This window comes from Streptomyces sp. CB01881, from assembly GCF_002953255.1.
Lineage (GTDB): Bacteria > Actinomycetota > Actinomycetes > Streptomycetales > Streptomycetaceae > Kitasatospora.
On sequence record NZ_CP026498.1, the window covers coordinates 7,418,659 to 7,475,214 of the forward strand.

Sequence of the window (56,556 nt, forward strand, 5' to 3'; positions counted from 1 at the left end):
CCGAACAAGCTCGGCCGGGACGACCTGCTGGGCCTGATCCGGGACGCCGGCTTCCGCCCGGTGGAGCGCAACACCCGCTACGAGGTCATCCGCGAGTACGACGGCCCGGACCTGACGCGCCGGGACACCCCGCAGGCGATGCGCCTCTGACCCGGCGCCGACCAGCGACTTTCCCCGCCTCCCGGGCCGCCCGCCACGGCCCGGGAGGCGGGCCCCTCCGCCCGGTGCGGAGGAGTCTTCACCGGCCCCGCACAGGCCTCGGGTTTCCCAACGGGCCGTTGGTTTGGCAGGATCGGCCGCATGTCCGGTTCCCATCGCGCCACCACGTACCCGCCGTACGAGCCGGCGCCCGACCCGGCGTACCAGCAGGGGTACGAGGTGCCGCAGCAGTCCTACGGGGTCTACGAGCAGCCGTCGTACCCGGATCACGGCACGCCGCAGCCCTACGGGACGGACGGGAACCAGCCGTCCTACGCGTACGGGGACCAGGAGTCCTACGCGTACGGGAACCAGGCGTACGAGCAGCAGGGCCAGCAGGTCCAGCACGGCCAGGTGTACGGCGAGCGCCAGGCCTACGGGGACGGACAGGCCTACGACGAGGGCCGGGTCTACGAGGGCTACGACGCCCACGGCGGCTACGACGCCCATGACGCCTACGACCAGCCCTTCCGGTCGTACCCCGCCGAGCCTGTGCAGGAGTACTACCAGGAGCCCGCACCGGTCCCGGCCCCCGCGCCGGTCCCGGACCCCGGGTTCGCCCCCGGGCCGGTGGTCGCGGCCTCGACGGCGGCGCCCGCGGAGCCGGCCCCGGTCGGCGGCCGGGCGGCCGCCCGCCGCGACCGCCGCAAGCCCAAGAAGAAGCGCACCACCGGCAAGGCCGTGACCGCCGGCACCGCGCTGCTGCTCGCGGCCGCCGCCGGCTGGTACACCGTCGGCCAGGACTCGGCCAAGCCCGGCCTGACCACCGCCGACGGCCCCGGCCCCGAGGGCGTCTCCAGCCCGGACCAGCCGTCCCCGCCCGCCGGTGCGGCCGCTCCCGCCGCAGCCCAGGCCGTCGGCGACCGGCACACCGAGGCGCCCGCCGCGGCCCGCGGCGAGGCCCGCCCGGACGGTTCGGTGGCCGCGATACCGGGCCTCGGCGCCGCCTTCACGGCCCGGATACCCGCCGAGACCACCCAGGTGGTGCTCGCCTCCGGCCAGGACAAGAACGCCAACAAGAACAACGTCACGCTCTGGACCCGCACCCCCGAGGGCCGCTGGCTGGCCGGCGAGACCTGGCAGGGCCACAACGGCAACAGCGGCTGGACCACCGACCACAACGAGGGCGACCTGCGCAGCCCGATAGGCGTCTTCTCGCTCACCGACGCCGGCGGCCGCAAGGCCGACCCGGGCGGCAAGCTCCCGTACGACAAGGACCCGAGCTTCGTGGTCTCCGGGACGGGCTTCTTCGGTGACCAGCTGGCGGGCTCCTTCGACTACGTGATCGCGATCAACTACAACCGCGTGCCCGGCAACTCGCCGCTCGACCCGCGCCGTCCCATGGGGCCGAAGAAGGGCGGCGGCATCTGGATCCACGTCGACCACGACGGCCCCACCCATGGCTGCGTCTCGATCCCCGAGGACAAGATGGCCCAGCTGATCCGCACCCTCGATCCGGCCGCCCACCCGGTCATCGTGATGGGCGACGCGGCCTCGCTCGCCGCCTGATCGTCGCGTCCGCCGTGGTGGTGGGCCCAGGCGCCGCAACGGCCCTTGTCGGTCTCCTACAGCTTCCGGACGCGGATCCTGTAGCCGGTCACGCCCCGCAGACCAGGGGGTAACCGGGTTGAGTGGCTGTATGAGCGGTTCGCGCATTGTGGCACTCGGCCACTACCAGCCCCCGAAGGTCCTCACCAACGACGACCTGGCGGTGCTGGTCGACACCGACGACGAGTGGATCCGCAGTCGGGTGGGGATCCGGACCCGCCACATCGCCGAGGGCGAGACCCTGGTGGACCTCGCCACCGAGGCGGCCCAGAAGGCGCTGGCACGGAGCGGCCGGACGGCGGCCGACGTCGACCTGGTCGTGGTCGCCACCTGCACCGCGATCGAGCGCAGCCCCAACACGGCCGCCGCCGTCGCCGCCCGCCTCGGTGTGAAGGCGCCCGCCGCCTACGACATCAACACGGTCTGCTCCGGCTTCTCGTACGCGCTGGCCACCGCGGACCACGCGATCCGGGCCGGCGCGGCCCGGACCGCCCTGGTGATCGGCGCCGAGCGGATGTCGGACACCCTCGACTGGACCGACCGGACCACCTGCGTGATCTTCGGCGACGGCGCCGGCGCCGCGGTGGTGGAGGCCCAGGAGGACGGCGCCGAGCCGGGCATCGGCCCGGTGGTCTGGGGTTCGGAGCCGGAGAAGAGCGACGCCGTGGTGATCACCGGCTGGGATCCGGTGATCAGCCAGCAGGGCCAGTCGGTGTTCCGCTGGGCCACCACTCAGATCGCCCCGCTCGCCCGCCAGGCCTGCGAGAAGGCCGGGATCGACCCGTCGGAGCTCAAGGGCTTCGTGCCGCACCAGGCCAACCTGCGGATCATCGACGCGATCGCGCGCAAGCTGGGTGCCCCCGACGCGGTGGTCGCCCGGGACGTCGTGGACTCCGGCAACACCTCGGCCGCGTCCATCCCGCTGGCCTTCTCCAAGCTGGTCGAGCGCGGCGAGCTGTCGCCCGGCGACCCGGTGCTGCTGTTCGGCTTCGGCGGCGGCCTGGCGTACGCCGGTCAGGTCGTCCGCTGCCCCTGAGCGGCCTCCGGGGCCCCAGGCGGGCCCTCGGGGCTCCTGGGCCGGTCCTGGCGGCCGCCTGAGCGCCGCCCGGCGCCCGGGCGGCCCGGAAAACACGATGCCGGTGGGCGGGCACCCCTGCGGGGGTGCCCGCCCACCGGCATGTCTGGCGCGCTACGGACCGCCGGCGGACCTCCCCCGAGGACACGGCCGCCGTCCGTCGTTCCCCGGACAGGAGGCCGGGGTGCGCGCGGAGCGGATGGATGGGTTGGCGGATCGGTCTACTTGGGCGGCTTCTTGCCGGTGACACCCAGGTACACCAGGGGAGCGAGGTTGGGCTTCAGGTCCTTGACCTTGACGCCCCAGGAGGTGAAGGCCTTCTGGTGCTCGGCCGCCGAGGCGAGCAGCGAGACCAGAGAGCCGGCGACGGCGGCCGGGTCGAGCGACTTGTCGGCCTGGCCCTTCGCCTGGAGTTCCTTGACGGCTTCCGTGAGCGGTTTGGCGACCGCGTTGAGGACCGTCATGCGGATCTTGAAGAACCGCTTGTCCCCTTCGGCGGCACCGAGCGTGACCACTCGGAGAATGGCGTCGTTCTTGCGCCAGAAGGCGAGGAATCCGTCGACCAGTTCTTCCGAAGTGGTCGTGCCGGACTTCCCTGCCCAGGACTTTCCGGCCACCAGCTCTTTGAGGGCGTCGGAGTCCTTGGCCATTTCCTCGGCGATTTCGAGGACGGCGCCCTCGACATCCGGGAAGTACTGGTAGAAGGTCGCGGGGGAGGTACCCGCCATACGGGCGACGTCGATGACCTTGACGTCCCGATAGGGCGACGTGCTGAGCATCTCGCGGAGGCAGTCGAGCAGCTTCTGCCGCGTCTCCTGTCCGCGTCGCCCGGCGACGCGACCGTCGACGGTGCGAACTTGTCCTGTCATGCCGTCAGCTTACCGTGGCTCGATCTTGGCGCGATTCGGTGATGTGACAATTACTCCGCCCGGGGGTTTGGTATAGAGGTGTGAACCAGTGCGGACGGATATTCACCGTGTTCCGGTCAAGCCCCCCCGTGTGCTTTTGACCTCACAGCGTGACGCCCCCTCCGCTGAGGGGTTATCGGGTGACAGAGCGTGACGTGGCAGGCGGGGTTCGGGCCGGGGTGTGCAGGAGTCCGGGACGGGTCGCGGAGGAGTCCGGGACGGGTCGCGCGCAAGCGGCCGCCGGAGCTGACGTCAGAATCCGGCCGTTCCTGCGGCACTGGCCGGACGGCGACCGCGGCCCGCCCCCGGCGGGGATCTGGGCGGGGGAGGTTGGAGATGGGCACGGCGGCATTGGAGAATCGGGTCCGGCACCCCGCGGCGGGTGCGGAAAACGGGGAGGTGGCAGCGGAGTGGACCAGCTGACGGCGCACGATCCGAGGCGGATCGGGCCCTTCGAGGTGCTGGGGCGGCTCGGGGCGGGCGGGATGGGCCTGGTCTACCTGGCGCGCTCCGCGTCCGGCCGGCGAGTGGCCATCAAGACCGTCCGGGGGGAGCTGGCCGAGGACGAGCTGTTCCGGGTCCGCTTCGCCCGGGAGATCGCGGCCGCCAAGACGGTCGGCGGCTTCTACACCGCGGCCGTGGTGGACGCGGACGCCGATGCCAGGGTCCCCTGGCTGGCCACCGCGTACGTCCCGGCGCCGTCCCTGGAGGACCTGGTCACCGAGTGCGGGCCGCTGCCGGCGGGGGCGGTGCGCTGGCTGGTGGCGGGCATCGCCGAGGCGCTGCAGTCGATCCACGCCGCCGGGCTGGTCCATCGTGACCTCAAGCCCTCCAACGTGCTGGTGGTCGAGGACGGCCCGCGGGTGATCGACTTCGGCATCGCCGCCGGGGTCTCCAGTACCCGGCTCACGATGACCAACGTCGCGGTCGGCACCCCGGCGTACATGTCGCCCGAGCAGGCCCGCGACAGCCGCAGCGTCTCCGGCGCCAGCGACGTCTTCTCGCTCGGCTCGCTGCTGGTCTTCTGCGCCACCGGCCACCCGCCGTACCGGGGTGCCAACCCGGTCGAGACGGTGTTCCAGCTGCTGCGCGATCAGCCCGACCTCTCCGGCCTCCCGGCCGAACTGGTGGACCTGGTCCGCGCCTGCATGCGGCCGTCCCCCGAGCACCGGCCGTCCCCGGCGCAGATCCAGGCCGAGCTGGCCCCGCACCTCTTCTCCCGGGACGACGCCTCCGGCGAGGCGGGGGACTGGCTGCCGCCCAACGCGCTGGAGTTGATCGAGCGCAAGCGCGGCCGCCGTCAGCTCCCGCCGGCGCCGGTCCCGGTCGCCCCCGCGCCGGTCGCCCCCGCGCCGCCGCAGCCGGTGGCGCAGCCGCAGCCGGTGCCGCTGCAGCGTCCCGGCCGGGACGACCCGCGCACCCGGCACCCGGTCGGCCACCACGCCCCGCACACCGGTCCGGTGCACGCCAACCCGGCGCTCCCGGGCCCGGACACCGAGGCCGCCACCGAGAAGCTCGCCGCCCCGCGCCGCCACCGCGCCCCCGTCGCCGGGGAGAGCGGCTCCGAGGTGCGTCTGCCGGGCGCCTCGGTGCGGATAGGCCCGGGCCCGCGGGCCGAGCAGGCCGGGCCGGGCACCGCGCCCGCCGAGACCGACTGGGTACGCCGGGCCACCCCGCCGCCGGTACGGGCCGCCCGCTGGCGCCCCTGGCGGTTCCGGATGTCCAACGACGTCTGGGGCACCCCGGTGGTCGCCGACGGCACCCTGTTCGTCTCCAGCTTCGAGGTGCACGCCCTCGACATCGCCTCGGGCCAGCGCCGCTACAAGACCCGGGACGTCGCCTGGGCGCTCGCCGTGGACGCCGGCCGGGTGCACGCCGCCGACGGCCCGCATCTCTACACGGTGGACGTCGCGGACGGCACCGAGCGCTGGCGCAGCTCGCTGGACGGCTGGGTCTACTCGCTGGACGCCGCCGACGGCGTGCTCTGCTGCGGCGTCCGGGGCGGCGGGGTGCAGCTGCGCTCGGCGGCCGGCGGCGCGGAGCTGTGGCGCGCCGACGACGCCCAGCAGGACTACGAGAACCCGCAGTCCGGCCCGGCCCTGGTCGGCGGCGCCGCCTACTACTACGGCGGTGGGCGGCTGCGCTGCGTCGACCCGCGCGGTGCGGGCCTGCGCTGGTCGTTCCCGGTCGGCGAGGACGTGCCGTCCCGCCCGGTCGAGCGCGCCGGGGTGCTGTACGTGACGGCCGGCACCCGGGTGTACGCGCTGGACGCCGCGAGCGGCGCGGAGCGCTGGCGCTTCGACGCGCCCGTGGTGCTCTTCACCCCGCCCGCGCTGGACGCCGACGCGGTCTACGTCGCCGACTACCTCGGCACGGTGTACGCGCTGGACACGGCCACCGGCCGGGACCGCTGGCGCGGCGTCACCGGCAACCGGCAGGGGGCCGAGCCGGTGGTGGTCAGCGACGGCATGGTGCTGGTCGGCAGCGGCGAGGTGCTGTACGCCTTCGAGTCGGCCGGCGGCCGGGAGCGCTGGCGGTACACCGCGCGCGGCGAGATCGTCGGTTCCCCGGCCGTCGCGGACGGCCTGGTCCACCTGGGCAGCCGGGACCAGTCGCTGCACACCCTGGACCTGGCGAGCGGTCAGCTGCGCTGGGAGCTCGGTACCAAGGGCGAGCTCACCGGCTCGCCGGTGGCGGTCGGCGGGAAGGTCTTCGTCGGCAGCAAGGACCGCTGTGTCTACGCGCTGGACGCCTACTACGGCACGGCGGTGCCCTCGCACTGACGGGGGTGCGGCCGCCCGCGGGGCAGCAGGACGGGAGTGCGGCAGGGGCGGGGCCGACCGACGGCCCCGCCCCTGCCGCGTCCGCCGCTACTTCTTGCGGGCCTCCGGGTGGCGGCTGCACCAGCCCTCCCACGCCGAGGCCACCATCTCCTCGACGCCGTGACGGGCGGTCCAGCCCAGCTCCTGGCGGATCAGCTCGGCGGAGGCCACCACCCGGGCGGGGTCGCCGACGCGGCGCGGGGTGACCTCGCCGGTGGCGTCGTAGCCGGTCACCTTGCCGATCACGTCCAGCATCTCCTTGACGCTGACGCCCTCGCCGCGGCCGATGTTGAGGATCAGCGCCGTCTCGCCGGCCGGGTCGGCCGCCAGCCGCTTGGCAGCCGCCACGTGGGCCGAGGCGATGTCGGAGACGTGGATGAAGTCGCGCACGCAGGTGCCGTCGGGGGTCGGGTAGTCGGCGCCGAAGATCCGCGGGGCCTGACCGGCGGTGAGCCGCTCGAAGACCATCGGGATCAGGTTGAAGACGCCCGCGTCCGACTGCTCCGGCGAGGCCGCACCGGCCACGTTGAAGTAGCGCAGCGAGACGGTGGAGATGCCGTGGGCCTTGCCGACGGCGGAGACCAGCCACTCGCCGGCCAGCTTGGTCTCGCCGTACGGGCTCATCGGTGCGCACGGGGTGGACTCGGTGACCAGGTCGACGTCCGGCATGCCGTAGACGGCGGCGGAGGAGGAGAACAGGAAGCGCTTCACGCCGCCCTCGGCGGCCGCCTCCAGCACGGTCTGCAGACCGATCATGTTCTCGCGGTAGTAGAAGAAGGGCTGCTCGACCGACTCGCCGACCTGCTTCTTCGCCGCGAAGTGCAGGATGCCCTCGACGGCGTGCTCGCGGATCGCCTCGTCCAGGACGGCCCGGTCCAGCGTGGACCCCTCGATCAGGGCCACCCCCTGCGGCAGCCGGGTGCGGTCGCCGGTGCTGAAGTCGTCCAGGACGGCCACCCGCTCGCCCGCGTCGAGGAGCTGCTGCACCACGTGCCCGCCGATGTATCCGGCACCGCCGGTGATCAACCAAGTCATGGCCGCATCCTAGGCGGTCCGGCTTTCCGGCCGGTGCCGGGCGAGTCGGCGGGAGTTCGACACCGGGCCCCGGCCGGTCCGGCTTCCGGCCGGGGGCGGGCGAGTCGGCGTGATGATTCGGACATAGCGGTGAAATGCTGACAAAGATCTCTGTCCGATAAGGGAATCGGAGGCAGCCACGGTGAACCGCAAGAAGGAGCCCACCCGCCCGCTCCCGGCCGGGCCGCGCCCCACCGGTCCCAAGGCGTTCGGCGGCCGGCTGGTCGCGCCCGGGGCGCTCGCCGCCGCGGCCGCGCTGGTGGTGGCCGGGTGCAGCAGCGGCTCGTCCTCCTCGGCGTCCTCGACCTCGGCGTCCGCGGGTGCGTCCGCGTCCGCCCAGCCGGCCGGCGGCATCCAGCTCCAGGACTCGTACCAGAAGGTGATCGCCGACGTGCTGCCCTCCGTGGTGCAGATCACCACCGCCAGCGGGCTCGGCTCGGGGATCGTCTACGACAACAAGGGCGACATCGTCACCAACGCCCACGTGGTCGGCACCGCCACCACCTTCACCGTCACCCTGGCCAACAGCACCAAACCGCTGGACGCGACCCTGGTCGCCAGCTACCCGGACTCCGACCTCGCGGTGATCAGACTGGCCGGCCCGCCGGGCGGCCTGAAACCGGCCGTCTTCGGGGACTCCGGCAAGGTCCAGCTGGGCCAGATCACGCTGGCGATGGGCAGTCCGCTCGGGCTCACCGGCAGCGTCACCGACGGCATCGTCTCGGCCACCGGCCGGACCGTCTCCGAACCCGACAGCCCCGGCTCGCCGGGCGCCACCATCGGCAACATGGTGCAGACCTCGGCCGCGATCAACCCCGGCAACAGCGGCGGCGCGCTGGTCAACCTGAACAGTCAGGTGATCGGCATCAACACGCTCGCCGCCACCGAGCCCGAGACCAACGGCGCGGCCGCGCCCGGCATCGGCTTCGCCATCCCGGCGTCCACCGTCACCGGCATCGCGGACCAGCTGATCAAGGACGGCAAGGTCACCAACTCCGGCCGGGCCGCGCTCGGCATCACCGCGCGGACGTACTTCGACCAGGACTTCCGCCCGGCGGGCGCGGTGGTGGTGGCGGTCTCCGCGGGCGGCCCGGCGGACTCGGCGGGGATCCAGGCCGGCGACGTGATCACCAAGGTCGGCGACACCCCGGTCGACTCCCTGAACTCGCTCACCACCGCGCTGGCCTCGCTCACCCCGGGCACCAGGACGACCGTCACCTACACCCGGGACGGCCAGAGCAAGACCGCCGAGGTCACCCTCGGCACCCTGGGAACCCCCTAGACCACCGGCGCCGGCCGCCCGCACACCGCGCAAGGGTTCGCGGGCGGCCGGCGTACGGGTGCGGCCGGGACCTCGTCAGCTGCCTCGACGAAGTCCCGGCCGGTTGCCGTTGCGGGGGTGCTGCCAGGTGCTGCCGGGTCTCGCGGGGCGCCGCGGGCCGCGGCTGGGTGTCTCCGGCGGGCGGGAGCCGGGTGGTCAGCGGCGGGCGACGCGGGTGCGCCAGGGGAGCTCGATGGTGACGGTCGTCGGGCCGCCGTGCGGGCTCTCCACCAGGAACACCCCGTCCACCGCCCGGATCCGCTCGGCCAGTCCGCCCAGGCCGCTGCCCGGGTAGGGGGCCGCGCCGCCCTTGCCGTCGTCCTTGACCAGCACCATGAGCTGGTCGCCGGCGCGCCAGACGTCCACCGTCGCGCAGGTGGCGCCGGAGTGCTTGGAGACGTTGGTCAGCAGCTCGCTCACGGTGAAGTAGGCGATGCCCTCGACCGCCGAGTCGGGGCGCTCCACCGTGCCGTCCGCGGCCTTCAGCCCGACGTTCACCTTGACCCCGCCCGGCACGGTGCAGCGGGCGGCCACCGCGGAGAGCGCCGCGTCCAGACCGCGGTCGGTGAGCACCGCCGGGTGGATGCCGCGGGCCAGGTCGCGCAGCTCCTGGAGGGCGAGCTTCACCTCGCCGTGCGCGTTGTCGACCATCCTGGCGGCGGCGGCCACGTCGTCCGGCGTCTCGGTCTCCCGCAGCCGCTCCTTGGCCAGGCCGAGGTCCATCGCCAGCGCCACCAGCCGGGCCTGGGCACCGTCGTGCAGGTCGCGCTCGATCCGGCGCAGGTCGGCGGCGGCGGTGTCGACCACCGTGCCGCGGTCGTCCTCCAGCTCGCGCACCCGCTCGGAGAGCGCGCCGGGGGAGAGCAGGGTCTCCACCAGCATCCGGTCGACCGCGGACTCGGCGCGCACCACCCACGGCAGCGCCGGCCAGCCGATGATCACGCAGATCAGGGTCACGGCGAAGCTCAGCAGGCCCCAGGGCATCAGCAGCACGTAGTAGAGGACCGAACGCCAGCTCAGCGCGTCCGTGAGGTGGGCGATCGCGTAGCCGGTGATCCCCGGGCGGGGCCGGTGCACCGGCTCCGGGTCGCGCAGTTCGGAGCCGTGCACCGACCGGGCCCGGCGGCGGGCGAAGCCGCCCATGGACCGGGTGCCGGCCAGCCCGGCGGCCAGCAGCGGCAGGCCGATCACGGTCACGGAGAGCACGAGGCCGATGGAGAGCGTCACGAAGGTGAAGACGAACCCCGCGATGCCCAGCGGCAGGTTGAGCATCAGCTGCCCCGCCTGCCGCCACATCCGCGCGCCGTACAGCGGGGCGCGCTCCATCCGGGCGTCCTGCTCCTTGAGGGCGTCCGCGGCGCGGCGGTGCAGTGGTTTCATCCGGATCTACCGTCCCTGTCGGTCGAGCTGATGATCCAAGCTTCCCCGGAGAGGGGCCGCCGCGGCCATGGGGGTGATACGTCTCCCCGGGCGGGGGTTATCCCCACCCCCGCCGTCACGCCCCGGCCCCCGCGCCGGGGCGTGACGGCGGGGGACGGCGGGCGACGGGCGGGGCGCCCCGGTGTCCGCGGGTTGTCCACCGGTCGTCTTGCGGATCGGGCGGGGTGCGGCGCTCCACGGCCGTGCACTTAGACTCACGCATTGGCGATGGTTATGACCGTGTAAAGAAACGTCGTAGAACTGCCTTGTGGGGTGGTTCTCACGGCCGATGTGGAGGCGAGTGGCATGGAGGGGCAGCAGGCGGCTGCCGTCGCTGCCGACCCGGCGGTCGGCAGCGGCTACTTCGACGCGTACGCCGCGATGGGCCTGCTCGCCGTCGTCGGCGTGCTCTTCGTCGCCGTGGCGTTCACCGCCAACCGGCTGCTGCGGCCGGTGGTGTACTCGCCGGAGAAACTCCTCGCCTACGAGTGCGGCGTGGACCCGGTGGGCGAGGACTGGGCGCACACCCAGGTCCGCTACTACGTCTACGCCTTCCTGTACGTGATCTTCGCGGTCGACGCGATCTACCTGTTCCCGTGGGCGACCGTGTTCGCCTCCGCCGGGTACGGCGCCGGAACGCTGGTCGAGATGTTCGTCTTCATCGGCTTCCTCGCGGTCGGACTGCTCTACGCCTGGAAGAAGGGCGTTCTGGAATGGACGTGACGCACAACCACGCGCACGCGCACGGTGCCTCCGGCGGTCCGGTCCCGCTCGGCCTGCCGGACCCGGCGCGGCCCGGCGCCGGCGCCGGCGCCGTCGAGCGGCGCGGCATCGGCCCGCTGGCCCGGCTCGCGCCGGACCCGGTCAAGGTGGTCCTCAACTGGGGCCGCCGCTACAGCCTCTGGTGCTTCAACTTCGGCCTGGCCTGCTGTGCGATCGAGTTCATCGCCGCGTCCATGGCCAAACACGACTTCATCCGGATGGGTGTCATTCCGTTCGCGCCGGGCCCCCGCCAGGCCGATCTGATGATCGTTTCGGGGACGGTGACCGACAAGATGGCGCCCGCCGTGAAGCGCCTCTACGAGCAGATGCCCGAGCCGAAGTACGTCATCTCCTTCGGCGCCTGCTCCAACTCCGGCGGCCCGTACTGGGACTCCTACTCGGTCACCAAGGGCGTCGACCAGATCATCCCGGTCGACGTCTACGTGCCCGGCTGCCCGCCGCGGCCCGAGGCGCTGCTCCAGGGCATCCTCAAGCTCCAGGAGAAGATCGCCGCCGAGTCGCTCCCGGGCCGGTACGCCGCGCCCGCGTCCGCGCTGCGCCGCCCGCTGGTGGCCGGTCCCGCTGTCGAGGGAGGGGCCTCGTGACCACGGCCGAGCAGTATGCGGCGTCGGTCGGCGAGTGGGCCACCGGCGCCGAGGCGTACGGGCTGGTCACCGTCGACGTGCCCGCCGAGCACTGGATCGAGGCGCTCACCGCGGCCCGGGACGTGCTGGGCCTCTCCTTCTTCGACTGGCTGAGCGCCGTCGACGAGCTGGCCGAGGGCTTCTCGGTGGCCGCCCACCTGGCCTCCGCCGACGCCCCGGGCGTGCGCCACCTGGTGGTGCGCACCCGCGTGCCGCGGGACAAGGCCGCGCTGCCGACCGCCGTCGCCGTCTACGCCGGCGCCGCGTGGCACGAGCGTGAGACGCACGAGATGTTCGGCATCGACTTCCCCGGGCACCCGTACCTGGCCACCCTGCTGCTGCCGGACGGCTTCGAGGGCTACCCGCTGCGCAAGGAGTTCGTGCTCGCCGCCCGGGTCGCCAAGGCCTGGCCGGGCGCCAAGGAGCCGGGCGAGTCCGAGCACGGCGACGGGCCGGCACGGCGCAAGATGCAGCCGGCCGGTGTGCCGGACCCGAACGAGTGGGGACCGCTCAAGGGCACCCTGCCGCCGGTCGCCGAGCGGCCCGCGCGCGGTGCGCGGGCGGCGGGCGCGGCGCGGACACCCCGGGCGGCCGCGGGCGCCGGTGCTGCGGCAGGTGCTGCGGCCGGGGCTGCGGCCGGGGCTGCGGCCGAGGGCGGGCCCGCGGTGCGGGCCGACCGGCCGCGGCGGACCAGGACGGTCGGCGACGGCTCGGTCAGCCAGGCGGCGGAGACCGCCGCGGGTGCCGACGGTACGGCGGAGAGCACGACGCCGCCGGTGCGGGCCGACCGGCCGCGGCGGACCAGGTCGGTGTCGGAGGGCTCGGCAAGCCAGCCGCCGGCCACCGCCGCGAGTGCTGCCGCGAGTGCCGCCGAGGGCGCCGCTGCGGGTGTTGCCGACGGCGCCGCCGAGGGCGCCGCCCCGGTGAAGCCCGAGCAGCCGGCCCGGACGCGGTCCGCGGACGCGCCCTGGCACAACCCCGTACCCGCGCACGACGAGCCCGAGCAGAACAACGTGACGGACGCGAGCGACGCGCCGAGCGTGAAGGGCGCGACCGACGCGAAGGACGCGAACGACGCGCCGAGCGTGAAGGACGCGAACGACGCGCAGAGCGAGACGTCGGCCGAGTCGGCCGGCCAGGACGGAGACAGCGCGTGAACCTGCTCGACACGTTGCTGCGCTGCGTCGCCACGCTCGTCGTCTTCCTCCTCTTCCCCCTGGTCATCGGCCAGACCGAGCACAAGGTGATGGCGCACATGCAGGGCCGGCTCGGCCCGATGTACGCCGGTGGCTTCCACGGCTGGGCGCAGCTGGTCGCCGACGGTGTGAAGTTCGCGCAGAAGGAGGACATCGTCCCGGCCGGCGCGGACCGGCGGATCTTCCAGCTGGCGCCCGCCGTCTCACTGCTGCCGTACCTGTTCGTGCTGCTCGCGATCCCGGTCGGCCCGGACGGCTTCGTCGGCCAGGCGATCGACGCCGGCCTGTTCTTCGTGCTCGCCGTGATGGGCGTCGGCGTGATCGGCAAGCTGATGGCCGGCTGGGCCTCGGCGAACAAGTTCTCGCTGCTCGGCGGTCTGCGGACGGCCGCGCAGCTGATGTCGTACGAGCTGCCGATGGTGCTCGCCGCCGCCTCGGTGGCGATGGCCGCCGGGACGCTCTCGCTGCCCGGGATCGTGGACGCCTGGCAGTGGTACTGGATCCCGTGGCAGATCATCGGCGCGTTCGTCTTCTTCACGGCCGGGCTGGCCGAGCTGCAGCGCCCGCCGTTCGACATGCCGGTGGCCGACTCCGAGATCATCTTCGGCGCGTACACCGAGTACACCGGCCTGCGCTTCGCGTTCTTCCTGCTCTCCGAGTACGCGGGCATCCTGGTGGTGTCCGGGCTGACCGCGGTGCTCTTCCTGGGCGGCTGGCACGGACCGCTGCCGGACCAGCTCGGCTGGCTCTGGACCGTCCTGAAGACCTTCGCGCTGGCCTTCGTGGTGATCTGGCTGCGGGTCACCTACCCGCGGCTGCGCGAGGACCAGCTGATGCGCTTCGCGTGGACCGTGCTGATCCCGCTCGCCCTCGTCCAGCTCGCCCTCACCGGCATCATCAAGGTGGCGATCTCATGAGTTTTCCAGGTGCCGGCCTGGCCAAGGGCCTGGCCGTGACGCTGCGGACGATGACGAGGAAGAGCATCACCGCGCAGTACCCCGACGTGCAGCCGGTGCTGCCGCCGCGTTCGCGCGGGGTCATCGCGCTGTTGGAGGAGAACTGCACGGTCTGCATGCTCTGCGCCCGTGAGTGCCCGGACTGGTGCATCTACATCGACTCCCACAAGGAGACGCTGCCGGCCGCCGACCCGAACGCCCGCGCCCGCACCCGCAACGTGCTGGACCGGTTCGCCATCGACTTCTCGCTCTGCATGTACTGCGGGATCTGCATCGAGGTGTGCCCGTTCGACGCGCTGTTCTGGTCGCCGGAGTTCGAGTACGCGGAGACGGACATCCTGGAGCTGACCCACGAGCGGGAGAAGCTCCGCGAGTGGATGTGGACCGTCCCGGCGCCGCCGGCGCTGGACCCGGCGGCCGAGGAGCCCAAGGAGATCGCCACGGCGCGCAAGGCGGCGGACAAGCTGGCGGCCGCCGCGGCCGCCGCCCTGGAGACGCCCGAGGGGGGTGAGCCGGAGTGAGTTCCGCGACCCTGCTGGCCGCGACCGGTTCCCTGGAGCCGGCCGCGCGTTCCTTCCTCTCCCCGACCGGGGTCGAGATCGTCTTCCTGCTGGTCGGCATCGTCGTGCTCGGCTCGGCCGTCGTCGCCGTGACGACGAAGCAGCTGGTGCACGCCGCGCTCTGGCTGGTGGCCGCACTCGGCGGGCTGGCGGTGGAGTTCCTGCTGCTCACCGCCGAGTTCATCGCCTGGGTGCAGGTGCTGATCTACCTGGGCTCGGTGGTCGTGCTGGTGCTGTTCGGGCTGATGCTCACCAAGGCGCCGATCGGGCGCTCGCCGGACGCCGACTCGAAGAACCGCTGGGTCGCCCTGGCGGTGGCGCTGGCCTCGGCCGGCACGCTGGTGACGCTGGTCGTGGACGCCTTCCGGACCTCCTGGATCGACCTCGGCGCGGGTGGCGGCTCGGCGGCCGTGACCGGCGCCAGCCTGTTCCGCACCTGGGTGCTGCCCTTCGAGGCGCTCTCGGTGCTGCTGCTGGCCGCGCTGGTCGGCGCGATCGTGCTGTCGCGCGGGTCCGGGCGGCGGGTGCCGACGCCCCGGGCCGGGCGGATCCGGGCCGGCAAGCCGGTCGGCTCCAACGGCACGGTCGCCGCGACGGTGCCGAAGCCGTCGGCCGCCGCCTCGCCGGACCCGGCGGCCTCGACGACCTCGCCGGAGGAGAGCTGATGCACCTCGCCTACCCCGTCGTGCTCGCCTCGCTGCTGTTCAGCGTGGGCGTCTACGGCGTGCTCGCCCGGCGCAACGTCATCCTGGTGCTGATGTCCGTCGAGCTGATGCTCAACGCCGTCAACCTCAACCTCGTCGCCTTCGACGCCTGGCTGCGGGACTCCCTGCACGCCGGCCAGGCGCTCACCCTGTTCACCATCACCATTGCCGCCGCCGAGATCGGTCTCGGGCTCGCGATCGTCCTGCTGCTGTTCCGGGCCCGGGGCACCGCGGACGTGGACAGGGTCACCGCGCTCGGTGACCCGTCCGAGTCCGTCGCCGAGGAGGCGCCGGCCGGAGCCGAGGCGCTGAAGGGCCAGGCCGCCGCATGAACCTCGCCCTGCCCGTCCTCGTCCCCGTCCTGCCCGCGCTCGGTGCGGCCGCCACCCTGGCCACCGGCAGGAAGGTGCCTGGCCTGGCCCGGCCGCTGGCGATCGTGCCGGTCGCCGTCTCGGCCGTGCTCGCCCTGGTCGTCGCGCTCCAGCTGGGCACCGGCCAGACGCTGGAGGCCGCCACCCGGCTCGCCCCGACCGGCGGCCCGGGCATCTCGCTCTCGATCTACCTGGACGGCTACAGCTCGCTGATCTCCGTGCTGGTCGGCCTGGTCGCCACCTGCGTGCAGGTCTACTCGACCGCCTACCTCAAGGACGACCCGCGCTACCCGTCCTACGCGGCGCTGGTCTCGCTGTTCACGGCGGCGATGTTCCTGGTCGTCTACTCGGGCGACCTGATCGTGCTGCTGGTCGGCTGGGAGGTCATGGGCATCTGCTCGTACTTCCTGATCGGCCACCACTGGGAGACCGCCGACGCCCGCTCGGCCTCGCTGAAGGCCTTCCTGGTCACCAAGCTCGGCGACGTGCCGTTCCTGTTCGGCATCTTCCTGCTCGGCGCCGACGCCGGCAGCTTCCGGATCACGGACGTGCTGGCGGCCGCGGCCGACGGGCGCCTCACGCACCCGACGCTGACCGCACTGCTGCTGCTCGCCGGCGTGGCCGGCAAGAGCGCGCAGTTCCCGCTGCACACCTGGCTCCCGGACGCGATGGCGGGCCCGACGCCGGTCTCCGCGTTGATCCACGCCGCCACCATGGTCGCGGCCGGCATCTACCTGGTCGCCCGGCTGCTGCCGGTCTTCCTGCTCTCCGGCGCGGCTCTGGTGGTGCTGGCGGTGATGGCCGCCGTGACGATGATCGGCTCGGCGCTCTGCGCGCTCGCCCAGGACGACCTGAAACGGGTCCTCGCCTACTCGACCGTCGGCCAGCTCGGCTACATGGCCGGCGCGCTGGCCAGCGGCGACCGCGAGGCCTCGGTCTTCCACCTGGTCAGCCATGGTGCGTTCAAGGCGCTGCTGTTCCTCGCGGCCGGTGTGGTGATCCACGCCGCCCACACCAACTCGATCTCCGCGATGTCCCGGATGCCCGGGCTGCGGGGGCGCGTCCCGGACGCCTACTGGACGATGGGCATCGCGCTCGTCGCCCTGGTCGGGCTGCCGCCGTTCTCGGGCTTCTTCAGCAAGGAGGCGGTGCTGACCGCCGCCGAGCACGCGGCCCACGGCGAGGCGCTGACCAACGGCGTCGGCCCGGCCTCGGCCGTCCCGCAGGCGGCCGGCTGGATCGTGCTGATCTCGGCCGGGCTGACCGCACTGCTCACGGCGGCATACGCGGCCCGGCTGTTCCTGGTCGCGTTCCACAGCCCTGCCGTGGCCCCGGCCGCGGTTGCCGCCCCGGCCGCCGGCGCCGCCGCCGTCGCGGAGCCGCTGGACCACGAGGCCGACGCGCCGTACTCGCCCGAGGTGGACGAGGCCGACCCGGCCACCGCCGAGCCGCCCGCGATGCGCTGGCCGCTCTGGGTGCTGGCGATCCCGACCATGGGCTTCGGCGTCGCGAGCCTGCGCACGGACTGGCTGCCCGCACTGCTGGACGGCGGCTCGCTGCGGCCCTCGGCCGTGACCGCCGTGACCGGCACCGGCCTCGCCCTGATCGGCGCACTGCTGGCCTACGGCGCCTGGCGCTCCGCCACCGCGCGGCTCGCCGCCGGCCGGCCCGCCCCCGCGTCGGAGGGCCGGGTCCCCGAGCAGGCCGGAGCCCCGGCCGCCGAGGTGATCGTCGCCGACCCCGGGCGCACCCTGCTCGGCCCGCTGTTCGGCCCGGCTCGGCACGGCTTCGGCGTCGACCGGCTCTACAGCGCGCTGTTCGTCCGCCCGGTGGCCGCCGCCGCGCAACTGGTGCGCTTCCTCGACCGCGAGGTCGTGGAGACGTACGTGCGCGGCAGCGGGGTCGGCGCCAACCTGCTCGGCCGGGCCGTCCGGCTCGCGCAGACCGGCAACGCGCAGACCTACCTCAGCGCGCTGCTGGCCGGCGTCGTCCTGCTGGCCGTCCTGGTGGCGGTGTAGCCGGATGCCGCACCCCGTTCCCCCGACCCAGCCGGTGACCCGGGCCGTGTCCCGGGCAGTGGCCCCACCGGTGACCCGGCCGGTGACCCTGACCGCGACCGAGCCGACCGCAGTCCGTAGGAGCCCCCGATGAACGCAGTCCTCATCGCCCTCCTGGTGCTGCCGCTGGCCGGCGCCGCCCTGACCCTGGCGCCGGTGTTCGGCACCGACCCGGCCGCCGCCGACCGGCGCGCGCTGAGGCTGAACAGCGTCGTCACCGGCGTCGTGCTCCTGCTGACCGTCGCCCTGGCGGCCGGCTTCGACCATGACGAGCCCGGCCGGATGCAGGCCACCACGAACGTGTCCTGGATCCCGGCCATCGGCGTGCGCTTCCACCTCGGCGTGGACGGGATCTCGCTCCCGCTGATCGTGCTGACCGCGCTGCTCACCTTCCTCTGCGCGCTGTACTCGGAGAAGCGGCTGCCGGCCGGGGAGGCCCGGGGCGGAGCCGGGGACGGGAACCGCCCGTCGGCCCGGGCGTTCACCGGGCTGTTCCTCCTCCTCGAAGTCGGCATGCTCGCCACCTTCGCGGTGCTGGACCTCCTGCTCTTCTTCCTGGCCTTCGAGATCGTGCTGATCCCGATGTACTTCCTGATCGCCCGATGGGGCAGCGGGGCGAAGGTGCCGGCCGCCAACCGGTTCATCCTGTACACGCTGCTCGGCTCGGCCGTGATGCTGCTCGGCTTCCTGCTGGTGGGCGGCAAGACCGGCACCTTCGACATGCAGGCCCTGGCCGCCGCGCACGGCAACGGCCTGAGCCACGGCACCCAGGTGATCGCCGCCCTGGCGATCATGGTCGGGCTCGCGGTCAAGGCCCCCGCCTGGCCGCTGCACAGCTGGCTCCCGGACGCGCACACCGCGGCCCCGACGGTCGGCTCCGTGCTGCTCGCCGGCGTGCTGCTGAAGATGGGCACGTACGGTCTGGTCCGCGTCCTCCTCCCGGTCGTCCCCGACGGCACCGCGACGCTCGCCCCCTACCTGGGGGCGTTCGCCGCCGTCGGCATCGTCTACGGCTCGCTGGCCTGTCTCGCTCTGGCCCGGCCGGGGGCGAAGGGCGACCTCAAGCGCCTGATCGCCTACTCGTCCGTCGGCCACATGGGCTTCGTCCTGCTGGGCATCGCCTCCCTCACCCAGGTGGGCGTGAACGGCGCGCTGTTCGCCAACATCGCGCACGGTCTGATCACCGGCCTGCTGTTCTTCGTCGTGGGCGCGCTCAAGGACCGTTACGGCACGGCGGACCTCGACACCCTCGCGGGCACCACCGGCGCCGCCCTCTACGGACGGGCACCGCGGATCGGCGCGCTGCTCGCCTTCGCCGCCGTCGCCAGCCTCGGGCTGCCGGGGCTGGCCGGATTCTGGGGCGAGCTGCTCGCGATGTTCGGCGCGTTCGATCCGGCCGCCGGCCTCTCGCGCCCCGCGTTCGTCACCTACATGGTCCTGGCCGGCCTCGGCACCCTCCTCACCGCCGCGTACCTGCTGATCGTGGTCAAGCGCGTCTGCATGGGCGACCCGAAGCAGCCCGCCCTGGTGGAAGGGCCGGCCGACCTGCGCCCGTACGAGGCCGTCAGCTGGACGCCGCTGGCCGCCCTCACCCTGCTCGCCGGCCTCTGGCCCGCGCTCCTGCTCGGTCTCTCCGACCCCGCCGTCAAGCACCTCCTCGGGGGTGGCTGATCATGACCGGCACCACGCTCGGCGCCCAGCTCCTCAGCACGCGGCCCGGCACCGGCACCCTGCTCGGCGCCGCGACCGGCACCGCACTCGGACCTCACTCCACGGGGCAGCCCACTGTGACCTCCCTCGCCGTAGCCAACCCGGGCAGCCTGATCCAGTCCGTGGACTGGGTGGCGATCGCGCCCCCGCTGATCGCCGCCCTGACCGCCCTCGCCGTGCTGGTCGCCGACCTCTTCCTGCCCGCGCGCCACAAGAAGCTGCTCGGCGGCCTCACCGCGGCCGGACTCGCCCTCGCGCTCATCGCACTCCTCCCGCTCACCGGGGGATCACCCCGGGCGACCTTCTGTGCGCAGAACGTAACAGGGGCCACCGACAACGCGGGCTGCTCGTACGTCGCCGACCACTTCGCCCTGGTCTTCCAACTGCTCGCGCTCGGCGGCGCGCTGATCGCCGCGCTGCTCTCGGCGCACACCGTGGACGAGGAGCGGCTCCCGGGCGGCGAGTACTGGTTCCTGCTGCTCTCCAGCGCCACCGGCGCCGCCCTGCTGCCCGCCTCCCGCGACCTCGCCACCCTGGTGATCGCCCTGGAGGTGGCCTCGCTGCCGGCCTTCGCGCTCGTCGCGCTGCGCCGGGACGGCCGCGGGGCCGAGGCCGCGCTGAAGTTCTTCCTCACCTCCGTCACCGCGACCGCCGTCATGCTGCTCGGCGTCGGCTTCGTCTACGCCGCGAGCGGCAGCCTGCACCTGGGCGCCGTCGCCGGCGGACTGGAGCACGCCCCCGCGCAGCTGAAGCCGCTGGCCGAGGCCGGCGCGGTGCTGACCATGGTCGGCTTCGCCTTCAAGGTCGCCGCCGTCCCGTTCCACTTCTGGGTGCCCGACACCTACACCGGCGCCCCGCTGCCGGTGGCCGGCTACCTGTCGGTGGTCGGGAAGGCGGCGGGCCTGTCCGGCCTGGCGCTGGTCACCACGATCGCCTTCCGCCCGTACGCGCACACCTGGGGCCTGGTACTCGCGGTGCTGGCCGCGGTCACCATGACGGCCGGCAACGTCGGCGCGCTGCGGCAGCGGTTCGACACCCGGTACAGCGCGGTGCGGCTGCTCGCCTGGTCCTCCGTCGGCCAGGCCGGCTACCTGCTGGTGCCGCTCGCCGCCGCCGGGTACGCGCCGACCGGCACCGACCCGCTCGGCGCCACCGCCGCGTACGCGCTGATCTACGGCGTGGTGAACCTCGGCGCGTTCGGCGTGGTCGCGGCGGTCGGCCGCCGGGCCGGGACCAGCGTGGACGACTTCCGCGGCCTGTTCGCCCGGCGTCGCTGGACCGCCCTGGCGCTGGCCTTCTTCCTGCTCTGCCTGGCCGGGCTGCCGCCCGGCGTGATCGGCCTGTTCGGCAAGGTGGTGGTGTTCCGCGCCGCCGTCGACTCCGGACTGGGCTGGCTGGCCGTCGTCATGGCCGTCAACGTGGTCGTCGCGCTGTACTACTACCTGCTCTGGACGGCGCGGCTCTTCGCCCCGGCGGGGGCGGAGGGGACGGCCAGCGCGGTGACCGAGCGCAGGCTGCCCGCCTCGCTCGCCGCCACCCTGGGCCTCACCGCCTCGGCCGCCGTGGTGCTCTCGGTGGCCCCGCAGCTGGTCCTCCAGGTGGTGGGCGGCACTCTCTTCTGAGACCGGCCGGGCCCCGGCGGGCCGGGTGCGGGCGGGCACGCGGCCGCACCCGACCCGGGCCGGGCGGGGGCGCCGCGCGGGTGTCACGGTGCTCACAAGGGAACAAGGCCGACGGCCCCGCCCGTTGTCGGGGCAGAGGGACGAGGCAGCGAGGGCTTCCCCACCGCACCATTGGAGGGCCTGCCGTGCACCGTCGGCACAACGGACTGAGGACCGCCGCACTGCTCGGCGGCCTCTCGGCGCTGATCCTGGTGATCGGCAGTTTCTTCGGCCGCACCGGGTTCGTGGTGGCCCTGGTGGTCGCCCTCGGGACCAACGCCTACGCGTACTGGAACAGCGACAAGCTGGCCCTGCGCGCCATGCGGGCCAGGCCGGTCAGCGAGATCGAGGCGCCGCGGCTGTACCGGATCGTCCGGGAGCTCTCCACGTCCGCCCGCCAGCCGATGCCCCGCCTCTACATCTCGCCCACCCCGGCCCCGAACGCCTTCGCCACCGGCCGCAACCCGCGCAACGCGGCGGTCTGCTGCACCGACGGCATCCTGCAACTGCTGGACGAGCGGGAGCTGCGGGGTGTGCTCGGGCACGAGCTGAGCCACGTCTACAACCGCGACATCCTGATCTCCTCGGTCGCCGGGGCGCTCGCCTCGGTGGTGATGTTCCTGGTGAACTTCGCCTGGCTGATCCCGTTCGGCCGCAGCGAGGACGACGACGGGCCGGGGCTGTTCGGGATGCTCGCGATCATGATCCTCGGGCCGCTGGCCGCCTCGCTGATCCAGCTGGCCGTCAGCCGCTCCCGCGAGTACGAGGCCGACGCCGACGGCGCCCGGATCACCGGCGACCCGCTCGCCCTGGCGAGCGCCCTGCGCAAGCTGGACGCCGGGACGCGGCAGCTGCCGCTGCCGCCGGAGCCGCAGCTCCAGACGGCCAGCCACATGATGATCGCCAGCCCGTTCCGGCCGGGCGAGGCGGGGGCGAAGCTGTTCTCGACCCACCCGCCGATGGCGGAGCGGATCGCCCGCCTGGAGCGGATGGCCGGCTACCGCGTCTGAGGCCCGGCCGGCCAGCCCGCCCCGGGGTCAGCCGGTCAGCTCCTCGTACGCCCGCCGCAGCCGGTGGACGCCCTCGGCGGCGTGCGCGGCGCTGTCCACGGCGGCGTAGCTCAGCCGGAGGTTCGCGGCCGGCGGCTCGGCGGCGTAGTAGGGCTGGCCGGCGGTGACCAGCACGCCGGCGCGCAGGGCGGCGGCGGTGAGCACCCGGTCGTCGGTGCCGTCGGGCAGCCGCAGCCAGAGGTGGTAGCCGCCGGGCCGGTGCGGTCCGAGCAGGCCGGGGAGCTCGCGGCGCAGCGCGGCCACGGTGGCGATGCGGCGGTCCCGGAGTTCGGCGCCGAGGGTGCGCAGGTGACGGGCCCAGCCCGGGTCGGCGACCAGCTCCAGGGCGGCCTCCTGGAGCGGCCGGGGGACGAAGAAGCTGTCGACCACCTGGGTGGCCCGCAGCCGTTGCAGCGCCGGGCCGCGCGCGGTGAGCGCGCCGACCCGCAGGTTGGGCGAGGTGGCCTTGGTCAGCGAGCGCAGGTGCACCACCACCCCGTCCGGGTCGTCGGCGGCGAGCGGGCGGGGCAGCGCGGGGGAGTCGGCGTGCACCAGGCGGCGGGCGAAGTCGTCCTCGACGACGAAGGCGCCGGCGGTCCGGGCGATCCGCAGCACCTCGGTGCGGCGCTCGGGGGAGAGCACCGCGCCGGTCGGGTTCTGGAACACCGGCTGGCAGACGAAGAGCCGGGCCCGGGTGGCGTCGAAGGCCGCGGCCAGCAGGTCGGTGCGGACGCCGTCCTGGTCCACCGGGACCGGGACGACCCGCAGCCCGGCCGCGCGGGCGACCGCGAGGATGCCGGGGTAGGTCGGCGACTCCACCAGGACGGGGGCGCCCGGCGCGGCCAGGGAGCGCAGGGCGATGGTGAGCGCGCTCTGGCCGCCCGCGGTGACCAGGACGTCGCCCGCGCCGAGCGGCCCGCCGTTGCCACCGATGTCGCGGGCGAACCAGCCGCGCAGTTCGGTCAGGCCGTCCACCGGAGGCCGGTCCCAGGCGCCGGGGCGCCGTCCGGCCCGGGCGAGGGCGGCGGCCAGCAGCCGCTCGGGCAGCAGTGAGGCGTGCGGGTAGCCGCCGTTGAGGTCGACCACGTCGGGCGGCGGCACGTTCAGGGTGGCGAGCAGTGGTCCGGCGCCGACGTCGCGCTGGCCGGCGTCGGCGCTCAGCGCGACCTCCTGCCAGGAGAGGTCGCCGGGCCGGGCCGGGGGCGGTGCGGCGGCCGGCGCGGCGGAGGTGTCCGCGAAGGCGGCGGCGCGGAAGACCCCGGCGCCCGGCCGGGAGACCACCAGGCCTTCGGCCGCCAGGACGGCGATCGCGCGGGAGACCGTCACCGGACTCACCTGGTGACGCTCCACCAACGCCCGGCTCGGCGGCAGCTTCCGTCCCTCTGGATAGCGCTCTACCTCACGGCGCAGTCTTTCGGCGAGATCGGCCACACTGCTACGCTCGTTCATGACGGATCAAGATAGCGCTATCCAGTCCACGGCGGTAGCACCGCAGCCGACCACGGCCCCCGGGGCCGCCGGTTCCGCCGGTGTCCCCGGCACCGCCCTGGCCCCCGGTGCCTCCGGCACCGCCCTGGCCCCCGGTGCCTCCGGCACCGCCCTGGCCGCGCTCGGTGTCCTCTCCTTCTCGGTCAGCTTCCCCGCCACCGCCTGGGCCCTGACCGGCTTCGGCCCGTGGACGGCGACCGGGCTGCGCGGTGCGGTGGCCGGGGTGATCGCCGCGGTCTGCCTGGCGGCCGCCCGTGTCCCGCTGCCCGCGCGGCGGCACTGGCCCGGCCTGCTGGTGGTCGCGGCGGGCTGCGTGCTCGGGTTCCCGCTGCTCACCACGCTGGCGTTGCGGACCTCCTCGACGGCGCACTCCGCGGTCGTGATCGGCGTGCTGCCGCTGGCCACCGCCGCGTTCTCGGCGCTGCGCACCGGCCGCCGCCCGTCCCGCACCTTCTGGGGTGCGGCGCTCGCCGGGGCGGTGGCGGTACTGGCCTTCACCCTGCTGCAGAGCCACGGGCGGCCGACCGTCGCCGACCTCTACCTGTTCGCGGCGCTGCTGGTCTGCGCGGCCGGGTACGCGGAGGGCGGGCGGATCTCGCGGGAGCTGCCGGGGTGGCAGGTGATCGCCTGGGCGGTGGTCGCGGCGCTTCCGGTCACCGTGTTCACCGTCGCGCTGGCGCTGCCGGCCGAGCCGGTCCACCTGGGCGCGAAGGCGCTGGCCGGTCTGGCGTACACGGCGGTGGTCTCGCAGTTCGGCGGGTTCGTGCTCTGGTACCGGGGGATGGCGGCGATCGGGGTGCCGCGGGCGAGCCAGCTCCAGTTGGCGCAGCCGTTGCTGACGCTGGTCTGGTCGGTGCTGCTGCTGGGGGAGGACCTGCCGGCGGCCGCGCCGGTCACGGCGGTGGCGGTGCTGGTCTGCATCGTGGTGACCCAGCGCGCGCGTGACTGAGCCGGCCGGCGGACCGGCGGTCGGCTGCCGCTCGTGGTGCGCAACGGCTCGTGCCCGCCCCCGGGTCGGGGTGCGGGCACGAGCGCGGCGGCCGGCCGGTGCGGACGGCGATCCGGCGCGGGAGGTCATCCGGTGGTGCCGGGGCCGTGGGCGGCTACCCGGTGGTGTCGGGGCGGTAGACGCAGAGCGCCCAGATGATGAGCACGTCCGCCGCGATCACCATGATCGACCAGAACGGGTAGTACGGCAGGTCGAGGAGGTTCTCCAGGGCGCTCAGCGCGGTGACGGCGATACCGGCCCAGCGGGCCCAGGAGGCCCCCTTGAGGAGGAAGGCGCCGACCAGCGCGACGATCGCGCCGATGACCACGTGGGTCCAGCCCCACCCGGTGAGGTCGAAGCGGAAGACGTAGCGCGGCGTGCTGAGGAAGACGTCGTCGTCGGCGATCGCCATGATGCCGCGGAGGACCTCGAAGCATCCGTTGATCAGCATCAGGACACCGGCGAAGATCACCAGACCCGGGGCCCAGTCGCTGAACTGGTTGACCGAGGACGGCGGAGGTGGCGCGCCGGTGCCGGAACGCCAGGGCGGGGGCTGATCGGGAGAGGGCGACGCGGTGCTCATGGACTCCTCCTAGGCCGCACGCCGGGCGAGCGGGGCGACCGCACCCGGGGATGCGACCGCACCGGAAGCCGAACGGGCGTACGGAAAGGCGTACGGAACTCGACCGTCCGCCCAAACCGCGGGGCGGGCAATCCGGCCGCACCTGTTCGGGTGACAGGCCCCGCGCGGCCGCCGGGGAGCGCGGCCGGTGCCTGGTAGTGGTGGGGCGACCACTGTCCGGGCCGGGGGCCGTCCGCCTCGGCGGGGCGCGCCGCCGCCCGGCCCGAACACGGAAGGCGCGCTGCGTGACTCTTCTGCCGAAGGACGTCGTGGAGCAGTCCCCGCACCCGTCGCGCACGCCCCGGCTGGCCCGCTGGCGTGCGGCCGGCCGTCGTCGGCGGGGCCGGGCCCTGGTCGGCTGGCTCACCACCACCGACCACAAGCGGATCGGCACCCTCTACATCACCACCGCGTTCCTGTTCTTCCTGGTCGGCGGCCTGATGGCGATGGTCATGCGGGCCGAGCTGGCCCGGCCGGGGCTGCAACTGGTCAGCAACGAGGTGTTCAACCAGCTCTTCACCATGCACGGCACGATCATGCTGCTGATGTTCGCGACCCCGCTGTTCGCCGGCTTCGCCAACTGGATCATGCCGCTGCAGATCGGCGCGCCCGACGTGGCCTTCCCCCGGCTCAACGCGCTCGCCTACTGGCTTTACCTGTTCGGCTCGCTGATCGCCGTGTACGGCTTCCTCACCCCCGACGGCGCGGCCGACTTCGGCTGGTTCGCCTACGCGCCGCTGAACAGCGCCGAGCGGAGTCCCGGCCTCGGCGCCGACCTGTGGATCATGGGCCTGGCCTTCTCCGGCTTCGGTACCATCCTCGGCTCGGTCAACTTCATCACCACGATCATCTGCTTCCGCGCGCCCGGGATGACGCTGTTCCGGATGCCGATCTTCGTCTGGAACATCCTGCTCACCGCGGTGCTGGTGCTGTTCGCGTTCCCGGTGCTGGCGGCGGCGTTGCTCTGCCTGGAGTCGGACCGCAAGTTCGGCTCGCACGTCTTCGACGCGGCCAACGGCGGTGCGATGCTCTGGCAGCACCTGTTCTGGTTCTTCGGGCACCCCGAGGTGTACATCATCGCGCTGCCGTTCTTCGGCATCGTCACCGAGATCATCCCGGTGTTCAGCCGGAAACCGGTCTTCGGCTACTCCGGCCTGATCGCCGCGACGGTCGCCATCACCGGTCTGTCGATCACGGTCTGGGCGCACCACATGTTCGTCACCGGGCAGGTGCTGCTGCCGTTCTTCTCGATCATGACGATGCTGATCGCGGTGCCGACCGGGGTGAAGTTCTTCAACTGGATCGGCACCATGTGGCAGGGCTCGCTGAGCTTCGAGACGCCGATGCTCTGGACGGTCGGCTTCCTGGTCACCTTCCTGTTCGGCGGGCTGACGGGCGTGCTGCTGGCCGCGCCGCCGATCGACTTCCACGTCTCCGACTCGTACTTCGTCGTCGCACACTTCCACTACGTGGTGTTCGGGACGGTGGTGTTCGCGATGTTCGCCGGATTCCACTTCTGGTGGCCCAAGTTCACCGGGCGGATGCTCGACGAGCGCCTCGGGCGGATCCACTTCTGGACGCTGTTCACCGGCTTCCACGCCACCTTCCTGGTGCAGCACTGGCTCGGCGCCGAGGGGATGCCGCGCCGGTACGCCGACTACCTGGCCTCGGACGGGTTCACCACGCTCAACACCGTCTCCACCATCGGCTCCTTCCTGCTGGGGATCTCCACGCTGCCGTTCCTCTACAACGTCTGGCGCACCGCCCGGTACGGAGAGAAGGTGACGGAGGACGACCCGTGGGGGTACGGCCGTTCGCTGGAGTGGGCCACCTCCTGCCCGCCGCCGCGGCACAACTTCGTCACCCTGCCGCGGATCCGGTCCGAATCCCCCGCCTTCGACCTGCACCACCCCGGGATCGCCGAGCTGGACCGGCGGCAGAACGCGCGTGAGCCGCTGGGCTGAGCGGGGGCTTCTGCCGCGGGCCGCACCGGGGCCCAGCCGGGGGCCCGCACCGGGGCCGTGCCAGGCCCGCGCGTCGGGCCGCTCGTTAGGATGAGGGCGCGCCCCGCCGGCTGCGGGACGCGGCATCCGGAGGGAGTGGCCGTCATGGCAGAGGAGAGGCACGCCCCGGCGGCCGGGGATCCGCGGGCCCGGCGGCGCGGCCAGGGCGAGCTGGAGGCGCAGGTGCTGGCCGTGCTCCAGCGGGCGCCCGGCCCGGCCACCGCGGGGTGGGTGCAGGAACGCCTGGACGGCGGCCTGGCGTACACCACGGTGATGACCATCCTGTCCCGGCTGCACGCCAAGAAGGCCGTCTCGCGGTCCCGTTCGGGCCGCTCCTACCTGTGGCGGGCGTCCTCCGACGCGGCCGGGCTGGCCGCGCTGCGGATGCGCCGGATGCTCGACGGCGAGCCGGACCGGGACGCGGTGCTGGCCAGCTTCGTCACCGCGCTGCTGCCGCACGACGAGGAGCTGCTGCGGACGCTGCTGGACAGTGCGGCGCTGGACGGCCCCCTGGGCGGTGCCCTGGACGGCACTTCGGGCGGCGGTTCCCTGGACGGCGCGCCCGCGGTGGCCGCCACGCCCGCCGATCCGGCAGCGGCCGACCGTGAGAGCTGAGCCGTGGGCGTCTTCGTCTTCCTCCCGCTCGTCCTGCCGCTGACCGCGGTACCGATCGCCCGCCTCGCCGAGCAGCACCTGCACCCGCGCGGCGCGGCCAGGCTGCTGACCGTGATCGGCGCGGTGATGGCGGTGTGCAGCGCGGTCTGCCTGGGCCTGATCGGCGTGGTGGGCACCGCCCAGATCCCGGGCAACCCGCTGCCGGACAGCTGGTCCGACCCCGAGGTGCGGGCGGCGCTGCCGTACGACGAGACGGTCGGGACGGCGGCGATCTGCCTGCTGGCGGTGGTCGCCCTGGCCCTCCTGCGGACCGTCGTCCGCCACCTGCGGATCCGGGCCCGGGCCCGGCGGGCACTCGGCCGGGAGCTGCCCGCCACCGACCTCCCCGTCGCGGGTCTCCCCGGCTCGGGCCTGTCCGGCTCCGCCCCGTCCGACGTCGCCCTGCTCCCCGACCCCGCCCCGTACGCCTACGCGCTGCCCGGGTCGGCCCGGCTGCCCGGGCGCGTCGTCGTCTCCACCGGCATGCTGGCCGGCCTGCCCGAGGACGAACGTGCCGCCCTGCTCGCCCACGAGCGGGCCCATCTCGCGCACCGGCACCACCGCTATCTGCTGACCACCCAACTCGCGGGCTGCGTCAACCCGTTCCTGCGCCCGTTGCAGCACGCGGTGGCCTACAGTGCCGAGCGCTGGGCCGACGAGGAGTCCGCCCAGGCCGTCGGCGACCGGCGGGTCACCGCCCGCGCCGTCGCCCGCGCCGCCCTCGCCTCCCACCGGGCGCCGGGCCCCGGGTTCGCCGCCTTCGCGGCGCCCGGCCCCGTCCCCCGCCGTGTCGCCGCCCTGCTCGGCCCGGTCCCGGCCGCCCGGAGCTGGCCCCCGGCGCACACCCCGGCGGGCCTGGCCGCCATGGTCGCCGCCGTCGGCACCGCGGCGTCGGCGCTCTGCGCGCTCAATGCGGCGGTGGCGCTGCTGCTGGTGCTGAAGGCGGTCACCCCGCTGTAGCGCGGGTCCCCGGCGATCCTCTTCGTGGACACCGAGTGGACACCGAGGAGAGGCTCCGCCTCAATGCGGTGCGGCACCCGGCCGCCCGCATCCTCGCGGTCCGACGCCGTCCCGTCGTACCCCCCGCAGCCCGCGATCCCACCGGCGGGCCGCGGTCCCGTGCCGCCGCGTAGACACGCCCGCCGACGGGGATGATCGGTCATAGGTGCCGACCGCGCACCATGAGAGGGTGCCCATCATGAAGGTGATCGGCTTCGTCCTGAACGTTCTCTGGCTGATTTTCTGCGGCATCTGGATGGCGATCGGCTATGCGATCGCGGGCATCATCTGCTGCATTCTGATCATCACCATTCCTTTTGGCATCGCCTCGTTCCGCATCGCCGGCTTCGTCATCTGGCCGTTCGGGCGGACGACGGTGGAGAACCCGGATGCCGGGGCGCCCTCGTGCGTGGGGAATGTGATCTGGCTGGTGTTCGCCGGCTGGTGGCTGGCGCTGATGCACCTGCTGACCAGCATCCCGCTGTTCATCTCGATCATCGGGATCCCGTTCGGGTGGGCCAACCTGAAGATGATTCCGATCTCGCTGATGCCGCTCGGGCGTGAGGTCGTCTCGACGGACGAGAAGTTCGGCGGGCGCTGAGGGCCGCGAGGGCGGCGGGCGCCGACGGGGCGCCGGGGGCGCTGGGCCGTCAGGGGGCGTCGGTGAGCTGGACGATCATCTTGCCGGTGTTGGCGCCACCGAGCACGCCGAGGAAGGCGTCCACCACGTTCTCGAAGCCGCGGACGACGGTCTCGTCGGGGACGACGGCGCCCGAGCGCAGGTGCGGGACGAGGAAGTCGTAGAGCTCGGGGCGGGCGTCCAGGTGGTTGCGGACCAGGAAACCCTCCATGCGCAGGCTCTTGCCGACCACGTCGTACAGGTTGCGCGGCGCGGCGGGCGGGTCCTGGAGGTGGTCGTACTGGGCGACGGCGCCGCACCAGGCGATCCGGCCGTGGTCGCGCAGGGCGGTGATCGCGCCTTCGAGGTGGTCGCCGCCGACGTTGTCGAAGTAGACGTCGAGGCCGCCGGGCGCGGCCTCGCGGAGCCGGTCGGCGATCGGGCCGTCGTGGTAGTCGAAGGCGGCGTCGAAGCCGAGGTCCTCGGTGAGGTGCTTCACCTTGGCGGCGGAGCCGGCGCTGCCGACGATCCGGCCGGCGCCGAGCAGCCGGGCTATCCGGCCCGCGGCGGTGCCGACGCCGCCGGCGGCCGCCGAGATGAAGACCGTCTCGCCGGGCTGGAGACGGGCGACCCTGGTCAGGCCGACCCAGGCGGAGAGGCCGGTGCCGCCGAGGATGCCCAGGTGGGCGCTGAGCGGGACGCCGGCGAAGTCGGGCACGATCCAGGCCTCGGCGGCGTCGACCACCGAGTGGGTGCGCCAGGCCCGGCGGTGGTGGACGAGCGAGCCGACCGGTAGCGCCGGGGAGCGGGACTCGACGACGCGGCCGAGCGTCCGGCCCTCCAGCGGGGCGTTGAGCTCCCAGCCGCCCTCGTCCATCTCCTCGCGCATGTACGGGTCGACGGACTGGTAGATGTTCTCGACCAGCGCCTGACCCTCGGCGGGCGCCGGGACGGTCTCCTCGACGAAGGCGAAGTCGGCGGCGGTGGCGCGGCCGGACGGGCGGGAGACCTGGTGGACGGCGAGGGCGGTGGGGCGGGACATGGGCGGGCTCCAGTGTGCGGTGTGACCGTGCGGCGTGCGGTGTGACCTGCGGAGTGCGGGCCGGGACGTGATCACCGTAGGGAGGGCGGGGGAGGGTCGGGCAGGGGTCCGCGTCGATGGAACGGCCGGTTCCATGAGCAGGATCGATGGACGCCGGTAGATTCGGCCCATGAACCACGTGCCGGGCCACGCCCCCGACCTCGCCCCGCAGGAGCTGCGCATCCTGGTCGCCGTCGAGGAGGAGGGCAGCTTCACGGCGGCCGCGGCACGCCTCGGCACGACCCAGTCCGCCGTCTCGCACGCCGTGCGCGCCTGCGAACGGAAGCTCGGCGCGGTGCTCTTCGACCGCGGCCGCAACGGCGCGCGCCCCACGGACGCCGGCGCGCGGGCCGTCGCCTACGCCCGGCGGATCCTGCGGCTGCTGGAGGCGATGGGCCCGGAGGTGCGGGGCGCCGGCGCCGGGGACGCGGCGGGAGAGGTGGCCGGGCCGCTGCGGATCGCCGCCTTCCGCAGCGTGGCCGCCCACCTGCTGCCGCCCGTCCTCGCCCGGCTCGCCGCCCGCCACCCCGGGCTGACCCCGCAGGTCCGGATCGTCCGCGAGATCGGCCGGGGAACGGCCGGCGAGGTCGCCGACGGCCGCGCGGACCTCGGGCTCGCCACCCTGAACACCGACGGTCCGCCGCCCGTCCCCGGGCTGGTCGCGGTGCGCCTCTTCGAGGAGGAGTACGCGCTCGCGCACCCGGTCGGCCACCCGGCACCGCGCGGGCTCCCCCTGGTCGACTGGGACGAGAACTGCGGCTCCTACACCCGCAGTTGGTGGGACAGGCAGGACTGGATCCCGCCCGCGACCATCAACGTCGAGGACGACACGGTCGCGGTGTCGCTCGTCTCGCAGGGGCTGGGGATGGCGATCATGCCCCGGAGTGCCCTGCTGGGAGCCCCGCCCGGCCTGGCCGTCACCGGCCTCGGCCCGCAGCCACCCCGCCGCTCCGTCGGCTACGTGACCACGCCGGAGCTGGCGGGGACGGCGCCGGTGCGGGCGTTGATCCGTGAACTTCGGGCGCTGGCCCTGCCGGAGGGGCTGGCGGCGGCCTGAGCGGAGCGGAGGGGCGGGGCCCCGGGCGCGCGGCGGCCCGCCGTCACCGTGCGGCCGCCGTGACCGGCCGGTGCCGCAGGGCCCAGGCCGCGGCGGGGCGGCACAGACGGCTGCGACCAGCAGACAGCCGCCCGTCACCAGGCCCACCGGCCGCCACGGCGGCGTCCACGGCGCCGGCACCCCGAGCAGGGCCAACCCGGCGCGCATGGCGCCCAGTTGGACGGCGGCCACCGCACAGCCCAGGAGTACGCCCCTGCGCGCCTGAGCCCCGGCACCCCGGCACCCCGGCGCCCCGGCGTCACCGGCCGGCGCGGAGCTACTCCACCGCCTCCCGCAACCGCCCGAACTCCTCCGCCAGCCCGTCCAGCGTGTAGTGCGCGTTGAGACCGCTCGGGTTGGGCAGCACCCAGACCTCGGTCTCCCCGATGCCCTCCTCCTGCCGCCCCACGGCCGCCGTCCGCCGCCCGAAGGCCGTCCGGTACGCGCCGATGCCCAGCACGGCCAGGACGCGCGGGCGCAGCCGCAGGACCCGCCCGGTGAGCGCGGCGCCGCCCTCGCGCAGTTCGCCGGCGGTGAGTTCGTCCGCCTTGGCCGTGGCGCGCGGGGCGACGTTGGTGATGCCGAGGCCCAGGCCGAGCAGCTCGTCCTGCTCGTCCGGGCGGAGCAGGCGCGGGGTGAAGCCGGAGCGGTGCAGGGCGGGCCAGAAGCGGTTTCCGGGCCGGGCGAAGTGGTGGCCGGTGGCGCCGGACCAGAGCCCGGGGTTGATCCCGCAGAAGAGCACCCGCAGCCCGGGGGCGGCGACGTCGGGGATGGTGGTGTCGCGGGCGGCGAGCAGCTGTTCGGCGGTGGGCTTCAGCGGAGTGGGCACCGTCCCAGTCTGGCCCACGGCCCGCCGGCGCTACGGACGCCCCTGCAGTCCGGCCCGCCGGCGCTACGGACGCCCCTGCAGGCCGGCCCGCGGCTGCGCCCGCAGCCACCGCGCGCCGAAGACCACGGCGGCCGCGTACGCCCAGCCCGCGAAGATGTCGACGATGAAGTGCTCCGCGCCGTACACCAGGGTGAACGCCATCGCGAGCGGGTACGCGACGAGCAGGGCCCGCACCCACCGGGTGGACATCGGCCAGAAGAAGAAGAGCAGCATCGCCGGGTAGGCGGAGTGCAGCGAGGGCATCGCGGCGACGTCGTTGGCGAACCGGCTGCCGTTCTCGAAGATCGACCCGGCCCGCTGGAGCCCGCTCTCGGTGAGGACGTCCGACACCACCCGGGTGAGCGCCGGCATGTGGCCCTCCTGGGAGGTGAGCCACGGCGGGTCGGCGGGGAAGAGCAGGTACGTCGCGAAGCCGGCGAAGGTCAGCACGAGGTAGCAGGTGAGCAGCTGCCGGAACCGGTCGTGGCGGCGCCGCCAGAGCACGGTCAGCACCACGAAGACCAGGAAGAAGTGCGACATGTAGACGGTGACCGCCGCGTAGTCGTACCAGTGCGGCGAACCGGGGGTGTAGAGCCCGTGCTGGAGGCGGACCGTCCAGGTCTCACCGAGGCCGAGCAGCTCGTCGGCGCGCAGCTGCGGCCGCCAGTGCGGGGCCCACGGGGTGTGCGCGCCGTAGCCCCGCAGCAGCGAGTAGGCCCAGACGGCGGCCATCACCGGGACCCAGTCGCGCAGCACCAGCAGGAAGCCGCGCCGCCCGTGGCCGCTGTGCACGGCGGCGGCCAGCAGGGCGCCGATCAGCCAGCAGAACACCACGTCGTTGGAGTACGGCAGTCCGTAGGCCCGCAGGTACCAGACCAGCGCGAGGAGGTAGAGCGGCCACGCCAGCAGCCTGAGCCGGGCCGGCACGCCGGCGCGCGCACCGGTCAGCGGCCGGGACACCGGACGCAGCCGCCCGGCGCTCGGGGGCGGGGTCGGCGCCGGGCGGAGCAGTTTGGTCATGCCGGTCGAAGCTAGCAAGGCATTCTTGGAGGACTCTTTGTGCGCGCCGTCCGGCCGTTCAGAAAAGACTCAGGGACGGCGGGCGTCAGGAGACGATGCCCAGCTCGTGCGGCGTGTTGTTGAAGCGCCGCCCGCCCTGCCCGGTCACCGTCACGATGTCCTCGATCCGCACCCCGAACCGGCCGGGCAGGTAGACGCCGGGCTCGATCGAGAAGCACATGCCGGGGACGAGCGGCTGCTCCTCGCCCTCGACCAGGTACGGCGGTTCGTGCGTGGTGATGCCGATGCCGTGGCCGGTGCGGTGGATGAAGTACTCGCCGTAGCCGGCGTCGGTGATCACGCGGCGGGCGATGCGGTCGATCTCCTGGCAGGTCACCCCGGGCCGGACGGCCTCGAACGCGGTCTGCTGCGCCCGCCGGACGATGTCGTGCACCTTCTGCACCTCGTCCGGGACGTCCGCGCCGACGTGCACGGTGCGGGTGGTGTCGGAGCCGTAGCCGTCCTTGAGGCCGCCGAAGTCGAGCACCACGGTGTCGCCGGGCCGGATGACCCGGTCGCCGGCCTCGTGGTGCGGGTTGGCGCCGTTGGGGCCGGAGCCGACCACGGTGAAGTCGACCTGGCTGTGCCCGTACTGGATGAGCAGTGCGCTGAGGTCGGCCGCCACGTCGGTCTCCCGTCGGCCGGCGAACCCGACCTCCAGGATGCCCCGGTAGGCGGCGTCGGCCGCGCCGCCGGCCGCGGCCAGGCGCTCCAGCTCGTCGGTGCCCTTGACCGCCCGCAGCATCGGCAGCGCCTCGGTGAGCGAGGTCCAGTCGGTGCCGGGCAGGGCGGCCTGGAGGCCCAGCAGGTGCATCGCCCAGGCGTTGTCGGAGATGCCGTACCGGCCGGCGGGGTCGAGCAGCGGGGCGGTGGTGGCGTACGGGTCCTCGCCGTCGGTCCAGTCGAGCAGGTCCAGGGCGGGGGCGCCGGCCGCCTTCTCGGCGTCCGGGCGCTCCAGCTTGGGGACGACCAGGGCGGGTGCGCGGCCGGCGGAGAGGACGAGGGCGGTCAGCCGCTCGGTGATCGCGGTGGGCTGGTAGCCGCAGAGGTAGACCAGGTCGGGGCCGGGGGCGACGACCAGGCCGGTGAGCCCGGCGGCGGAGGCGTCGGCGGTGGCCCGGGCGAGCCGGGCGGTGTAGTCGTCGGTGGTGAACGGTCGTGGCACGGGGATCTCCCGCCTTCCTGTGTCGACGGCGCTCGGTCGGAGGGGTGCGGGTGCACCCGGTTATGACGCCCTGTCACGTCCTCGTGGGGTTGGCGTAGTGCCGGAGGAAGAGCGCCTCGACGTTGGCCATGTGCTCGATCTCGCCCGGGTCGACGCTCTCGTTGGGCGCGTGGATGAGGCAGCGCGGCTCCTCGACGCCCATCAGGATGATCTCCGCCTCGGGGAAGGTCCGGGCGAAGACGTTGCAGAGCGGGATCGAGCCGCCCTGTCCGAGGAAGGACATCGGCCTGCCGTAGACCTCCTGCATGGCCCTGTCGAGCGCGGCGTACGCCGGCCCGCCGGTGGCGGCCCGGAACGGGGAGCCGGTGCTCTCCGGTTCGACGCCGACCCGCGCGCCCCACGGCACGGCCGCCTCCAGGTGCGCGGTGAGCGCGTTCTGCGCGGCCTGCGGGTCGGTGCCCGGCGGCACCCGCAGGCTCACCCGGGCGCGGGCGGTGGCGGGGATGGCGGCGGCCGAGCCGACCACCGGCGGGCAGTCGATGCCGAGCACGGTGACGGCGGGGCGGGCCCAGAGCCGGTCGGCGACGGTGCCGGAGCCGGTGAGCCGGACGCCGTCGAGCACGCCCGCGTCGGTGCGGAACTGCTCCTCGTCGTAGCCGACGCCGCTCCAGCCGCCCTCGCAGTCGAGTCCGTCGATCCGGGTGCCGCCGTCGGCGTCGCGCAGCGAGTCGAGGGCGCGGATCAGGGCCGCCAGCGCGTCCGGGGCCGGGCCGCCGAACATGCCGGAGTGCATGTCGCCGTGCAGCGTGGACACGGTGACGACGAGGTTGGCGAGGCCGCGCAGCGAGGTGGTGGCGGTGGGCACGCCGACGGCCGCGTTGCCGGTGTCGCAGATCAGCAGGGCGTCGGCGTGGAGTTCGCCGGCGTGCGGGGGCACGTACGCCTCCAGGCCGCCGGTGCCCTGCTCCTCCGAGCCCTCGGCGACGAACTTGATGCCGACCGGGACGTCGTCACCGAGCGCCCGCAGCGCGGTGAGGTGCATGACGATGTTGCCCTTGCAGTCGGCGGTGCCGCGCCCGTACCAGCGGCCGTCGCGTTCGGTGAGCTCGAACGGCGGGGACGTCCAGGCGGAGTCGTCGAGGGGTGGCTGGACGTCGTAGTGGCAGTAGAGCAGGACGGTCGGCGCGCCGGGCGGGGGCGGGCGGTGGCCGATCACGGCGTGGCTGCCGTCCGGGGTCTCCTCCAGGTGGACGTCGCGCAGGCCGGCCTCGCCGAAGGCGGCGGCGACCCACTCGGCGGCCTCGCGGCACTTCTCCGGCGGGTACTGGCGGGGGTCGGCGACGGACGGGATGGCGACCAGCTCGGCCAGGTCGGCCTTGGCCCGGGGCATCAGGCCGGCGATCCGGCGGGCGATTTCGTCGGTCATGGGGCGGCTCCTGGTCGGAGGGGCGGCGCTGGGTCGGTTGCGGACGGTGTTGCCGAGCTTGAGGTCGTCGATCTTCTCCTTGATGTCGGCGAGCTTCTCCGGGCAGTAGACGGAGAGCACGATCGCCTCGGCGAACACCACCTCGCGGTCGGAGAGCACCGGCCGCTGGCCGGGGCCGCCGGCGCCGTTGGACATGCCGTACTTCCACTGCGCCTGGGTCAGCGCGTTGGAGGGGTTCTCGCAGACGGCGCCGCCGTCCTCGCCCAGGGTGTGCACGATCTGGCTCTGGCTGGGCACCGGGTAGCCGGCCGCCCGCAGCGCGTCGGAGAGCTGGGCGGCCTTCCGGTTGGCCTCGTTGGTCGAGTGCAGCCGGCTGTACGTCAGCAGGCCGGTGACCAGCATCGCGACCAGCAGCACGATGGCTCCGATGTAGATCCAGCGGTGGCGCGAGGCCATCAGGCTGGTCACGCCGCACCGCCTTCGGTGCCCCGCTCCTCGGCCTCCTGCGCCGCCAGTTCGGCCTGCGCCTCCGGGGAGCGCCACTCGGGCTTGCGCAGCCGCAGGAACAGGTAGGGGATCAGCAGGCCGAGGACCACCAGGCCGCCGCCGACGATCGCGACGTACGCCCAGACGCTGCCGCCGCCGAACTGCGAGGACGGCACGAAGCCGATCGCCATCGCGGCCGCCGAGGCCAGGAAGCCGGTCACGCAGACCGTTACCAGCGCCGGGGCCCGGTAGCCGCGCGGGTGGTCGGGCTGGGTGCGGCGCAGCCGGATCGCCGCGACGAACATCAGCAGGTAGACGATCAGGTAGACCTGCGTGGTGATCACCGAGAAGATCCAGTACGCGCTGGAGGCGTTCGGGATCAGCGCGTACGCCAGGGCGATGACCGTGGTGACCACGCCCTGGGTGACCAGCAGGTTCTGCTGGACGCCCTCCTTGTTGAGCCGCTGCAGGAACGGCGGGAGGTGGCCCTCCTGGCGGGAGATCATCAGCAGGCCCTTGGACGGCCCGGCCAGCCAGGTCAGCATCCCGCCCAGGGAGGCGGAGACCAGCGCCACCGCGATCACCGGGGTGAGCCAGCCGATGTGGAAGTACTGGAAGAAGGCGTCGAAGGCCTGCATCACGCCGGCCGTCAGGCTCAGCTCGGAGGACGGCACCACCCAGCTGATGGCGAGCGCCGGCAGGATGAAGATCAGCAGCACCATCGTGGAGGCCGTGAACATCGAGCGCGGGAACTCCTTGGCGGGGTTGCGCAGCGAGGAGACCCAGACGCCGCTCCAGTACAGCACCATGATCACCACGGCGGTGTACGGGACGTTGCTGGCGAGACTCGGGTTGACCACGTAGGCGATGGTGGGGGCCACGTACGCGAGCAGGGACGGGTAGTAGAAGATCGTCATCGCGAACTGGCACCAGACGGCGAGGAAGCCGAGCGGCTTCGACAGGCCCTCCGACACCCAGCGGTAGACCCCGCCCTCCCAGCCGGACGCCAGCTCGGCGGAGACCAGCGCGGTCGGCAGCAGGAAGACGATCGCCGGGACGAGGTAGAGGAAGACGCAGGCCAGGCCGTAGACGGCCATGGTCGGGGCGGCCCGGAGGCTGGCCACCGAACTGGTCGTCATCAGCGCCAGGGTCAGCCAGGACATCCGGGGCGCGCCGGCCATCCGGGTGGCCACCGCCCCGCCCGTCGGGTCGGCCGATCCGGAGCCGCCCGGGCTGCCCCGGCCGGACGCGGGCAGATCCATGGGAACTCATGAGTCCTCCTCGGCTGCGGCCCCGCGTGCCCGCCCCGGGAGGCCCCGGGGCGGGCCGTACTCGGCCAGTTCACCCGGTTGCCCGTGGCGTCGCATGCGGCGTGCACCCGCACGGGTGAGCGGGTGTCAGGGGCGCGTGTCGGAGGTTTGGCTCCCGCGTGAGCGGGGGCCGGGTTGCGCGGTGCCGGGTTTGCGCGGGGGTCCGGTTGTGCGGGGCCGGGTTGCGCGGGGTCCGGTTGTGCGGGGTCCGGTTGTGCGGGGCCGGTTCCGGGGTTCGCGGCCCCCGGGCGGTTACACCCGGGCGGGTCAGCTCTCGGCGGGCCAGGTCGCGCGGCGCAGCGTACGGCCGGCCGTCGCGGGCAACAGGCAGGCGGCGAGCGCCCCGGCGACCGTGGCCAGCGCGGCGGTGGGGGAGAGGTGGTCGAGGAGCAGTCCGCTGCCGAGCATTCCGGCCGGCATGCCGATGGTGAGCAGCGTCATGGTCGCGGCGACCACCCGCCCGCGGAGCTCGTCCGAGACCCGGCGGAACACCAGGAGGTCGATCATCACCCGCAGCGTCGGCGTCCCCAGTCCCACCAGGAACAGCGCGGCGAAGACGGTGGCGGCCCCGCCCGGCAGCAGTGGTGCCAGCGTCACCGGGACGCAGGTCCAGGCCACCGCCAGCAGCAGCGCGCCCGGTCCGGCCAGCCGGTGCAGCCGGCCGACCAGGAACGCCCCCGCGAGCGCCCCCGCCGCCTCGCCCGCCAGGGCCAGGCCGATCCCGCCGCTGGAGGCGCCGTGGCCGCGCAGCTGGACGATCACCGGCAGCAGCATCGCGGCGCCGGCCAGGTTGGTCACGAAGATGACGGCGAGGGCGGGGCGCAGCACCGGGTCGGCGGCCAGGCGGCGGAAGCCGGCCAGGGCGCCGCCACTGCTCCGCGGCTGCTGCTCCGCGGCCTTCGGCGGGCTCGGGAAGCGCACCGCCAGGGCGGCGGAGAGCGAGAGCAGCGTCGTCACCACGGCGCCGAGGAAGGGCACCGCCCGGCCGGCCCCGAACAGGTACCCCGCCAGTGGCGGCCCGATGAGCCCGGCGCCGCTCATCCGTGCCTCGTCCTGGGCGAGCGCCTGCCGCAGCTGCTCGGGCGGGACCACCGACCGCACCGCCAGCAGCCGGACCGGCCCGCTGTACGCGATGGTGGCGCCGATGGCGACGGCGACCAGCAGGGTGTGCACGACGGTGAGCCGGTCCAGGGCCATCGCCAGCGGGACGCTCCCTGCGGCGAGCAGCCGGACGGAGTCCGCGGTGATCAGCACCCGGCGGCGGTCGTACCGGTCGGCGACCGAGCCGCCGTGCAGGCCGAACAGTACGGTGGCGCAGATCTGCAGCGCCCCGAACGCCCCGGCGAGCGTGGACGAGCCGGTGAGCGCGAGCAGCAGCAGCGGGTAGGCGGTGTCGGCGACCTGCAGGCCGAGGGTGGCGGAGGCCTGGCCGGCCCAGAGCGCCTGGAACCGCCAGTTGCGGTACAGCGGGGCGAGGGCGGGCGCCCGGCCCGTCTCCCCGCCCGCTGTCTCCGAAGTCGTCTCCGTTGTCGTCGCCGGTGCGGTCCCTGCTGTCGTCGCTTCCATGCCCACCCCTCGCGTTCACGAAACCATTCACGTTCTCGTAAATGATTACCGAAGGGAGATTGCTCGCGCAAGGGTGATTGCGAGGACGGGCGGCGGTCTGCCAGGGTGGGGCCGTGGCCGAGAACGTTGAACAGCAGGCCGGCGGGGCCGGCGAACACACCGGCGAGCACGCGGGTGGGTACGCGGGCGGGTATGCGGGTGGCCAGGCAGGCGACCAAGCGGGGGATCAGGGGGGCGATCGGGGCGCGGGCCGCGCGGCCGACCGCGCCAGGGAGCGCCGGGTGGGCGACGCCGCCACCCTCAAGGCGTTGGCCGACCCGCTGCGCCTGGGCATCCTGGGCGCCCTGATGGGGGCCGACGGCGGTTCGCTCACCGCCAAGGAGATCGCGGCCGCCCTCGGCGAGCCGCAGACCAAGCTCTACCGCCACATCAAGCAGCTGGAGGCCGTCGGACTGATCCGGGTCGCCGGCACCCGGCTCGTCTCCGGCATCGTCGAGAGCCGCTACGCCGCCGCGCAGGAGTCGCTCCGGCTCTCCTCGGAGATCTTCTCCGCGGACTCCCCGGACCGCTCCGAGGCGTACGGTGCGGTGCTCGCCGGGGTGGACCGGGTCCGCGGCGACTTCCACGCCCAGGCGCAGGCCGGCCGGGTCGACTTCAGCGCCCCCAAGGACGGATCGGCCGGCCCGCCCAGCCTGTTCGCCGACTTCTCGCTCCGGCTCAGCCCGGCCCGACTGGTCCGCCTCCGTGGCCAACTCGCAGAAATCTTCGACGAGTTGATGGCGGAGGGGCGGAGCGAGGCGAAGGATGCGGTGGACGTGACCGTCCTCACCCTGCTCTACGGCCTCCAGCCGGAGCATTCCTCCCGGGCCGATTCCCGTACAGGCACGGAATCGTAAATGCCGGGCGGAGTGTCAGTGCCGTGGTTCAGGATGACTGAATGCCATACGAACTTCAGGCGCTGATCGGTCCGGCGGAGCTGCTCGCGGTGGCCGTGGCCGAGGTCCCGGCCGCCCACCTCAGCCCGCTGGCCCAGGGTCTGGCCCTGATCCCGGCTACCCCCGCCTTCCTGTCCGCGCTCCAACTCCGCGGCGGAGTAGGGGCGTCGGGTGGTAACGCCGGCTTCACGTGGTTCCCGGACGGGCTCGGGCTCCGGATCGCCGCCTGGTCCAAGGCCGGCCCGATCGCCTGCGTTGAGGCCGACTACTTCGGCGGCACCGGCACCCAGCGCGCCGCCGTCTGGTCCGACGGCCGGCTCGACCTCGGCCCGCTCACCAGTGGCGAGTTCGAGCCCTTCCCACCCGAGGGCAGCCCGATATCCCGCGCCCTGCGCCGGATCGGCGCGCGCGTGCAGGGCGGCTGCACCGACGAGTTCGAGGCCGTCGGCCTGCCCGCCCACTCCAGCACCGCCCGCTGGGTGACGCCTGCTGGGTGACGCCCGGTTGAGCCCGTTCCGGGTCGCACCCGGCGTGTCGCCCGCCTGTCGCCCGCCGCCCGGCCGTTCGGCGTAGCCGCGGCGGCTGGGCCGACTGCCCTGCTCCACGAGGAAGCGACACCCGTGCGTGCCACCTGGCGTCCGCAGCGCGCCGGTCCGCGCGCTGCGGAGCGAACCGGCCAGATCGGCCAAAGGGCGTGCGGGCAACAATTTCTGATGGATCCTCAGGTGGGGCCGGTGAGGGACGCGCAGGCGGAGCAGCGGCGGACGGCGGCGCGGCCGGTGTTCCCCTCGGTGGCCTGCGCGGGCCGGGCGCCGTCGATCAGTGTCCACAGGTCCGACGGAGGGCGGGGGATCCAGCCCCACCGCGGAGCGGCGACGTCGTGCTCGGCGACGTGGCCGCAGGCGCCGGGGCGATGGGCGTACCCGGTCGGGGAGATCAGGATCGCGTCCGGCCGGAAGCCGGTCCACGCCGTGCCGCCGGCCGTGGACGGCCCGAGGGCGCAGGCCGCGATCCGGTCTGCGAGGCCCTCGTAGTCGACGGGCTCGCCGCAGAGCCCCTGAACGGCGGTCATGCCCAGGCTGGCCCGCCCGGTGGCCTCCACGAGGCTGCGGGAGGTGACGTAGAAGCGCCACTGGCCGACGTCGAGCGGGTCGTAGTCGGCGTGGGTCCGCGCGGTGTGCAGGGCGAAGACGTAGACATCGGCGTTGTAGGACTGCTCCTCGGCGTCACCGCCCTCGGGGGACCAGGTGCGCCCGCGCAGCCGGGAGAAACGGATGTCCGACAGCCGGGCCTGCCCCCAGGCCTGGAGGTGGGCGCTGGTCTTGACCTCGATCCTGAGCCCGTCCGGCGTCAGGACGTCGAAGCTCTCCCACTCCGCGTTGCGCTCCACGGCGCCCACCGCCCGGTGGACCAGGAACTCCGCGAGCAGACCGCGGGTGGTGTTGGTCCGCAGGTCGGGCATCGCGTAGCGCCAGAAATCCAGCACCGTCCCGGTGTCCGCGCCGCGGAAGACCTCGCCGCCCTCAAGCGGCGTCAGTTCGGCCGGGGTGTGCGGGCCGTCGGGGGCGGAGGGTGAGGACACCGCCCCAGCCTGCCACGGGGCGCCCGGCGGCGGGGCGCACCGGGGGCGGCGGCCGAGATCTCCGGCGCCGCACCCCCGGTATGCCCCGTCATGCCCTCGCGGGCCCGGCCTGCGCCCGCGCAGACCGGGCCGCGTGACTAGCGGTAGTTCACGAACTGGAGCGCGAAGTCGAGGTCCTTGCCCTTGAGCAGGGCCTGGACGGTCTGCAGGTCGTCACGGCTCTTCGAGGTGACCCGCAGCTCGTCGCCCTGCACCTGGGCCTTCACGCCCTTGGGGCCCTCGTCACGGATGATCTTCGCGACCTTCTTGGCATCGTCCTGGGAGATGCCCTCCTTCACGTCCGCGAAGATCTTGTACTCCTTGCCGGACAGCTGCGGGTCCTTGGCGTCCAGGGCCTTCAGTGACAGACCGCGCTTGATGAACTTGCTCTGCAGCACGTCCAGCACGGCCTTCACGCGCTCCTCGCCGTTGGCCTTCATCTCGATCGTCTCGCCGGAGCGGCTGATCTCGGCGCCGACGTTCTTGAAGTCGAAGCGGGTGGCGATCTCACGGGAGGTCTGGTTGATCGCGTTGTCGACCTCCTGCCACTCGACCTTCGAGACGATGTCGAAACTGGAGTCGGCCATGGGTGTTGGTCTCCTTGATGCTCTGGCTTCACTGGCTCGGTCCGCCCCACGGGGCGTCCGCCGTCCCAGCCTATCCAGCCCCACCCCGCCCCCGCCCCCGACAGCCACGCCACGGCCCTTGATCATCACGTGACCAATCGAGTGGCGAACCACCCCCGGGGATCAGGTATCGTTTACGGAGTCGAACGGGGCAAGCACCCGCGAGACACCAATCCTGGCTGGTTGCCCGAGCGGCCAAAGGGAGCAGACTGTAAATCTGTCGCGCAAGCTACGCAGGTTCGAACCCTGCACCAGCCACAGGATAGAAAACAGGCCCTGATCTGCGGAAACGCAGGTCAGGGCCTGTTTTGTCGTGCTCGAACACCGGTCATGCCGGATGGTCGTTTTGCGTGCTTTGTCTCGCCTCGTTTCGCCCGGATCCCAGTCCTGACCAGCAGTTCCGGACCAGGCGCGGACCAGAATCAGGAGCCGTCGGGCGCCGGCCGGGGAGCAGGCCGCCGCTGGAGCCGCTCGGTGATGAGCCGGTTGGCGTGGTCCTCGTCACCGTGGATGCACTTGGCGTAGACGCGGAGCAGGACGGCGATGCTGTGCCCCGCACGCCGGGCGCACTCGGCCACCGGCACCCCGGAGGCCAGCCAGAGCGAGATCCCGGCGTGCCGGGCGTCGTACGGGCGCTTGGCGAGCGGGGTGGCCCGTTCGTCCTCGCTGAACACCTCGGCCCGCGCGGCGGCCCAGACGACGCCGTACCCGCTCTCCTGCACCATGCCGTTCCGGAAGGTCCGGAACAGCCGGCCGTCGGGCGCGGTGCCGTGCAGCTCGATGTGCTCCCGCAGCAGCCTCACCAACTCGGGCGGGATAGGGACAGGGCGGGTCGCCTTCTCCGGCCGGTGCTTCAGGCTGCGGGGATCGTGGGACGCGCCGCTGTCGGTCCAGGAGGACCCGACGCGGGGGCTGTTCCCGTTGAGGTTGAGCTTCCCCCAGCCCTCCGCCGGCAGGACGCACCGGTCCTTGCGGAGGTGCACCACCTCGCCCGGGCGCATGCCCGCGTAGTACATGCACCCGAAGAACGCCACCAGCCGCGGCCCGCGCCGCCCCTGCCGGCCGACGGCCTCCAGCATCGCGGCGGCCTGCTCGGGGCTCATGACGTACTCGGGATCGACCTCCTCCTCGGTTCGGGGCGGCTGCCACTGCACGGACGGCAGGGGATTGGCGGTCAGCAGGCCGTCCTCGACGGCGCGGCCCAGGACGTGGTTCAGGATCCGGCGCTTCCGGAGCGTGGTGGAGGCGGCAGCCTTGGTGCCGTCCAGCCTCACCGAGAGGGCGGCGAGCAGACGGCGGACCATCTTCGGGTCCGCCAGCTCGGACACGTCCACGGAGTTCCGCGCCACCCACACCAGGGCCTTCGCGACCTCGGCCGGCGGTTCATCGGTCCAGCGGTTCACGTTGAAGGCCCAGCTGTACAGCGCGCGCCGCACGAGCAGCTTGTCCGGCATCCCGGTCTTGCTCTTGACCAGCTCGAACGTGACGCTGGCCAGGGCGTCGGCCCACGTCGTTCGCGTCTTGGCCGGGGCACCGTCCCATCGGGCCTCGACATAGTTCCGTCCGTGCTGGTACCAGGTGACGGAGTTCTGCTCCTCCTGGCGCTGGCGAAGCTCCGCGAGCGGGAGACCCGTTTCGGTGTCGAAGGGTTGGTGAGAGGCCGCTGCGATGAGCAGTTCGGCCTTCCGGCCGTCCGCCTGGGTCTTCGTGAGGTAGGACTCGGAGAACTCCTGGCTGTTCACCGTCCACCGCACCATCCACGGCTTGCGGCGGTCGGGCCGGTGGCGGTGCTCCCAGAACGTGACCTTGTAGGAGGTGGGCATCAGGCGGCCACCTCACAGGAGTCGAGCCACGCGTCCAGGTCCGCCCGGTCGATCCGGACCTGACCGTTGGGGAGCTTGATGAGGCGCGGGCCCTTGCCCCGGGCGCGCATCCGGTAGAAGGCGGCACGGGACATACCGAGTTCGGCGAGCACGACGGGGAGCTTGAGCAGTTCGCGCTTGGGCATGGCGAAGTCTCCTGCTGTGGGTGCGGATGGTGGTTGTGGTGTGTAACGGGTCTTGTGTCATCTGGCGGGTGGTCTTGATCGGCGATGCTTCGGGCTGGTCGCGCCGGCGGCGCGACCAGCCCGCAGGCACCCCGCCGACGGGATTCCGCGCCCTGGCAGGCCGGTACGCAGTTGCGCTCTCATCGGCCAAAGAAGGTGCCTGACAGACGTCTGATCAAGGACTAGGTTCGACCCGCCAGGTCGGTGCATGCGCGAGAAAGGGGTGGGCGCAGTGGAAACGGCGGCGGGATGGTGGAAGTGGGAGATGAGCCTGGGGGATCTGGTGTCCGCCGGACTGTCAACGGTGGCACTTCTTCTTGCGACGTATCAGCTCGTCACTTCCAGGCCGAGAGTTGATCACGCAGCGACGGGCTGAGTTCTGCCTGGAGACACTGATGAGCTTGGCCTCACTCCTGGGCACCAGCGTGATCGGAGCTGCCCAATCCCAGGAGGTGAAATTGCACTTGGCAGTACTGCCAGCGCAGTACATGCCGACGCTGCGTCGGATAGCCGCCGATCCGGTGGGGGAGTTCACCGCGATACAGAATGATCTGATTGCCACTGGATCATCCGATTCGGCGGACACCTGGGTCCGGGAGAAGTGGGCGCAGGAGCTGAGTACAGCGGTTGCGGATGTGCAGGCGATGTAGCTCGCGGGGTGACGCTACTGTCACTGCTGGGGATGTGCTGGCGACAGGCTGGCCAAGAGCGGCTATCGGAGGACTCTCCATCGGGACGGGAGTCGGGGCCGGATGCGTCAGGGATGTCAGGGGAACTCGCTGACCTGCCGACATGGCCCCTGTTGGGGCGTCAGGGATTGTCAGGGCTGTCAGGAGATCTCGGTTATCCCTGGCAGCCCTGACGTTCCCTGACAGGCCGTCTGGTGGCGCTTTGGGCTGGTCGGGGCTTAGTCCTGACATCCCTGACGGTTACCTGGTCGCGTCCGTGCCGGTGGGGGTGCTCGCGACCGGGTGAACGCGGTAGGTGACGGCCTGGGGGCGCCCACGCTGGCCACTGGCGGGGGGCTGGTCGGAGCGGAGCCAGCCGTGCTGTTCGAGCAACTGCAGGGCAGGCTCGACGTCGGCGACCTTCTTGAAGCGGCGGCTACTGGCGACGGCGTCGTGGGCCTTGATGTGGGTGCGGTGGGTGCCGTCCTTCCGGGGTCGTTGGAGCCACTGGAGGAGGGCGTGGGCGTCGTCGGTGGCGGGGTCGGCGGCGATGAGGTCGAAGACGGCGAGGGTGTGGGCGGTGTAGTACTCGGCGATCTCGGCGGCGCGGTCGACGGTGGCCGGCTGGACGGGGGCTCGCCAGTCGACGGCGGTGTGGTCGGCGAGGTGGAGCAGGGTGGCGATGCGGGCGATGTGGCCGACGAGTTTGCCGGCCCAGTCCTTGATGTGGGCGAGCGGCTCGTCCGGGCGGAGCTGGACCTCGTACCTCTCCTGGAGCTTCTCGATGGCGAGGTCGGCTGCGTCGGTCATCGTCACGGTGACGGGCTCGTCCAGGGCGGTCAGGGTGTGCAGGAGCGCGGTGAGGCGGACGTCGTAGGTGGTGGCCGTGGCGTCAGGGATGGGGGTGGTGCGGATCTTGCGGTAGCCGAGGTTGGAGGGCGGCAGGGAGTAGAGGAAGCGGGCGAGCAGGCCGCGGTCGCGGGCGCCGGGGGCGGCGCCGAGTTCCTGGAGGACGGCGGGCTGCGGGGTGACGCCGATGGTGAGGGCGGGCTTGTCGACAGTGGGCTGCTCGCGGGTGATGCGGTCGGTCTGGAGCCGCTCGCCCTTGTGGGCCTGGAGGAAGACGCCCAGGTTGGGCTTGCTGCTGTAGCGGCCGGCGATGCTGTCGAACAGGTCGCCCTCCGGGCTCAGCGCGGCGAGGCAGCGGTGGACGCCCAGGTGGTGGGTGACGGTCTCGGGGGTGAGGTCCCCGGACATCGTTAGGCGGGGGGTCGGCGGGACCGCGATCTCCTCGGCGACCATTCGGGCGGCGGAGATCTCGGCGACCAGGTGTGCGCGGTCGAGGTCGGGGTTCTTGCGAGCCTTGTGCATGAGGGCCTCGACCTCGGCGAGGGCGGTCTCCTTGGCGGTCTGGGCCTCGATGATCGCCATCTTGGCGCCGGCCTGGAGCTCGTCCTCGACCCGGTAGACGGGGCCGGTCATGAACGCGAACACGTCGCTCTTGCGGCTGGCCGGGGGCATCGCGCAGACCAGGTAGAGGTTGGACTGCTCGCGCCAGCCGGGCCGGATCTCGACGTTCACGCGACCGCCGGCGGCGGTAGAGAGGGCGGCGAGGGCCATGGTGGCAGCCATGTCGGGCGGGGTCTGGGTGAACTCGGCGACCGCTTCGACGTAGGCGCCGACCCAGTCGGGCAGGGCGTGGACGGGGAACGTGGGCAGGGCGCCGTGGGAGTCGAGGGGGACGGGGGCGAGCCAGGTCTCTCCGGAGGCGAGGTCGGCGAGCGCCGCGAGGGCTGCGGTGCGGACGTCGGCGAGGTCGGCGTGCTGGTCGCCGGCAAGGTGGGCGAGACGGCTGGTGGTGGTGTTGATGCGGCGGCGCTCGGCGCCGGCCCGGACGAGGTCGGCGTAGTACTCGCCGTTGGCGGCGGTGGGCGTGGCGGCGATGCAGGTGTGCAGGTAGCCAGGCCCGCCGACCTTGTTCAGGTCGCCCTGGGCGTGCAGGACGTCGGTCAGCAGCAGCGGGTCGACGGGCCGCCCGGCCATGCTCATGCGGGTGATGGTGCGCCAGATCGTCTCGTGGGCGGGGCGGTAGAACACGCCCGGGTCGCCGAGGACCTCGGCGAGGGCGGGGATGCGGGTGGGGTCGAGCAGAGCGGCGCCAATAACGGCCTGCTCGGCGGTGAGGACCTCGGCGGGCTCCGGCCGGAACGGGATCACGTTCAAGGAGTTCTCGGTCACCGCTCGTCCTCGTTGGGAAGTTGGTGGTGGTCGAGCCAGGCGAACGCGGAGGTGGCCTGGGCGCCGTTGCAGACGTCGGTGGCGGCGCCGGGGACGCTGACGGGGCGGACCCGGGGGTCGATGAGGCTGGCGTACAGGCGCGTGCCGTGGTGCACGCAGGCCTTGGCGGCGTCGCCGTGGCGGTTGAGGACGGTCACGGCGTCACGCGGGCCCTCGCACGGGCTGGCGTCGCCGAGGTGGGCGGCCTCGCAGCGGGGCTGCGGCGCGGTGGTGTTTCCGGGCATGCTTGAAGACCTCTGGTCTCTGAGAGGGATCGGATTGGCCCCGCAGCAACCGCCAGTCACCCGGCAAGGTCGACGGTTGTTGCGGGGCTTCGTGCGTTTAGGGCCGCGTTCCCAGGCCTGTAGGTGGGCGCCAGGGCCCGGGGCGTGAGCGGACTCCCGTGGTGATCCACATCCCCTTCCGGGGAGAGGCTAGATCTGCGGCTAGACGTAGACGCTAGATGGCTGACCTGCGCGTCTAGTGCGTCTAGGCGGTCTGCCGGGAAGCGGGGGAGGGGCTCTGGAAGGGGCTCCCCTCCCCCGCGAGCGCGGTTTCATCCGCGGTCAGGTCGGGGACCAGGTGGGCGGGCAGCCGCGGGGAGCGGCCGAGCTCCTTGGCGAGTTGGTCGTACCTGACGCCGAGCTGGTTGTCGCCCTTGATGCTGATCCCGGTGACGGGCAGACCCGCGTCGCGGAGCTTGGCGGGGAAGCTCGACTTGGTGAAGCCGAGGTAGCGGCCGGACTCCTGGAGGCCATTGAGGAGGTCCACGACGTGAACGCCCGCGCGGCCCTGGAGGTCGGCGTGGGCAACGGCGTGCTCGACGTAGAGGCGGAGGTCGTCGCGCCACTCTCCCGAGTCGACCAGCACCAGCTCCGACTCCTGCTCGTCCCCCGGTTCCACCACGCTGGCGGACGCGATCGGAAGCACGAGCGGCGTCGCGGCGACCAGCTCGGCCGGCACCGCGCGGACGGCCAGCGCGAACGGCTTGTCCCCGCGTGCCAGGCACGCGCCGACGCCGCCGAGCACGCTGAACAGGAACACGTTGCCCGAGAACATCCACGAGGCTGCCAGCACCCCGGCGACCGGCGACGCGAGTATCGCGCACCGCCAGGCGGCGATCCGGTGGCGTCGATGCCGCACGTGGCCGGGGTCGAGCACCGGCATGGTGAACTCGCCCAGGGCCGACATCGCGGCGTCGTGGCGCCGTGCCTCGAAGTCGGCCGTGGCCAGCGCGGTCATCTGGGCCGGGACCAGGCCACCGTTCTCCTCGGCGGACCGGCGAAGGCGGGTGGCCTTCTTGTGGGCGGCCCTCGCCTGGCGGCCGGCCTCGGCCACGGCGGTGGCGTGGGCCTCCTGGCGGGCCTTGACGATGCGCCGGATGATCTCCTCCTCGCTGACGGTGTGGCCGCCGGCCCAGTGAGCGAGGAACAGCGCGATGTGCTGGGCGCCGCGCTGGGTGCGCTCGATGGTGGGCGCGGTCATCAACCGATCACCAGCTCGCCGATCCAGGAGACCAGCGGGACGCCGACCATCGCGGCCCAGCCGCCGATGGAGGAGGCGATGCCCCAGGTCGCGCCGGTAAGGGCGCCGGAGACGGCCAGTGCCCGCTCCTTCCACGACTTGGCGAACCAGATGAACAGGGCGACGCCGACGACCAGGACCAGGACCAGCCAGGAGCCGGAGTAGGAGAGCACCTCGCCGGTGGAGACGTCGACGGCGCCGGCGCCGTCCTGGCCGATGCCGACGTGGCCGACCGCCTGCCCGGCCTTGTTGCCGGTACCGGTGAACCCGCCGGAGATCTTGCCGATCACGCCGCCGGTGACGGCGGAGGCCAGGACCATCGTCAGGGCGGGCCCGACCCAGGGCAGCCAGACGGCCCGTCGCTTCAGCGAGGCCACGGTCCGGCCGTTGGAGTAGTAGAGCGCCATGGCGGTGATCGCCATCACGGCGAAGCCGAACGCGGCGCCGGCGCGGGTGACGACGTGGGTGAAGTCGATCAGGTTCACGGCTCAGCTCTCCATGATCCAGGCGGCGATGAGGGTACGGACGGGGGAGGCGAAGAGGGTCCCGGCGACGGCGGCGACCAGGACAACGGCGGCCGCGCGGCGGACGAGGGGCCGGATGCGGCCGTTGGCCATGACCACCGAGGCGTACACGCTGGTCATGGCGGCCAGCCCGAACGCGGCGGCCGGGCCGTAGGTGGCGATCAGCGGCAGGGCGGCGTGGTCGGTCCACCACGGGGCGAGGACGATGCCGACGCCCAGGGTCGCGGCGGTCCGGACCGGGTGCTGCAGGCGGGCGGCGCGCTTGACGCGCTGCCAGTCGACGGCGTTGTGGTGGTCGGTGGGCAGCTGGGGGATCTGGTCGTAGCTCACTTCCACCCCCGGCGGATCAGCTCGCGGACGCACAGGCACGCGATTACGGCGTCGACCAGTAGGAACAGCAGGCACAGCGTGTAGGCCATGGATCTCTTCCTTAGGAGGGGGCCCGGCCGGAACCGGGCCCAAGGGGTGGTCAGGAGGAGCTCCGCGAGGCACCCGGGAGGTACCGCCAGGCCGTGATGCTGCGGCTGGTGGGGAGCGCGTCGATCGCGGCGTGCCCGGCCCTGTCCGCCTTGCGGACGGCCTTCGCCCTGCGCTGCTGGCGGGACTGGGGCTGGGCGGACTGCTTCTTGCCGATGCCGAACATCAGGCGCCCTCCCCAATCTGGCCGACGAGGACGAACGGCTCGCCGTCCAGCTCACAGATCGCCCTGATCTCGGCGGGGCGCCGGCCGTCGGCGGAGGCGTCGGTGACCACTAGGCGGTGGCACCACGACTGGCGAGCGAGGCCGCCGACCTCGTCGATCGTCAGAGGGTCAGCCAGGCGGTAGGCGAGGCCGCCGCCGTCGAGGCGGGCGATGCCCAGGCCGGGCACCTGCTTGTGCGTGCTCATCGAGCACCGCCCTTCGCGCCGACGAGACGGGTGAGCAAGCGAGCGGCGGCGCCGGCGGCGTGGGCGCGGTCCGCTTCGGTGATGGGCGGGATGGGGGGTGCGATTCTGGTCAGGGTCATGACACTGCCCTCAATGTGTGCGTGGTGGGGCGAATCTGGGAGAGGGGGGAAGATGTCCTCGCGGCGGACGCTCAGGCGGCGGTCGGCGGGTTGTTGCGCTCGGTGTCGACGTGGCGGCGCAGGCGCACGGCGTAGTCGTTGCGGCAGCCGAGGGCGTCGCGCACCTTCTTGGTGGTGAGCTCTTGGCCGTGCGAGGCGAGGTCGTCGGCCAGGGCGCGAATCCTGGTGAGGTCGACCGGGTCGAGGAGGCGTTTCCCGGCGACGCCGGAAGCGTTCCCGACAGCCTCGTCCGTGCGGCCTGCCCTGGGCGCCTCGGAATCGGGTGCGGGTACGTATGACCCCGTTCCGTAAAGGGCTTCCAGGCTTTCGACCGTGATCGGGGAAGCTTTCCGCAAGTCGTCGGGAACGGTGTCGAGGTAGACGCCGTCGGACGGCCCGGAGGGCAGCGGGAGGGTGAGGGCGGGGAACGGGTCGTCGGGCATTCCCGGCCACAGATCGGCGGGCGCCGGGAGCGCGCTCAGCTCCGCCACCCGGGCGCGGGCATTGAGCCGCTGGGCCAGCAGGTCGGCCGTCAGGCCGGGGACGGTGACGCCGTGGACGTACTCCCACGCGATCCGCCACGCTTCGTCGGCCAGCAGCTCGCCGAACGGGGCGGCGGACAGCAGGCGGTCGGCGACTTCCCGGACTTCGGGGTGGTGCTCGGAGCGGCGGCGGGCGTGCTCGGCCCGTTCCTTCGCCTGCTTCTTCTCGGCGGTGGTCGGGCCGCGGCCGCCGTGGGTCTGGAGGTCGGTCAGCCAGACGGCGCCGATGCTGGACAGGGCCAGCACGAACGCGACCCAGTGGTGCGCGGGGTACTGCTGCCAGCCGTGGGCGAAGTTGATGCCCCCGGCGACCGCGCCGGCCGCCCACGCGCCGAGTCGGTAGGTGCGGGTGGAGCGCTCGCCTTCGGCCTGGGCGCCCATGGCGACCAGCGCCCACGCGCCGCCCTCCAGCATCGCGGCCAGCAGTACCGCGAGCAGCAGGTACACCTCGGCGTGGTCGAGCGCGGCGACCTGAGACGCCACGGCCGGCACGATCGAGCAGGCCTGCACGAACCGGACGAACGCTCGCGAAGGGTTGGCCGTCACCCACCCGGTCGCCCGGCCGAGGCGCGCGGCTCGCGCCGCCCGTCGCCGGTTCCGGGCCTCCTCGGCGGCTCGCCGGTCGGCCTCCCGCTGCTGGCGGGCCGCCTCGGCGTCCAGCCGGTTCTGCTCGCGCTCCTCCCGCCGGTCCGCTCGGGCGTCGGCGCGGTCGGCCTGACGGTCGGCCCGCCGCTCGGCGCGGTAGTCGCCCAGGCCGCTCACGCCGCCACCCGCTCGACGCTGGCGGTGCGACGGGTGACTACCGGGCGCCGCAACGGCAGCACCGGCGCCGTCCTCATCTGCTGCTCGGCGTAGGCAGCCAGCTCCGGGTCCTCCCGGCGCAGGTCCGCCAGCACCGCGTACGCCACGTCCAACCGGGCCTGGCGCTCGATCGCCGACTCGCCGACCACGCCGGCGAACAGCTCCTCGTCCACGCCCAACGCCAGCTCCGCGAACTCCTCGGTGCCCAAGGCGTGTTGACCTGCAACAATCGACTTCACGGGTCTACCTCTTCCAGTGGGAGGTGGGCCCCAGGGGCTGCCGCGCGCCCGGCCAAGGAAAGCGCGGCGGCCCCGAATCCAGGGCCAGCTACTCGTCACGTCACGAGCAGCCATGACCCCCGACCCGCCGCGGGCGGCACGGATCAGGGACCAAAGACACTCGTTCACTGAGACCGCGCCGGTCCGGAGCCGAGGAGCTCGGCGGTGAACTGGCGGGGGGTGCGTCTTTCAAGGCGGACGCGGACCTCTCGGTCCATGCCATCCGCATGCCAAGGCGCGGTCGACCTCGGCCCGATCTGTCCCGGGCCCCTTCGCCTATCCCCATAGGCGCATTTGTGCAGCTCAGAGCAGCCCAAAGAAGGCCCCTCCGTGTCGCCCCTGTCTCACTTGGTGCGGCACTCACAACATAGACAACCTGCTTAGGCAGGTCAAGAGAGTTGGGTTTCTCGCGCCTGTTGGGCACCTCCCCTAGCATTGGCCCATGGCCCTAGACCCGGATGACTCTCGCCCCCCGTATCAGCAGGTCGGCAGCTCTCTGCGGGCCTCGATCCTCACGAAGAAGCCGGGCTTCGAGACCGGCGACAAGCTTCCTTCCGGCCCCGAATTGGCGAAGCACTTCGGCGTGGCGCGCGGCACGGTGGACAAGGCGCTCGACCTGCTCCGCACGGAGGGGTTGATCGTGACGCGGCAGGGGAGCGGCTCCTTCGTCCGCGAGAGGACCTCTCGACCGGTCGGGCTGCGGCCCCACCTCGAAGCGGCCTTCGAGCAGCAGCAGGTGACCCTCGACTTCGCCGGGTTCTCCAGCGAGACGCTGCACAACGCGCTGCAGGAGCCGCTCGACAAGGTCCGCTCCGGCCGGCTGGCGCCGGAGTCCATCACGATCCGGTTGCTGCTGCCGGACACCACGGCGCCGATGGCTGTGCCGGTCCTGGTCGACGGGCTCCAGGACGAGGAAGCCCTCCGGGAGCGTGCGCGCAACATCGCCCTGACGAACGCCGGCGGCATCGCGCACTCGGTGGAGATGTTGGCGGAGCTGGGGCTCGTCCAGAAGGCAAGCGTCGAGGTCAAGGTCCACCGGGCGTCCAGCCTCTTCAAGCTGTACATCCTGAACCGCGCGGAGGCGTTCTTCGGCTTCTACCCGCTCCGCGAGCGCACGGTGACGATCGCGGACGCGGCCCACACCTTCTACGACGTGACCGGCAAGGACACCACCCTGTTCCACCACGCCGCCGGCCCGGATGACGCCTCGCTCGGGTCGCAGTACGTCCAGCAGGCCCAGATGTGGTTCGACAGTGTGTGGAGCACGATCGCGTACGAGCGGCAGCCATGACCGCCACCCCTCAGCAACTTGCCGACGTGCTGCGGCCGGTGAAGCACGTACTCCTCGACTTCGACGGCCCGGTGTGCTCAGTCTTCGCCGGCCTCCCCGCCCCGGGGGTGGCGCGGCGTCTCCGTGAGGGCCTGCTCGCCACCGGCGAGAAGGCCCCGGCCGGGGCGGAGGAGGAGAGCGACCCGCTAGCCCTGCTCCGGCTGGTCTCAGAGGCCCGCCCCGATCTCACGGACAGCACGGACGCCGCGCTGGCCGCGCTGGAGACCGAAGCTGTTCGGGTAGCCCACCCGACCCCCGGCGGAGAATCGGTTCTGCGTGCGTCTGCCCGCTCAGGCCGGCTGGTCTCCGTGGTCAGCAACAACGCAGGCGCGGCCATCGAGACCTACCTCGCCGAGCACGGCCTCGGCGACTACGTGGTCGGCGTCTTCGGACGTTCCCCGGGCGACCCCTCCTCCATGAAGCCGAACCCGCGTCTCCTGCTCGAAGCTATGAAGGCCGCGGGCACCGGGCCGGAGCACTGCATCTTCATCGGCGACGCGGCCCGCGACGTTGAGGCTGGGGAGGCCGCTGGCGTCCCGACGATCGGATACGCCAACAAGCCGGGGAAGGACGTCAAGCTGGCTGGCGCCGGTGCCGTGGTGATCGTGGACTCGATGGAGCTCATCGCGGACGCCCTGGCCCGATGAACAAAGGTCTGATCAGGCACCGTGCTGGCCTGCGGCTGGAGACCAGCACGACCCGCTGACCAGTGTGTATGCCGTCGTCGGTTGTCAACGTTTGGTGGCGCTGGTTGACCTCATACGGCCGAGAGGAGGCCCCGGAACTCACCGTCCGGGGCCGTCTGCATTGCAAGCTGAAGAGAATGGCTCTTGGTGCCGCAAAGCTGCACCATTCAAGCCGCAGGCTGCCCGACTCGTACGGGGAGACCAGAGGGCCGGGGATTTTCAATGAGCGTCGATCCCGGGCCTTCTTCGTCTGACTACTTTCGGCTGATGTATCGAAAGCCAAGAATCAGACTTCGGCGCTCAACGCCTTGACCTTTTGCAGTAGAGCCTCCTGGTTGCGACGGTTGCGCACATCGTCCTTGCGCAAACTCCTGCCTTGGCTCAAGACGGACTGAAACTGCTCGGTGGCAAGCTTGACCGCAGTAGTGATCGCTGCTTCAATTTTCTCCGAGTCTGAAATCTTGAACTTAAGCTTCTTGGCTTCCCTGAGTCGCCGTCTTGCTGTCTCCGGCTCAGGGGTTTCGAAGAGAGGTACAAGCCCCGGCGTGATCAAAGCGGACACCATCATCGCGATGTGATACTTCGCGGCTTTGAGAGTATTTGAGTCGGGCGTCCGGGCGAAGAATCTGTCTACGCGGTACAAAATCCAGGCTGCGTAGTAGTAAGCCTCGACGGAGTATTCATCCCAAACAAGCGAGCCCTCAGCTTCTAGCTCCTTTGGAGTGCCGATCGCTCGGAAAGAATCGCCAAACAGTGTTGCAGCGACTGCTCGGTTGAGCTCGGGAGTCGTGACAACGCGAGTCCGCGGGAAATCAAGAGACGCGTGCTGGTTCTGCCGCAGATAACGTAGGCCGGTTACGCCCGACTGGTTGAAAAACTCTTCCACATCCTTTGCCATCTGGGAACTCGCCTGGATGTCAGTTGAGCTGATGGGAGTTTGCAGGTTAGTGGCGATCGCCACGCTCGTTCGCACCCCGGCGTCGCCTGAGCTGACAATCTTGACCGGGATCCAAAGGTCAGAGAGAAGGGCGGGATTGGCCTTAACCGCTTCGCTGGCCGCCCACCTTGCGAGCTGGTGACTCGTCTGTCCGCCGTTTACGATCTGATACCCGGATATGAAGAATCTGTCACCCGACCCTTGGAGAGATGTTGCAATGATCGTGAGCCCGTTGTTGAGGAAGGGAAAGTGCTCCCGGTCGTCGCTCTGGAGGGTTCTCGCGATCCGGATATTCACTGGGTTTTGGCTGCCGAGATCGAGGCGCACATTGTCGTCGAAGATCCCTGGCCGTACGGAGCCAGTTTCATCCGTCAGCAACTTCATCACCTCCGCGCCGGACAAAAGCCCGATGTAAGCTTCGCTCACGCGCTCAGTCGCAGGGATGGTCTGCCGCTTCTCGAAGTTAAATCGAATGTTCTGTGGCCCGTGACGCTCTTTCAGCTTTGCGGCTAGCGCATCGTGGCCATGAGTTTCGAGGTGGAAGGTTTCTGAATAAATGCCGAGATCTCGAATGCGGCCGATTGCTTCTGTGACCTGAAGTTCTTGCTGTGCGCTTTTGCCGTCATTGCTGCTGGTGGTGACATAGAAGAGTTCGCACGGGATTCGCGTCTCTTGAAACTTGTCGCCGTTCTCTGCGATCCGATCGATCAAAGCAGCCAGGTCGACCAGGGCTGGAGGAAGCTTGACGCTGTTCGAATTAATCGCGTACTTTGTCACAGCCTCGACGCCGTGGAGAAACTTCGCGATGAGCTTAGAGTCGTAGGACTCGCTTGTCTTGGCCTGGATGAAGACTACCCTAGCCGAATTAGATGTCTGATCGGAGATAAGGTCGTCGATTTCAGAGGGTTCGAAGACGATCTGTCCGTTGACTACGACGGCAGCGATATCGATTCCCTCATCGGTGCCACCGCCGAGAACAGTGCGCTCGATCTGCTCAACATCGTCCCGTACGTAAGGGAAGAGGTAGTTGGCTGCGACGTACAGCTCGAACTGCTTCGCCTCGTTCCCCTCGAAGCCAAAGTCTCGTGCAAACTTGGCCACTCGCTTTCCCGTGAGCGTGTGCACTTCATCCCCTAGCCAGCGCGAGCGCTGATCGTCATCACGGTGTGCTGGCCAGTGAGCGTAGCGTTTCGGTCGCGCCGTGTTAACCCGTCACCCACCCCAGCTCCCGTTTCATCCCAGCGTCGGC

Annotated in this window: 52 protein-coding genes, 1 tRNA gene and 1 pseudogene; 28 read left to right on the forward strand and 26 right to left on the reverse strand. The window is 72.6% G+C overall.

The window, feature by feature from the left end; all coding sequences use genetic code 11:
* From C2142_RS40205 to C2142_RS22345, 3 genes and pseudogenes are all read left to right on the forward strand, one after another.
* Positions 1–150: pseudogene (locus tag C2142_RS40205) on the forward strand (aminofutalosine synthase MqnE); the annotation flags it as partial.
* A gap of 150 nt (positions 151–300) precedes the next feature.
* Positions 301–1,707, forward strand: coding sequence for a L,D-transpeptidase family protein (locus C2142_RS42000; protein WP_148644300.1), 1,407 nt, complete (start codon positions 301–303; stop codon positions 1,705–1,707).
* Between the two features lie 130 nt (positions 1,708–1,837).
* Complete coding sequence (locus C2142_RS22345) at positions 1,838–2,782, forward strand: beta-ketoacyl-ACP synthase III (RefSeq protein WP_148644301.1); 945 nt, start codon at positions 1,838–1,840, stop codon at positions 2,780–2,782.
* A 260-nt stretch (positions 2,783–3,042) separates the two neighbouring features.
* Here C2142_RS22345 and C2142_RS22350 read toward each other — a convergent pair whose 3' ends face one another.
* Positions 3,043–3,690, reverse strand: a complete 648-nt coding sequence (locus C2142_RS22350) for a TetR family transcriptional regulator (protein WP_148644302.1) — start codon at positions 3,688–3,690, stop codon at positions 3,043–3,045.
* A gap of 449 nt (positions 3,691–4,139) precedes the next feature.
* Here C2142_RS22350 and C2142_RS22355 point away from each other — a divergent pair, with 449 nt between their 5' ends.
* Positions 4,140–6,512 (forward strand): PQQ-binding-like beta-propeller repeat protein, encoded by a 2,373-nt coding sequence (locus C2142_RS22355; RefSeq protein WP_148644303.1) that lies wholly within the window; start codon positions 4,140–4,142, stop codon positions 6,510–6,512.
* 87 nt (positions 6,513–6,599) lie between these two features.
* Here the strand turns inward: C2142_RS22355 and galE are convergent, their stop codons facing one another.
* Positions 6,600–7,586 (reverse strand): UDP-glucose 4-epimerase GalE, encoded by a 987-nt coding sequence (galE, locus tag C2142_RS22360; RefSeq protein ID WP_148644304.1) that lies wholly within the window; start codon positions 7,584–7,586, stop codon positions 6,600–6,602.
* Between the two features lie 259 nt (positions 7,587–7,845).
* Between galE and C2142_RS22365 the strand changes: the two genes are divergently transcribed.
* The gene (locus tag C2142_RS22365; protein ID WP_148644946.1) at positions 7,846–8,907 is read left to right on the forward strand and encodes a trypsin-like peptidase domain-containing protein; all 1,062 of its coding nucleotides are present in this window, start codon (positions 7,846–7,848) and stop codon (positions 8,905–8,907) included.
* Positions 8,908–9,102: 195 nt separating this feature from the next.
* Here C2142_RS22365 and C2142_RS22370 read toward each other — a convergent pair whose 3' ends face one another.
* The gene (locus tag C2142_RS22370; protein ID WP_148644947.1) at positions 9,103–10,272 is read right to left on the reverse strand and encodes a sensor histidine kinase; all 1,170 of its coding nucleotides are present in this window, start codon (positions 10,270–10,272) and stop codon (positions 9,103–9,105) included.
* Positions 10,273–10,671: 399 nt separating this feature from the next.
* On the opposite strand from C2142_RS22370, the gene C2142_RS22375 reads away from it, so the two are divergent.
* The 11 genes from C2142_RS22375 to htpX all read left to right on the forward strand — a co-directional run bounded on the left by C2142_RS22375 (position 10,672) and on the right by htpX (position 21,996).
* Positions 10,672–11,088, forward strand: a complete 417-nt coding sequence (locus tag C2142_RS22375; protein ID WP_148644305.1) for an NADH-quinone oxidoreductase subunit A — start codon at positions 10,672–10,674, stop codon at positions 11,086–11,088.
* The gene (locus tag C2142_RS22380) at positions 11,079–11,732 is read left to right on the forward strand and encodes an NADH-quinone oxidoreductase subunit B (protein WP_148644306.1); all 654 of its coding nucleotides are present in this window, start codon (positions 11,079–11,081) and stop codon (positions 11,730–11,732) included. Before C2142_RS22375 ends, C2142_RS22380 begins: the two co-directional genes overlap by 10 nt.
* Positions 11,729–12,928: an NADH-quinone oxidoreductase subunit C gene (locus C2142_RS22385; RefSeq protein WP_148644307.1), complete on the forward strand. Its 1,200-nt coding sequence runs from the start codon at positions 11,729–11,731 to the stop codon at positions 12,926–12,928. Before C2142_RS22380 ends, C2142_RS22385 begins: the two co-directional genes overlap by 4 nt.
* A gap of 2 nt (positions 12,929–12,930) precedes the next feature.
* On the forward strand, positions 12,931–13,884 hold the full coding sequence (gene nuoH, locus C2142_RS22390; RefSeq protein ID WP_148644948.1) for an NADH-quinone oxidoreductase subunit NuoH: 954 nt from the start codon (positions 12,931–12,933) through the stop codon (positions 13,882–13,884).
* Positions 13,881–14,444, forward strand: a complete 564-nt coding sequence (locus C2142_RS22395; protein WP_148644308.1) for an NADH-quinone oxidoreductase subunit I — start codon at positions 13,881–13,883, stop codon at positions 14,442–14,444. The genes nuoH and C2142_RS22395 overlap by 4 nt, the downstream gene beginning before the upstream one ends.
* Entirely contained in the window at positions 14,441–15,148 is a 708-nt protein-coding gene (locus C2142_RS22400; RefSeq protein WP_174315680.1) for an NADH-quinone oxidoreductase subunit J, read from the forward strand. Before C2142_RS22395 ends, C2142_RS22400 begins: the two co-directional genes overlap by 4 nt.
* Complete coding sequence (nuoK, locus tag C2142_RS22405; RefSeq protein ID WP_148644309.1) at positions 15,148–15,519, forward strand: NADH-quinone oxidoreductase subunit NuoK; 372 nt, start codon at positions 15,148–15,150, stop codon at positions 15,517–15,519. The genes C2142_RS22400 and nuoK overlap by 1 nt, the downstream gene beginning before the upstream one ends.
* Complete coding sequence (locus tag C2142_RS22410) at positions 15,516–17,576, forward strand: NADH-quinone oxidoreductase subunit L (RefSeq protein WP_148644310.1); 2,061 nt, start codon at positions 15,516–15,518, stop codon at positions 17,574–17,576. Before nuoK ends, C2142_RS22410 begins: the two co-directional genes overlap by 4 nt.
* Positions 17,577–17,705: 129 nt before the next feature.
* Positions 17,706–19,286 carry an NADH-quinone oxidoreductase subunit M gene (locus C2142_RS22415; RefSeq protein WP_148644311.1) on the forward strand — a complete coding sequence of 527 codons (1,581 nt, stop codon included), beginning with the start codon at positions 17,706–17,708 and terminating at the stop codon, positions 19,284–19,286.
* Between the two features lie 2 nt (positions 19,287–19,288).
* Entirely contained in the window at positions 19,289–20,947 is a 1,659-nt protein-coding gene (locus C2142_RS22420; protein ID WP_148644312.1) for an NADH-quinone oxidoreductase subunit N, read from the forward strand.
* Positions 20,948–21,132: 185 nt separating this feature from the next.
* The gene (gene htpX / locus C2142_RS22425; protein WP_148644313.1) at positions 21,133–21,996 is read left to right on the forward strand and encodes a zinc metalloprotease HtpX; all 864 of its coding nucleotides are present in this window, start codon (positions 21,133–21,135) and stop codon (positions 21,994–21,996) included.
* Between the two features lie 27 nt (positions 21,997–22,023).
* Here the strand turns inward: htpX and C2142_RS22430 are convergent, their stop codons facing one another.
* On the reverse strand, positions 22,024–23,484 hold the full coding sequence (locus C2142_RS22430) for a PLP-dependent aminotransferase family protein (protein ID WP_148644314.1): 1,461 nt from the start codon (positions 23,482–23,484) through the stop codon (positions 22,024–22,026).
* On the opposite strand from C2142_RS22430, the gene C2142_RS22435 reads away from it, so the two are divergent.
* Positions 23,483–24,472 carry a DMT family transporter gene (locus C2142_RS22435; protein WP_148644315.1) on the forward strand — a complete coding sequence of 330 codons (990 nt, stop codon included), beginning with the start codon at positions 23,483–23,485 and terminating at the stop codon, positions 24,470–24,472. The genes C2142_RS22430 and C2142_RS22435 overlap by 2 nt on opposite strands.
* 154 nt (positions 24,473–24,626) lie before the next feature.
* Here the strand turns inward: C2142_RS22435 and C2142_RS22440 are convergent, their stop codons facing one another.
* Positions 24,627–25,094 carry a hypothetical protein gene (locus tag C2142_RS22440; RefSeq protein ID WP_241002723.1) on the reverse strand — a complete coding sequence of 156 codons (468 nt, stop codon included), beginning with the start codon at positions 25,092–25,094 and terminating at the stop codon, positions 24,627–24,629.
* Positions 25,095–25,438: 344 nt separating this feature from the next.
* Between C2142_RS22440 and ctaD the strand changes: the two genes are divergently transcribed.
* The 4 genes from ctaD (at position 25,439) to C2142_RS22460 (ending at position 29,390) form a co-directional block, all read left to right on the forward strand.
* A complete protein-coding gene (gene ctaD, locus C2142_RS22445; RefSeq protein WP_241003251.1) occupies positions 25,439–27,097 on the forward strand; it encodes a cytochrome c oxidase subunit I in 1,659 nt (552 codons plus the stop codon).
* 144 nt (positions 27,098–27,241) lie between these two features.
* Positions 27,242–27,751 carry a BlaI/MecI/CopY family transcriptional regulator gene (locus C2142_RS22450; protein WP_148644316.1) on the forward strand — a complete coding sequence of 170 codons (510 nt, stop codon included), beginning with the start codon at positions 27,242–27,244 and terminating at the stop codon, positions 27,749–27,751.
* Between the two features lie 3 nt (positions 27,752–27,754).
* Complete coding sequence (locus C2142_RS22455; RefSeq protein WP_148644317.1) at positions 27,755–28,750, forward strand: M56 family metallopeptidase; 996 nt, start codon at positions 27,755–27,757, stop codon at positions 28,748–28,750.
* A 238-nt stretch (positions 28,751–28,988) separates the two neighbouring features.
* Positions 28,989–29,390 (forward strand): YccF domain-containing protein, encoded by a 402-nt coding sequence (locus tag C2142_RS22460; RefSeq protein ID WP_148644952.1) that lies wholly within the window; start codon positions 28,989–28,991, stop codon positions 29,388–29,390.
* A gap of 49 nt (positions 29,391–29,439) precedes the next feature.
* Here the strand turns inward: C2142_RS22460 and C2142_RS22465 are convergent, their stop codons facing one another.
* Positions 29,440–30,450, reverse strand: a complete 1,011-nt coding sequence (locus C2142_RS22465) for an NADP-dependent oxidoreductase (RefSeq protein WP_148644318.1) — start codon at positions 30,448–30,450, stop codon at positions 29,440–29,442.
* Positions 30,451–30,619: 169 nt separating this feature from the next.
* On the opposite strand from C2142_RS22465, the gene C2142_RS22470 reads away from it, so the two are divergent.
* On the forward strand, positions 30,620–31,546 hold the full coding sequence (locus C2142_RS22470; protein WP_148644319.1) for a LysR family transcriptional regulator: 927 nt from the start codon (positions 30,620–30,622) through the stop codon (positions 31,544–31,546).
* Positions 31,547–31,862: 316 nt separating this feature from the next.
* Here C2142_RS22470 and mug read toward each other — a convergent pair whose 3' ends face one another.
* The 6 genes from mug to C2142_RS22500 form a co-directional block, all read right to left on the reverse strand.
* A complete protein-coding gene (gene mug / locus C2142_RS22475; protein WP_148644320.1) occupies positions 31,863–32,414 on the reverse strand; it encodes a G/U mismatch-specific DNA glycosylase in 552 nt (183 codons plus the stop codon).
* 63 nt (positions 32,415–32,477) lie between these two features.
* Positions 32,478–33,473 (reverse strand): phosphatase PAP2 family protein, encoded by a 996-nt coding sequence (locus tag C2142_RS22480; protein WP_148644321.1) that lies wholly within the window; start codon positions 33,471–33,473, stop codon positions 32,478–32,480.
* Positions 33,474–33,558: 85 nt separating this feature from the next.
* Complete coding sequence (locus C2142_RS22485; RefSeq protein WP_148644322.1) at positions 33,559–34,677, reverse strand: aminopeptidase P family protein; 1,119 nt, start codon at positions 34,675–34,677, stop codon at positions 33,559–33,561.
* 73 nt (positions 34,678–34,750) lie between these two features.
* On the reverse strand, positions 34,751–36,103 hold the full coding sequence (locus tag C2142_RS22490) for a dipeptidase (RefSeq protein ID WP_148644953.1): 1,353 nt from the start codon (positions 36,101–36,103) through the stop codon (positions 34,751–34,753).
* A 464-nt stretch (positions 36,104–36,567) separates the two neighbouring features.
* A complete protein-coding gene (locus C2142_RS22495) occupies positions 36,568–37,770 on the reverse strand; it encodes an APC family permease (protein WP_148644954.1) in 1,203 nt (400 codons plus the stop codon).
* A gap of 396 nt (positions 37,771–38,166) precedes the next feature.
* Positions 38,167–39,465, reverse strand: coding sequence for an MFS transporter (locus tag C2142_RS22500; RefSeq protein WP_148644323.1), 1,299 nt, complete (start codon positions 39,463–39,465; stop codon positions 38,167–38,169).
* Positions 39,466–39,578: 113 nt separating this feature from the next.
* On the opposite strand from C2142_RS22500, the gene C2142_RS22505 reads away from it, so the two are divergent.
* Complete coding sequence (locus C2142_RS22505) at positions 39,579–40,361, forward strand: helix-turn-helix domain-containing protein (protein ID WP_206670996.1); 783 nt, start codon at positions 39,579–39,581, stop codon at positions 40,359–40,361.
* 41 nt (positions 40,362–40,402) lie between these two features.
* Positions 40,403–40,897 carry a hypothetical protein gene (locus C2142_RS22510; RefSeq protein WP_148644324.1) on the forward strand — a complete coding sequence of 165 codons (495 nt, stop codon included), beginning with the start codon at positions 40,403–40,405 and terminating at the stop codon, positions 40,895–40,897.
* 224 nt (positions 40,898–41,121) lie between these two features.
* On the opposite strand, the gene C2142_RS22515 is transcribed toward C2142_RS22510, so the two are convergent.
* Both C2142_RS22515 and C2142_RS22520 read right to left on the reverse strand, forming a co-directional pair.
* A complete protein-coding gene (locus C2142_RS22515) occupies positions 41,122–41,982 on the reverse strand; it encodes a hypothetical protein (RefSeq protein ID WP_206670997.1) in 861 nt (286 codons plus the stop codon).
* 137 nt (positions 41,983–42,119) lie between these two features.
* Entirely contained in the window at positions 42,120–42,608 is a 489-nt protein-coding gene (locus C2142_RS22520) for a YajQ family cyclic di-GMP-binding protein (protein ID WP_148644325.1), read from the reverse strand.
* A 216-nt stretch (positions 42,609–42,824) separates the two neighbouring features.
* Between C2142_RS22520 and C2142_RS22525 the strand changes: the two genes are divergently transcribed.
* A tRNA-Tyr gene (locus C2142_RS22525) sits at positions 42,825–42,905 on the forward strand.
* Positions 42,906–43,069: 164 nt separating this feature from the next.
* On the opposite strand, the gene C2142_RS22530 is transcribed toward C2142_RS22525, so the two are convergent.
* Positions 43,070–44,470 (reverse strand): site-specific integrase, encoded by a 1,401-nt coding sequence (locus C2142_RS22530; RefSeq protein ID WP_148644326.1) that lies wholly within the window; start codon positions 44,468–44,470, stop codon positions 43,070–43,072.
* On the reverse strand, positions 44,470–44,655 hold the full coding sequence (locus C2142_RS22535) for a helix-turn-helix domain-containing protein (RefSeq protein ID WP_148644327.1): 186 nt from the start codon (positions 44,653–44,655) through the stop codon (positions 44,470–44,472). Before C2142_RS22535 ends, C2142_RS22530 begins: the two co-directional genes overlap by 1 nt.
* A 440-nt stretch (positions 44,656–45,095) precedes the next feature.
* Here C2142_RS22535 and C2142_RS22540 point away from each other — a divergent pair, with 440 nt between their 5' ends.
* Positions 45,096–45,344, forward strand: coding sequence for a hypothetical protein (locus C2142_RS22540; RefSeq protein WP_148644328.1), 249 nt, complete (start codon positions 45,096–45,098; stop codon positions 45,342–45,344).
* 279 nt (positions 45,345–45,623) lie between these two features.
* On the opposite strand, the gene C2142_RS22545 is transcribed toward C2142_RS22540, so the two are convergent.
* The 9 genes from C2142_RS22545 to C2142_RS22585 form a co-directional block, all read right to left on the reverse strand.
* A complete protein-coding gene (locus C2142_RS22545) occupies positions 45,624–47,600 on the reverse strand; it encodes a DUF3987 domain-containing protein (protein ID WP_148644329.1) in 1,977 nt (658 codons plus the stop codon).
* Positions 47,597–47,884 (reverse strand): hypothetical protein, encoded by a 288-nt coding sequence (locus C2142_RS22550; protein WP_148644330.1) that lies wholly within the window; start codon positions 47,882–47,884, stop codon positions 47,597–47,599. Before C2142_RS22550 ends, C2142_RS22545 begins: the two co-directional genes overlap by 4 nt.
* A gap of 244 nt (positions 47,885–48,128) precedes the next feature.
* On the reverse strand, positions 48,129–49,124 hold the full coding sequence (locus C2142_RS22555) for a hypothetical protein (RefSeq protein ID WP_148644331.1): 996 nt from the start codon (positions 49,122–49,124) through the stop codon (positions 48,129–48,131).
* Positions 49,124–49,648, reverse strand: a complete 525-nt coding sequence (locus C2142_RS22560) for a hypothetical protein (RefSeq protein ID WP_148644332.1) — start codon at positions 49,646–49,648, stop codon at positions 49,124–49,126. The genes C2142_RS22555 and C2142_RS22560 overlap by 1 nt, the downstream gene beginning before the upstream one ends.
* Before the next feature lie 3 nt (positions 49,649–49,651).
* Entirely contained in the window at positions 49,652–50,017 is a 366-nt protein-coding gene (locus tag C2142_RS22565; protein WP_148644333.1) for a hypothetical protein, read from the reverse strand.
* A gap of 139 nt (positions 50,018–50,156) precedes the next feature.
* Positions 50,157–50,330, reverse strand: coding sequence for a hypothetical protein (locus tag C2142_RS22570; RefSeq protein WP_153882808.1), 174 nt, complete (start codon positions 50,328–50,330; stop codon positions 50,157–50,159).
* On the reverse strand, positions 50,330–50,575 hold the full coding sequence (locus C2142_RS22575) for a hypothetical protein (RefSeq protein ID WP_148644334.1): 246 nt from the start codon (positions 50,573–50,575) through the stop codon (positions 50,330–50,332). The genes C2142_RS22570 and C2142_RS22575 overlap by 1 nt, the downstream gene beginning before the upstream one ends.
* A gap of 190 nt (positions 50,576–50,765) precedes the next feature.
* A complete protein-coding gene (locus tag C2142_RS22580; protein WP_148644335.1) occupies positions 50,766–52,037 on the reverse strand; it encodes a hypothetical protein in 1,272 nt (423 codons plus the stop codon).
* Positions 52,034–52,315 carry a hypothetical protein gene (locus C2142_RS22585; protein WP_148644336.1) on the reverse strand — a complete coding sequence of 94 codons (282 nt, stop codon included), beginning with the start codon at positions 52,313–52,315 and terminating at the stop codon, positions 52,034–52,036. The genes C2142_RS22580 and C2142_RS22585 overlap by 4 nt, the downstream gene beginning before the upstream one ends.
* Before the next feature lie 481 nt (positions 52,316–52,796).
* On the opposite strand from C2142_RS22585, the gene C2142_RS22590 reads away from it, so the two are divergent.
* Complete coding sequence (locus tag C2142_RS22590) at positions 52,797–53,645, forward strand: GntR family transcriptional regulator (RefSeq protein ID WP_148644337.1); 849 nt, start codon at positions 52,797–52,799, stop codon at positions 53,643–53,645.
* On the forward strand, positions 53,642–54,331 hold the full coding sequence (locus tag C2142_RS22595; protein WP_148644338.1) for an HAD-IA family hydrolase: 690 nt from the start codon (positions 53,642–53,644) through the stop codon (positions 54,329–54,331). Before C2142_RS22590 ends, C2142_RS22595 begins: the two co-directional genes overlap by 4 nt.
* Positions 54,332–54,656: 325 nt before the next feature.
* Here the strand turns inward: C2142_RS22595 and C2142_RS22600 are convergent, their stop codons facing one another.
* Positions 54,657–56,408: an AIPR family protein gene (locus C2142_RS22600; protein WP_148644339.1), complete on the reverse strand. Its 1,752-nt coding sequence runs from the start codon at positions 56,406–56,408 to the stop codon at positions 54,657–54,659.
* Positions 56,409–56,556: the final 148 nt, after the last annotated feature.

Bases quoted from the DNA above. Each gene is read 5' to 3' on its own strand.
- C2142_RS22465 (WP_148644318.1), bottom strand. From the start codon at position 30,450: ATGTCCCGCCCCACCGCCCTCGCCGTCCACCAGGTCTCCCGCCCGTCC.
- C2142_RS22430 (WP_148644314.1), bottom strand. From the start codon at position 23,484: ATGAACGAGCGTAGCAGTGTGGCCGATCTCGCCGAAAGACTGCGCCGT.
- C2142_RS22440 (WP_241002723.1), bottom strand. From the start codon at position 25,094: ATGAGCACCGCGTCGCCCTCTCCCGATCAGCCCCCGCCCTGGCGTTCC.
- C2142_RS22415 (WP_148644311.1), top strand. From the start codon at position 17,706: ATGAACGCAGTCCTCATCGCCCTCCTGGTGCTGCCGCTGGCCGGCGCC.
- C2142_RS22520 (WP_148644325.1), bottom strand. From the start codon at position 42,608: ATGGCCGACTCCAGTTTCGACATCGTCTCGAAGGTCGAGTGGCAGGAG.
- C2142_RS22370 (WP_148644947.1), bottom strand. From the start codon at position 10,272: ATGGAGCGCGCCCCGCTGTACGGCGCGCGGATGTGGCGGCAGGCGGGG.
- C2142_RS22480 (WP_148644321.1), bottom strand. From the start codon at position 33,473: ATGACCAAACTGCTCCGCCCGGCGCCGACCCCGCCCCCGAGCGCCGGG.
- C2142_RS22500 (WP_148644323.1), bottom strand. From the start codon at position 39,465: ATGGAAGCGACGACAGCAGGGACCGCACCGGCGACGACAACGGAGACG.
- C2142_RS22395 (WP_148644308.1), top strand. From the start codon at position 13,881: ATGAGTTTTCCAGGTGCCGGCCTGGCCAAGGGCCTGGCCGTGACGCTG.
- C2142_RS22570 (WP_153882808.1), bottom strand. From the start codon at position 50,330: ATGTTCGGCATCGGCAAGAAGCAGTCCGCCCAGCCCCAGTCCCGCCAG.
- C2142_RS22550 (WP_148644330.1), bottom strand. From the start codon at position 47,884: ATGCCCGGAAACACCACCGCGCCGCAGCCCCGCTGCGAGGCCGCCCAC.
- C2142_RS22530 (WP_148644326.1), bottom strand. From the start codon at position 44,470: ATGCCCACCTCCTACAAGGTCACGTTCTGGGAGCACCGCCACCGGCCC.
- C2142_RS22435 (WP_148644315.1), top strand. From the start codon at position 23,483: ATGACGGATCAAGATAGCGCTATCCAGTCCACGGCGGTAGCACCGCAG.
- C2142_RS22575 (WP_148644334.1), bottom strand. From the start codon at position 50,575: ATGAGCACGCACAAGCAGGTGCCCGGCCTGGGCATCGCCCGCCTCGAC.
- C2142_RS42000 (WP_148644300.1), top strand. From the start codon at position 301: ATGTCCGGTTCCCATCGCGCCACCACGTACCCGCCGTACGAGCCGGCG.
- C2142_RS22535 (WP_148644327.1), bottom strand. From the start codon at position 44,655: ATGCCCAAGCGCGAACTGCTCAAGCTCCCCGTCGTGCTCGCCGAACTC.
- C2142_RS22450 (WP_148644316.1), top strand. From the start codon at position 27,242: ATGGCAGAGGAGAGGCACGCCCCGGCGGCCGGGGATCCGCGGGCCCGG.
- C2142_RS22590 (WP_148644337.1), top strand. From the start codon at position 52,797: ATGGCCCTAGACCCGGATGACTCTCGCCCCCCGTATCAGCAGGTCGGC.
- C2142_RS22375 (WP_148644305.1), top strand. From the start codon at position 10,672: ATGGAGGGGCAGCAGGCGGCTGCCGTCGCTGCCGACCCGGCGGTCGGC.
- C2142_RS22410 (WP_148644310.1), top strand. From the start codon at position 15,516: ATGAACCTCGCCCTGCCCGTCCTCGTCCCCGTCCTGCCCGCGCTCGGT.
- C2142_RS22460 (WP_148644952.1), top strand. From the start codon at position 28,989: ATGAAGGTGATCGGCTTCGTCCTGAACGTTCTCTGGCTGATTTTCTGC.
- C2142_RS22345 (WP_148644301.1), top strand. From the start codon at position 1,838: ATGAGCGGTTCGCGCATTGTGGCACTCGGCCACTACCAGCCCCCGAAG.
- C2142_RS22490 (WP_148644953.1), bottom strand. From the start codon at position 36,103: ATGACCGACGAAATCGCCCGCCGGATCGCCGGCCTGATGCCCCGGGCC.
- C2142_RS22470 (WP_148644319.1), top strand. From the start codon at position 30,620: ATGAACCACGTGCCGGGCCACGCCCCCGACCTCGCCCCGCAGGAGCTG.
- C2142_RS22420 (WP_148644312.1), top strand. From the start codon at position 19,289: ATGACCGGCACCACGCTCGGCGCCCAGCTCCTCAGCACGCGGCCCGGC.
- C2142_RS22350 (WP_148644302.1), bottom strand. From the start codon at position 3,690: ATGACAGGACAAGTTCGCACCGTCGACGGTCGCGTCGCCGGGCGACGC.
- C2142_RS22510 (WP_148644324.1), top strand. From the start codon at position 40,403: ATGCCATACGAACTTCAGGCGCTGATCGGTCCGGCGGAGCTGCTCGCG.
- galE (WP_148644304.1), bottom strand. From the start codon at position 7,586: ATGACTTGGTTGATCACCGGCGGTGCCGGATACATCGGCGGGCACGTG.
- C2142_RS22595 (WP_148644338.1), top strand. From the start codon at position 53,642: ATGACCGCCACCCCTCAGCAACTTGCCGACGTGCTGCGGCCGGTGAAG.
- nuoK (WP_148644309.1), top strand. From the start codon at position 15,148: ATGCACCTCGCCTACCCCGTCGTGCTCGCCTCGCTGCTGTTCAGCGTG.
- C2142_RS22380 (WP_148644306.1), top strand. From the start codon at position 11,079: ATGGACGTGACGCACAACCACGCGCACGCGCACGGTGCCTCCGGCGGT.
- C2142_RS22555 (WP_148644331.1), bottom strand. From the start codon at position 49,124: ATGACCGCGCCCACCATCGAGCGCACCCAGCGCGGCGCCCAGCACATC.
- C2142_RS22495 (WP_148644954.1), bottom strand. From the start codon at position 37,770: ATGGCCGGCGCGCCCCGGATGTCCTGGCTGACCCTGGCGCTGATGACG.